This window comes from Streptomyces diversicolor, from assembly GCF_057537855.1.
The window spans coordinates 57,672-115,342 of record NZ_BAAJXA010000010.1 but is presented as its reverse complement, the minus strand read 5'-3'; the positions used below and the strand labels follow the sequence as shown (position 1 = coordinate 115,342).

Annotated in this window: 44 protein-coding genes, 1 tRNA gene and 1 pseudogene; 36 read left to right on the top strand and 10 right to left on the bottom strand. The window is 71.7% G+C overall.

Annotated features, from left to right (window positions below; translation table 11 throughout):
- Window positions 1-284 precede the first annotated feature (284 nt).
- The 20 genes from AC27LF_RS14180 (at window position 285) to AC27LF_RS14085 (ending at window position 25,345) form a co-directional block, all read left to right on the top strand.
- A complete protein-coding gene (locus AC27LF_RS14180) occupies window positions 285-1,619 on the top strand; it encodes an OFA family MFS transporter (protein ID WP_479662220.1) in 1,335 nt (444 codons plus the stop codon).
- The gene (locus AC27LF_RS14175) at window positions 1,594-1,722 is read left to right on the top strand and encodes an MFS transporter small subunit (protein WP_351740054.1); all 129 of its coding nucleotides are present in this window, start codon (window positions 1,594-1,596) and stop codon (window positions 1,720-1,722) included. Before AC27LF_RS14180 ends, AC27LF_RS14175 begins: the two co-directional genes overlap by 26 nt.
- A 138-nt stretch (window positions 1,723-1,860) precedes the next feature.
- The gene (locus tag AC27LF_RS14170; protein ID WP_479662221.1) at window positions 1,861-2,808 is read left to right on the top strand and encodes a beta-ketoacyl-ACP synthase III; all 948 of its coding nucleotides are present in this window, start codon (window positions 1,861-1,863) and stop codon (window positions 2,806-2,808) included.
- 174 nt (window positions 2,809-2,982) lie between these two features.
- A complete protein-coding gene (locus AC27LF_RS14165) occupies window positions 2,983-3,660 on the top strand; it encodes a GntR family transcriptional regulator (protein WP_479662222.1) in 678 nt (225 codons plus the stop codon).
- A gap of 996 nt (window positions 3,661-4,656) precedes the next feature.
- Window positions 4,657-5,838 carry an ROK family protein gene (locus AC27LF_RS14160; protein WP_479662223.1) on the top strand — a complete coding sequence of 394 codons (1,182 nt, stop codon included), beginning with the start codon at window positions 4,657-4,659 and terminating at the stop codon, window positions 5,836-5,838.
- 186 nt (window positions 5,839-6,024) lie between these two features.
- Window positions 6,025-7,542 (top strand): sugar ABC transporter ATP-binding protein, encoded by a 1,518-nt coding sequence (locus AC27LF_RS14155; RefSeq protein WP_479662224.1) that lies wholly within the window; start codon window positions 6,025-6,027, stop codon window positions 7,540-7,542.
- The gene (locus tag AC27LF_RS14150) at window positions 7,539-8,558 is read left to right on the top strand and encodes an ABC transporter permease (protein WP_479662225.1); all 1,020 of its coding nucleotides are present in this window, start codon (window positions 7,539-7,541) and stop codon (window positions 8,556-8,558) included. The genes AC27LF_RS14155 and AC27LF_RS14150 overlap by 4 nt, the downstream gene beginning before the upstream one ends.
- A gap of 17 nt (window positions 8,559-8,575) precedes the next feature.
- Window positions 8,576-9,616 carry a substrate-binding domain-containing protein gene (locus AC27LF_RS14145; protein WP_479662226.1) on the top strand — a complete coding sequence of 347 codons (1,041 nt, stop codon included), beginning with the start codon at window positions 8,576-8,578 and terminating at the stop codon, window positions 9,614-9,616.
- Between the two features lie 80 nt (window positions 9,617-9,696).
- Window positions 9,697-10,905, top strand: coding sequence for a Gfo/Idh/MocA family protein (locus AC27LF_RS14140; RefSeq protein WP_479662227.1), 1,209 nt, complete (start codon window positions 9,697-9,699; stop codon window positions 10,903-10,905).
- A 13-nt stretch (window positions 10,906-10,918) separates the two neighbouring features.
- A complete protein-coding gene (locus tag AC27LF_RS14135; protein WP_479662228.1) occupies window positions 10,919-11,917 on the top strand; it encodes a sugar phosphate isomerase/epimerase family protein in 999 nt (332 codons plus the stop codon).
- A 538-nt stretch (window positions 11,918-12,455) separates the two neighbouring features.
- Window positions 12,456-14,957, top strand: a complete 2,502-nt coding sequence (locus AC27LF_RS14130) for a PQQ-dependent sugar dehydrogenase (protein WP_479662387.1) — start codon at window positions 12,456-12,458, stop codon at window positions 14,955-14,957.
- A gap of 12 nt (window positions 14,958-14,969) precedes the next feature.
- Complete coding sequence (locus AC27LF_RS14125; RefSeq protein ID WP_479662386.1) at window positions 14,970-16,298, top strand: ThuA domain-containing protein; 1,329 nt, start codon at window positions 14,970-14,972, stop codon at window positions 16,296-16,298.
- An 86-nt stretch (window positions 16,299-16,384) separates the two neighbouring features.
- On the top strand, window positions 16,385-17,545 hold the full coding sequence (locus AC27LF_RS14120) for an inositol-3-phosphate synthase (RefSeq protein WP_479662385.1): 1,161 nt from the start codon (window positions 16,385-16,387) through the stop codon (window positions 17,543-17,545).
- Window positions 17,539-18,771: an SCO3242 family prenyltransferase gene (locus AC27LF_RS14115; protein WP_479662384.1), complete on the top strand. Its 1,233-nt coding sequence runs from the start codon at window positions 17,539-17,541 to the stop codon at window positions 18,769-18,771. Before AC27LF_RS14120 ends, AC27LF_RS14115 begins: the two co-directional genes overlap by 7 nt.
- Window positions 18,772-19,082: 311 nt before the next feature.
- On the top strand, window positions 19,083-20,054 hold the full coding sequence (locus AC27LF_RS14110) for a sugar phosphate isomerase/epimerase family protein (protein WP_479660770.1): 972 nt from the start codon (window positions 19,083-19,085) through the stop codon (window positions 20,052-20,054).
- Window positions 20,051-20,743: an EboA domain-containing protein gene (locus AC27LF_RS14105; protein ID WP_479660771.1), complete on the top strand. Its 693-nt coding sequence runs from the start codon at window positions 20,051-20,053 to the stop codon at window positions 20,741-20,743. The genes AC27LF_RS14110 and AC27LF_RS14105 overlap by 4 nt, the downstream gene beginning before the upstream one ends.
- Window positions 20,743-21,591 (top strand): TatD family hydrolase, encoded by an 849-nt coding sequence (locus tag AC27LF_RS14100; protein WP_479660772.1) that lies wholly within the window; start codon window positions 20,743-20,745, stop codon window positions 21,589-21,591. The genes AC27LF_RS14105 and AC27LF_RS14100 overlap by 1 nt, the downstream gene beginning before the upstream one ends.
- 3 nt (window positions 21,592-21,594) lie before the next feature.
- Complete coding sequence (eboE, locus tag AC27LF_RS14095; RefSeq protein ID WP_479660773.1) at window positions 21,595-22,764, top strand: metabolite traffic protein EboE; 1,170 nt, start codon at window positions 21,595-21,597, stop codon at window positions 22,762-22,764.
- On the top strand, window positions 22,761-24,185 hold the full coding sequence (locus AC27LF_RS14090) for an alkaline phosphatase family protein (protein ID WP_479660774.1): 1,425 nt from the start codon (window positions 22,761-22,763) through the stop codon (window positions 24,183-24,185). Before eboE ends, AC27LF_RS14090 begins: the two co-directional genes overlap by 4 nt.
- On the top strand, window positions 24,182-25,345 hold the full coding sequence (locus AC27LF_RS14085; protein WP_479660775.1) for a sugar phosphate isomerase/epimerase family protein: 1,164 nt from the start codon (window positions 24,182-24,184) through the stop codon (window positions 25,343-25,345). Before AC27LF_RS14090 ends, AC27LF_RS14085 begins: the two co-directional genes overlap by 4 nt.
- Window positions 25,346-25,580: 235 nt before the next feature.
- Here the strand turns inward: AC27LF_RS14085 and AC27LF_RS14080 are convergent, their stop codons facing one another.
- The 5 genes and pseudogenes from AC27LF_RS14080 to AC27LF_RS14060 form a co-directional block, all read right to left on the bottom strand.
- Complete coding sequence (locus AC27LF_RS14080; RefSeq protein WP_479660776.1) at window positions 25,581-26,972, bottom strand: OFA family MFS transporter; 1,392 nt, start codon at window positions 26,970-26,972, stop codon at window positions 25,581-25,583.
- A 1-nt stretch (window position 26,973) separates the two neighbouring features.
- Window positions 26,974-28,361, bottom strand: a pseudogene (locus AC27LF_RS14075) (OFA family MFS transporter).
- Between the two features lie 122 nt (window positions 28,362-28,483).
- Window positions 28,484-30,679: an acetate--CoA ligase family protein gene (locus tag AC27LF_RS14070; RefSeq protein WP_479660777.1), complete on the bottom strand. Its 2,196-nt coding sequence runs from the start codon at window positions 30,677-30,679 to the stop codon at window positions 28,484-28,486.
- A 4-nt stretch (window positions 30,680-30,683) separates the two neighbouring features.
- On the bottom strand, window positions 30,684-31,916 hold the full coding sequence (gene frc / locus AC27LF_RS14065; RefSeq protein ID WP_479660778.1) for a formyl-CoA transferase: 1,233 nt from the start codon (window positions 31,914-31,916) through the stop codon (window positions 30,684-30,686).
- A gap of 11 nt (window positions 31,917-31,927) precedes the next feature.
- Window positions 31,928-33,610, bottom strand: a complete 1,683-nt coding sequence (locus tag AC27LF_RS14060) for a thiamine pyrophosphate-binding protein (RefSeq protein ID WP_479660779.1) — start codon at window positions 33,608-33,610, stop codon at window positions 31,928-31,930.
- Window positions 33,611-33,754: 144 nt separating this feature from the next.
- Here AC27LF_RS14060 and sucC point away from each other — a divergent pair, with 144 nt between their 5' ends.
- The 6 genes from sucC to AC27LF_RS14030 all read left to right on the top strand — a co-directional run bounded on the left by sucC (window position 33,755) and on the right by AC27LF_RS14030 (window position 40,702).
- The gene (gene sucC / locus AC27LF_RS14055) at window positions 33,755-34,885 is read left to right on the top strand and encodes an ADP-forming succinate--CoA ligase subunit beta (RefSeq protein WP_479660780.1); all 1,131 of its coding nucleotides are present in this window, start codon (window positions 33,755-33,757) and stop codon (window positions 34,883-34,885) included.
- Window positions 34,886-34,900: 15 nt separating this feature from the next.
- Window positions 34,901-35,800 carry a succinate--CoA ligase subunit alpha gene (gene sucD / locus AC27LF_RS14050; protein ID WP_479660781.1) on the top strand — a complete coding sequence of 300 codons (900 nt, stop codon included), beginning with the start codon at window positions 34,901-34,903 and terminating at the stop codon, window positions 35,798-35,800.
- A gap of 187 nt (window positions 35,801-35,987) precedes the next feature.
- A complete protein-coding gene (locus tag AC27LF_RS14045) occupies window positions 35,988-37,550 on the top strand; it encodes an aldehyde dehydrogenase family protein (RefSeq protein WP_479660782.1) in 1,563 nt (520 codons plus the stop codon).
- A gap of 380 nt (window positions 37,551-37,930) precedes the next feature.
- A tRNA-Leu gene (locus AC27LF_RS14040) sits at window positions 37,931-38,018 on the top strand.
- A 238-nt stretch (window positions 38,019-38,256) separates the two neighbouring features.
- Window positions 38,257-39,939 (top strand): Eco57I restriction-modification methylase domain-containing protein, encoded by a 1,683-nt coding sequence (locus AC27LF_RS14035; RefSeq protein ID WP_479660783.1) that lies wholly within the window; start codon window positions 38,257-38,259, stop codon window positions 39,937-39,939.
- A gap of 13 nt (window positions 39,940-39,952) precedes the next feature.
- Complete coding sequence (locus tag AC27LF_RS14030) at window positions 39,953-40,702, top strand: PaeR7I family type II restriction endonuclease (protein ID WP_479660784.1); 750 nt, start codon at window positions 39,953-39,955, stop codon at window positions 40,700-40,702.
- A gap of 98 nt (window positions 40,703-40,800) precedes the next feature.
- Here the strand turns inward: AC27LF_RS14030 and AC27LF_RS14025 are convergent, their stop codons facing one another.
- Window positions 40,801-41,625, bottom strand: a complete 825-nt coding sequence (locus AC27LF_RS14025; RefSeq protein ID WP_479660785.1) for a hypothetical protein — start codon at window positions 41,623-41,625, stop codon at window positions 40,801-40,803.
- A gap of 107 nt (window positions 41,626-41,732) precedes the next feature.
- Here AC27LF_RS14025 and AC27LF_RS14020 point away from each other — a divergent pair, with 107 nt between their 5' ends.
- Entirely contained in the window at window positions 41,733-41,858 is a 126-nt protein-coding gene (locus AC27LF_RS14020; RefSeq protein ID WP_479660786.1) for a hypothetical protein, read from the top strand.
- 67 nt (window positions 41,859-41,925) lie between these two features.
- On the opposite strand, the gene AC27LF_RS14015 is transcribed toward AC27LF_RS14020, so the two are convergent.
- Together AC27LF_RS14015 and AC27LF_RS14010 are read right to left on the bottom strand one after the other, a co-directional pair.
- Window positions 41,926-42,369, bottom strand: a complete 444-nt coding sequence (locus AC27LF_RS14015) for a hypothetical protein (RefSeq protein ID WP_479660787.1) — start codon at window positions 42,367-42,369, stop codon at window positions 41,926-41,928.
- A 184-nt stretch (window positions 42,370-42,553) separates the two neighbouring features.
- On the bottom strand, window positions 42,554-44,221 hold the full coding sequence (locus tag AC27LF_RS14010) for an FAD-binding oxidoreductase (RefSeq protein WP_479660788.1): 1,668 nt from the start codon (window positions 44,219-44,221) through the stop codon (window positions 42,554-42,556).
- Window positions 44,222-44,474: 253 nt separating this feature from the next.
- Between AC27LF_RS14010 and AC27LF_RS14005 the strand changes: the two genes are divergently transcribed.
- The 9 genes from AC27LF_RS14005 to AC27LF_RS13965 all read left to right on the top strand — a co-directional run bounded on the left by AC27LF_RS14005 (window position 44,475) and on the right by AC27LF_RS13965 (window position 55,815).
- Window positions 44,475-45,599: a LacI family DNA-binding transcriptional regulator gene (locus AC27LF_RS14005; RefSeq protein WP_479660789.1), complete on the top strand. Its 1,125-nt coding sequence runs from the start codon at window positions 44,475-44,477 to the stop codon at window positions 45,597-45,599.
- Window positions 45,596-46,525, top strand: coding sequence for an ABC transporter permease (locus AC27LF_RS14000; protein WP_479660790.1), 930 nt, complete (start codon window positions 45,596-45,598; stop codon window positions 46,523-46,525). Before AC27LF_RS14005 ends, AC27LF_RS14000 begins: the two co-directional genes overlap by 4 nt.
- Window positions 46,522-47,397 carry an ABC transporter permease gene (locus AC27LF_RS13995; RefSeq protein WP_479660791.1) on the top strand — a complete coding sequence of 292 codons (876 nt, stop codon included), beginning with the start codon at window positions 46,522-46,524 and terminating at the stop codon, window positions 47,395-47,397. Before AC27LF_RS14000 ends, AC27LF_RS13995 begins: the two co-directional genes overlap by 4 nt.
- A gap of 21 nt (window positions 47,398-47,418) precedes the next feature.
- On the top strand, window positions 47,419-48,906 hold the full coding sequence (locus AC27LF_RS13990) for an ABC transporter substrate-binding protein (RefSeq protein WP_479660792.1): 1,488 nt from the start codon (window positions 47,419-47,421) through the stop codon (window positions 48,904-48,906).
- Entirely contained in the window at window positions 48,903-49,868 is a 966-nt protein-coding gene (locus tag AC27LF_RS13985) for an ABC transporter ATP-binding protein (RefSeq protein WP_479660793.1), read from the top strand. The genes AC27LF_RS13990 and AC27LF_RS13985 overlap by 4 nt, the downstream gene beginning before the upstream one ends.
- Window positions 49,869-50,645 carry an ABC transporter ATP-binding protein gene (locus tag AC27LF_RS13980; protein ID WP_479660794.1) on the top strand — a complete coding sequence of 259 codons (777 nt, stop codon included), beginning with the start codon at window positions 49,869-49,871 and terminating at the stop codon, window positions 50,643-50,645.
- 38 nt (window positions 50,646-50,683) lie between these two features.
- A complete protein-coding gene (locus AC27LF_RS13975) occupies window positions 50,684-52,768 on the top strand; it encodes an amylo-alpha-1,6-glucosidase (protein WP_479660795.1) in 2,085 nt (694 codons plus the stop codon).
- Window positions 52,769-52,837: 69 nt separating this feature from the next.
- Complete coding sequence (locus AC27LF_RS13970) at window positions 52,838-53,764, top strand: dihydrodipicolinate synthase family protein (RefSeq protein ID WP_479660796.1); 927 nt, start codon at window positions 52,838-52,840, stop codon at window positions 53,762-53,764.
- Window positions 53,761-55,815, top strand: coding sequence for a golvesin C-terminal-like domain-containing protein (locus AC27LF_RS13965; RefSeq protein WP_479660797.1), 2,055 nt, complete (start codon window positions 53,761-53,763; stop codon window positions 55,813-55,815). The genes AC27LF_RS13970 and AC27LF_RS13965 overlap by 4 nt, the downstream gene beginning before the upstream one ends.
- Here AC27LF_RS13965 and AC27LF_RS13960 read toward each other — a convergent pair.
- On the bottom strand, window positions 55,799-56,680 hold the full coding sequence (locus tag AC27LF_RS13960) for an AraC family transcriptional regulator (RefSeq protein ID WP_479660798.1): 882 nt from the start codon (window positions 56,678-56,680) through the stop codon (window positions 55,799-55,801). The genes AC27LF_RS13965 and AC27LF_RS13960 overlap by 17 nt on opposite strands.
- Window positions 56,670-57,548: a phytanoyl-CoA dioxygenase family protein gene (locus tag AC27LF_RS13955; protein ID WP_479660799.1), complete on the bottom strand. Its 879-nt coding sequence runs from the start codon at window positions 57,546-57,548 to the stop codon at window positions 56,670-56,672. The genes AC27LF_RS13960 and AC27LF_RS13955 overlap by 11 nt, the downstream gene beginning before the upstream one ends.
- Window positions 57,549-57,671 lie beyond the last annotated feature (123 nt).

Below are 57,671 nucleotides of genomic sequence, written 5' to 3'. Positions count from 1 at the left end.
GGGGAACGCTCCGTTCGGTTTGAGGGATACCGCGGAGGTGGGGGTGGTGTGCAGTGACGAGGAGAGAGGAGGAGTGACGATGAGAGAGGAGGAGTGACGAGGGGAGATGCGGAGTGATGCGGAGTGCTGGGGGACGATTCTCGTCGACGAAATATTGTCTACAGTATGGGAAGGGGGGCGACAAGGGGCCCGACGACCGTTCATCGCATGTCGCATACCGCTCATCGCATACGGTCGACCCCACGCCTTCTCAACCGCCCCGCGCCTCCCTATGGTTCGCGATCATGAGTCCCCCACTCGCACCGCCGGGGTGGAGCCGCTGGCTCGTCCCGCCCGCCGCGCTCTCCGTCCACCTCTCCATCGGCCAGGCCTACGCCTGGAGCGTGTTCAAGCCGTCCCTGGAATCCGCGCTCCACCTCGACGGCACCCGGAGCGCGCTGCCCTTCCAGCTCGCGATCGTGATGCTCGGGCTGTCGGCCGCGTTCGGCGGCACCCTCGTCGAACGCAACGGGCCGCGCTGGGCGATGACCGTGGCCCTCGGCTGCTTCTCCTCCGGCTTCCTGATCTCCGCCCTCGGCGCGTGGAGCGAGCAGTACTGGCTGATCGTCCTCGGCTACGGCTTCGTCGGCGGCATCGGCCTGGGCATCGGCTACATCTCGCCCGTCTCCACCCTGATCAAGTGGTTCCCGGACCGGCCCGGCATGGCCACCGGCATCGCCATCATGGGCTTCGGCGGCGGCGCGCTGATCGCCTCACCCTGGTCGGCGCAGATGCTGGAGTCCTTCGGCACCGGTCCCTCGGGGATCGCTCTCGCCTTCCTCGTGCACGGGCTGGCGTACGCGGTGTTCATGGCGCTCGGTGTGTTCCTCGTCCGGGTGCCCCGCGGCACGGACCGCGCCACGGCGGCCGGCGGGACGGGCGCCACCGAGGGCGTCCAGGTGTCGGCCCGCAGCGCCGTGCGCACCCCGCAGTTCTGGTGCCTGTGGGTCGTGCTGTGCACGAACGTGACCGCCGGCATCGGCATCCTGGAGAAGGCCGCGCCGATGATCACGGACTTCTTCGCGGACTCCAGCACGCCCGTCACGGCCTCCGCCGCGGCCGGGTTCGTCGCGCTGCTGTCCGCGGCCAACATGGCGGGCCGCATCGGCTGGTCCTCCACCTCCGACCTGATCGGACGCAAGAACATCTACCGCGTCTACCTGGGCGTCGGCGCGCTGATGTACCTGACGATCGCCCTGTTCGGGGACTCCGCGAAACCGCTGTTCGTGGTGTGTGCGCTGGTGATCCTCTCCTTCTACGGCGGCGGATTCGCGACCGTCCCCGCCTATCTGAAGGACCTGTTCGGCACCTACCAGGTGGGCGCCATCCACGGCAGGCTGCTCACCGCCTGGTCCACCGCCGGCGTGCTCGGCCCGCTGATCGTCAACTGGATCGCCGACCGGCAGGAGGAGGCAGGCAAACACGGCTCGTCCCTGTACGGTCTGTCCTTCGCCATCATGATCGGGCTGCTGCTCGTCGGCTTCGTCGCCAACGAACTCGTCCGCCCCGTCCACGCCCGCCACCACGTGCCCGCGCCGCCGAAGGAGGCCGCCGATGTCCGGCGAGAGCAGTCCGCCTAGCCGCCGTGGCCTGATCGCCTTCGCCTGGGTGTGGGTGGGTGCGCCCCTCGGCTACGGGCTGTACGAACTGGTCCAGAAGGCGACGCAGTTGTTCACGGGATGATGGCCGGGGCGTCCGGGGTCCTGACGGAAGCCGACAACACGGGCGCCCGAATCCTGTGGCCTTACCTGCCGACATACCGGCGAGTCACTGAACACACTGGTGAATCCCGCTGCCCGTGCCCACAAGGGGGGACCCCAGATGAACGGTTCACGCATCGCCGCCGTCGGCCACTACCAGCCCGCCAAGGTGCTCACCAACGAGGACCTGGCGGGCCTGGTCGACACCAGTGACGAGTGGATCCGGTCCCGGGTGGGCATCAGAACCCGGCACATCGCCGGGCCCGAGGAACCGGTGGACGAACTGGCCGCGCAGGCCGCCGCCAAGGCGCTCGCCGCGGCCGGCCTCACCGCCGACGCCATCGACCTGGTCGTGGTCGCCACCTCCACCGCCGTCGACCGCTCCCCGAACACCGCCGCCCGGGTCGCCGCACGGCTCGGCATTCCACGGCCCGCCGCCCTGGACCTCAACGTGGTGTGCGCCGGCTTCACCCATGCGCTGGCCACCGCCGACCACACCCTCCGCGCGGGCGCCGCGAGCCGGGCGCTGGTCATCGGCGCCGACAAGATGTCCGAGGTGACCGACTGGACCGACCGCACCACCTGCGTCCTGGTCGGCGACGGGGCGGGGGCCGCGGTCGTCGAGGCGTGCGCCCCCGGCGAGGAGCCCGGGATCGGGCCGGTGCTGTGGGGCTCCGTGCCGGAGATGGGGCACGCCGTGCGGATCGAGGGCACGCCGCCGCGGTTCGCCCAGGAGGGCCAGAGCGTCTACCGCTGGGCGACCACCCAGCTGCCGCCCCTGGCCCGCCGCGCCTGCGAGAAGGCCGGGCTCGCCCCGGAGGACCTGGCCGCGGTCGTGCTGCACCAGGCCAACCTGCGCATCATCGAACCCCTCGCGGAGAAGATCGGCGCGGTGCGAGCCGTGGTCGCCCGGGACGTCACGGAGTCCGGCAACACCTCCGCCGCCAGCATCCCGCTGGCCCTGTCCAAGCTCGTCGAGCGGGGCGAGGTGGGTGCCGGTGACCCGGTGCTGCTGTTCGGCTTCGGCGGCAACCTGTCGTACGCCGGACAGGTCGTGCGGTGCCCCTGAGGCGCGCCGCGAGCCGGTGCGGGCGGTCGCCGGCCGCGATGTGACGCGGTCGACCGCCGGTCCCCCTGGCATCGGTGCGCCGTAGACTGTAGACGAAAGACAATCGATACTGGGCTCGGAGCGCGCACGAGCCGTCGTCCGCCGTGCACGGCCCTGCCCAGGAGGGGGACCGCGATGTTGTCGACCGGACTGCCACAGGGGGCCGTGCCCAAGCTCGAACGGCCCGGCCCGCTGCGCGACCGGGTCTACGAGGCGCTGCTCGAACTCATCACCACGCGCGCGCTGCAGCCCGGCCAGCACCTCGTCGAGAGCGAACTCGCCGGCCATCTCGGGGTGTCCCGGCAGCCCGTGCGGGAGGCGTTGCAGCGGTTGAACACCGAGGGCTGGGTCGATCTGCGGCCGGCCCAGGGGGCGTTCGTGCACGAGCCGACCCAGGACGAGGCCGATCAACTGCTCACCGTGCGGACGCTGCTGGAGGCGGAGGCGGCGCGGCTCGCCGCGGCGAACGCGGGCAGCGCGGGGATCGCGGCGCTCAAGGAACTGTGCGCGCAGGGGGAGAAGGCCGTCGCCGCGGACGACGTGGACGGCGCGGTGGCGCTGAACGCGGCCTTCCACGCCAAGATCATGGAGCTGGCGGGCAACGCGGTCCTCGCGGAGCTGGCCGGGCAGGTCGACCGGCGGGTGCGCTGGTACTACACGCCGGTGGCCCGCCGGCGCGGCCGGCAGTCCTGGGTGGAGCACCGCGCCCTGATCGCGGCGGTGGCCGACCGCGACGAACAACGCGCGACGCAACTGATGCGCGAACACACAGAACACACCCGCCACTCCTACCACGACCACCCAACCCCCTGACCACCGGGCGGCGCCCGCGCAGGGTCCGGGCGATGCGGGCTGCGGGTGGGGCCGGGTGCGTGCGGGGGCGCGTCCACGCAACGCCCTGAAGGGGCGCGGGGAACCGCGCGAGCAACGACGACGACGCCGCGGCCGGGAGACGACCGGTCACGGACGGCACGTCCGCACCCGCACCGGCTGCGGGCCGTGGTGGCTGTGCCCGGGCGGGCGGGTTTGTTCGCTCGGTTGAGGGCGGGTTGGGCGTCCGGGGGCGGCGAGTCCCGTGTGCGGGTGTGGTGTGCGCCTGCCCCTTGTCCGGGCGGGCGAGACTGTTCGGCCGACCCGAGGCGGGGCCGGTGTGTGGGGCGCGTCCGTGTGCGGGCGCGCTGTACCCGGGAGGATGGCGGCCTGATTGCCTGCCGCCTGCCGCCTGCCGCCTGCCGCCTGCCGCCTGCCGCCTGCCGCCTGCCGGTCGCGCGGGCGGGGTGGGCGGGGTGGGCTGGGGTGGCCTTGGCCGGTTGGGCCGGCGCTGCGGCGGGGCCCCGGCCATGCGTCGACGACGGCTCCTGGCGTCGGCTGGTCCCGGGGGGCCCGGCTGATCGGGGCGAAGCCCGGCTTGAGGATGGGGCCTCGTGGTTCGGTGGGTTGGGGCCGTGGGGCTGGTGGGAGTCGAACGGGTCGGTCCCGGGGCGGTCGACCCGGCCTGAGCGGACCGACCGCTGGTGCCGTGGGGCCCGGAGCCGGGGCATGGCGGGGCGCGGCCCTGCGCGGAGTGCGGTCGTGGGCGGGCTTGAGTCTGGTGGGGTGCGGGTGTCTGCGGGTGAGGGTATTTGTGGGGATTGCTTTGGGTTTTTCGCGGTTCTCTCGCCGGAGGCGGGGCGGCTTTGTCCTGTGAGAGGAGAAAGTTCGCAGGAATCCGTGCACAGCTTCTTCCCAGCTACGGCGGTGACTGCTACGTTCCCCTCGAAAGACACACCCGGATGGCCGAATTGAGGCGGGGAGGGGCACGTGAGACGCATGACCGCACGACCCGCGAACGCCCATCAGGCCAGACTGCTCAAGCTGTTGCGCGACGGAGGACCCAACTCCCGAGCGCAGCTGGGTGACCAGATCGACCTCTCGCGGTCCAAGCTGGCCGTGGAGGTGGACCGGCTCCTGGAGACCGGCCTTGCGGTCGCCGACGGCCTCGCCGCCTCCCGCGGCGGACGCCGGTCCCACAACATCCGGCTCGCCCCGAACCTCCGGTTCCTCGGCGTCGACATCGGCGCGACCTCGGTCGACGTCGCCGTCACCAACGCCGAACTGGAGGTGCTGGGACACCTCAACCAGCCCATGGACGTACGCGAGGGCCCCGTCGCGGTCTTCGAGCAAGTCCTCGCCATGGCAGCGAAGTTGAGGGCCTCGGGGCTCGCGGAGGGCTTCGACGGCGCCGGTATCGGCGTCCCGGGACCCGTCCGCTTCCCCGAGGGCGTCCCGGTCGCACCGCCGATCATGCCGGGCTGGGACGGCTTCCCGGTACGGGAGGCGCTCAGCCAGGAACTCGGCTGCCCGGTCATGGTCGACAACGACGTGAACCTGATGGCGATGGGGGAGCGGCACGCGGGCGTCGCGCGTTCCGTGGGCGACTTCCTCTGCGTCAAGATCGGTACCGGTATCGGTTGCGGCATCGTCGCCGGCGGTGAGGTCCACCGCGGGGTGACGGGCAGCGCGGGCGACATCGGGCACATCCAGGCGGTGCCCGACGGCCGGCCGTGCGCCTGTGGCAACCGGGGCTGCCTGGAAGCCCACTTCAGCGGGGCCGCACTCGCCCGCGACGCACTGGAAGCGGCCCAGCAGGGCCTGTCGGCGGAACTCGCGGCGCGGCTCGCGGCGAACGGCACCCTGACGGGTGTCGACGTCGCCGCCGCTGCCGCCGCGGGCGACGCCATCGCGCTCGGCCTGATCCGCGAGGGCGGCAACCACGTCGGTCAGGTCATCGCCGGACTCGTCTCCTTCTTCAACCCCGGCCTGGTGGTGATCGGCGGTGGGGTGACCGGCCTCGGCCACACCCTGCTCGCCGCGATCCGCACCCAGGTCTACCGCCAGTCACTGCCGCTGGCCACCGGCAACCTGCCCATCGTCCTGGGGGAGTTGGGCCAGAACGCCGGAGTCATCGGCGCGGCCCGCCTGATCAGCGACCACCTGTTCTCACCCGCGTAGCCGACTCCCGCACCACCCTCTTCCGCGCACCACCCTCCTTCGCGTACCACCCTCCTGTCCGCACACCTTCTTCCGTGCACCACCCGGCACGGCGCCCCGCGCCGCCCTGCCCCGCTCCCGCACGCCTGCGCACGCAGGTGACCCCGCCCTGACTTAGGCCCCGCACGCCCGCCGAGGGGAACCCACATGGCACCAGAACCACCGCTGCTCAGCATGTCCGGCATCACCAAGTCGTTCCCCGGCGTACGGGCCCTCGACGGCGTCGACCTCGACGTCCAGGCCGGTGAGGTGCACTGCCTGCTCGGCCAGAACGGGGCCGGCAAATCCACCCTGATCAAGGTGCTCGCGGGCGCCCACCAGCCGGACAGCGGCACCATCAACTGGCGCGGCGAGGCGGTCACGCTGCGCTCGCCCATCGCTGCCATGCGCCTCGGCATCGCCACCATCTACCAGGAACTCGACCTGGTGGAGCACCTGTCGGTGGCCGAGAACGTCCACCTCGGCCATGAGCCGACCGCCGCCGGATTCGTCGTACGCCAAAGGGCCGCGCGCGCCTCGGCGGCCCAGCTCCTCAAGCGACTGGGCCATCCGGAGATCGACCCGGCCCGGCTCGTCGGTGAACTGTCCGCCGCCCAGCAGCAGATCGTCTCCATGGCCCGGGCGCTCTCCCACGACGTACGGCTCATCGTCATGGACGAGCCGTCCGCCGCCCTCGACCCGGACGAGGTGGACAACCTGTTCCGCATCGTCGCCGCCCTGACCGCGGACGGCGTGGCGGTCGTCTACATCTCGCACCGCCTGGAGGAGATCCGGCGCATCGGCGACCGGGTGACGGTACTCAAGGACGGGCGCGCGGTCGCGGGCGGACTGCCCGCGAAGACGACGCCGACCCGGGACGTCGTGGCGCTGATGACGGGGCGCAACGTCGAGTACGTCTTCCCCGAGCGGTCCGCCGCCGCGCCCGCCGGCGCCCCGGTCCTGGAGGTCCGGGGGCTGTCCCGGGCGGGCGAGTTCGCACCGCTCGACCTCACCGTCAGGGCCGGGGAGATCGTCGGTCTCGCCGGGCTCGTCGGCTCGGGCCGCTCCGAGGTGCTGGAGACCATCTACGGCGCCCGCAAGCCCAGTTCCGGCCAAGTCCTCGTGGACGGCAGCCCGTTGCGGCCCGGCAGCGTACGCTCCGCGGTGCGCGCCGGACTCGGCCTCGCCCCGGAGGAACGCAAGGCGCAGGCCCTGCTCATGCAGGAGTCCGTCACCCGGAACGTGTCCGTCTCCACCCTCTCCCGCTTCTCGCGCGGCGGCTGGCTCGACCGGCGCGCCGAACTGGGCGCGGCCCGCGCGGCGACCCGCGAACTGTCGCTGCGCCCCGACAACCCCTCCGTACCCGTGCGCACCCTCTCCGGTGGAAACCAGCAGAAGGCCGTCCTGGCCCGCTGGCTGCTGCGCGGCTGCCGTGTGCTGCTGCTCGACGAGCCGACCCGCGGCGTCGACGTCGGCGCCCGCGCCGAACTGTACGCGGTGGTGCGCCGGCTGGCCGACGAAGGGCTCGCCGTGCTGCTCGTGTCCAGCGAGGTCCCCGAAGTGCTGGGGCTCTCCGACCGCGTGCTGGTGCTGCGCGAGGGCCACGTCGTACACGAGGCACCCGCCCGCGAACTGGACGAACACCGCGTACTCGACCTCGTCATGGAAGGAAGCCCGGCGTCATGACGCAGCACGCCTCCCCGCCGCGGGGCAGCACCGACAAGGTGCAGCCGATCGGCCCCCTGCCCGCCTGGCGCTCCCTCGTGGCCCGCGCCGACGTCCGCACCCTCTCGCTGCTCGGCGTGCTGCTCGCGCTCGTCGTGGTCGGCGGCATCACCAAACCGGACGAGTTCCTGGACACCCGCAACCTCCAACTGGTCCTCACCCAGGCGTCGGTGATCGGCGTGGTCACGGTCGGCATGACCTTCGTCATCACCTCGGGCGGCATCGACCTGTCGGTCGGCGCGATCGTCGCCCTCGCCTCGGTGTGGGCGACGACGGTGGCCACCCAGGACTTCGGCTTCGCCGGCATCCTGTTCACCGCGGTACTCGTCGGCGTGGGCTGCGGACTGGTCAACGGCGTACTGGTCGCCTACGGCGGCATGGTCCCGTTCATCGCCACCCTCGCCATGCTGGCCTCGGCGCGCGGCCTCGCCCTGCAGATCACCGACGGCAAGACGCAGATCGTGACCGTCGACGGCATCCTCAAGCTCGGCGAGCGCGACTCCTATGTGCTCGGCATCCCGCCGCTCGTGCTGGTCTTCGCGGTCGTGACGATCATCGGCTGGCTCGTGCTCAACCGGACCACCTTCGGCCGCCGCACGGTCGCCGTCGGCGGCAACGCGGAGGCCGCCCGGCTCGCCGGCATCGACGTACGCCGCCAGCGGCTCTACCTGTACCTGCTGTCCGGACTGTGCTGCGGCATCGCCGCCTTCCTGCTGATCATCCTGTCCGGCTCGGGCCAGAACACCAACGGCAACCTGTACGAACTCGACGCCATCGCGGCCGCGATCATCGGCGGAACCCTGCTCAGCGGGGGCCGCGGCACCATCACCGGCTCCGTGCTCGGTGTCCTGATCTTCACCACGATCACCAACATCTTCGCCCTGAACAACCTGCAGAGCGACGTCCAGCAGATCGCCAAGGGCGCGATCATCGTGGCCGCCGTGCTGGTCCAGCGCCGTACCGCGAGCACGACCTGAGGAAAGGGTTCACCGCCATGTCACAGCTCACCAGCCGCAGAGGACTGCTCTTCGGGACCGCCGCGGTCTCCGCCGGGGCCCTGCTCACCGCTTGCACCAGCAACGAGAGCAAGGACGAGAAGCCCGCGGCGAACGACCAGCCGGCCGCCGACGACAAGCCCGGCAAGCAGGTCACCATCGGATTCGCCGGCCCCCAGGCCGACCACGGCTGGCTCAACGCGATCAACGAGAACGCCAAGAGCCGCGCCAAGAAGTACTCGGACGTCACCCTGGAGATCACCGAGGGCTCCAACGACACCGCCGCGCAGATCGGCCAGATCGAGACCTTGATCAACAAGAAGGTCGACGTGCTGGTGATCCTGCCCGCCGACGGCAAGGCCCTCACCCAGGTCGGGCTGAAGGCGATGCGCGCCGGCATCCCGGTGATCAACCTGGACCGGATCTTCAACACCCCGCAGGCCTACCGCTGCTGGATCGGCGGCGACAACTACGGCATGGGCTTCAACGCGGGCAGCTACATCGGCGAGAAGCTGAAGGGCAAGGCGGACGCCCGCGTCGTGGAACTGGCCGGCATCGACAACCTGGAGCTGACCAAGCAGCGCACCCAGGGCTTCGACGACGCGCTCAAGAACTACCCGAACATCAAGAAGGTCGCCCGCCAGGCGGCCGACTTCACCGTCGAGTCGGGACAGGCCAAGATGTCCCAGCTGCTCCAGGCCCAGTCGAAGATCGACGCCGTCTGGAACCACGACGACGACCAGGGTGTGGGCGCGCTGCGCGCCATCGAGCAGGCCGGACGCGACGAGTTCCTGATGGTCGGCGGGGCCGGGGCGCTCTCCGCCTTCCAGGCGATCAAGCAGGACAACGGCGTGCTGAAGGCGACCGTGCTCTACCCGCCGACCATGGCGGCCTCGGCGATCGACCTGGCGCGCGCCCTCGGACAGAGCAAGGGCATCGGTGGTCTCGCCGAGTACGAGATCCCGTCGTCGATCACGCTGTACTCGGCCGTCGTCGACAAGGACAACATCGACCAGTACATGTCCACGGGCTTCCGCTGACCGGTTCCACCCCGCACCCCCCACGGCGCCACCGCGGCGTCGGACACGACGAGGACGACGAGGACCAGGAGGACTTCCGTATGGGACAGCCGCAGCAGACGGACGGGCCGGAGGCAGCACAGCCACCGATCCGCGTCGGCATGGTCGGATACGCCTTCATGGGCGCCGCCCACTCCCAGGGCTGGCGCACCGTGGGCCGGGTCTTCGACCTGCCCCGACGGCCGGTCCTGGCCGCGATCTGCGGACGGGACGGCGCCGCGGTCCGGGCGGCGGCGGACCGGCACGGCTGGGCGGCGGCCGAGACCGACTGGCGTGCGCTGATCGCCAGGGACGACGTCGACCTCGTCGACATCTGCACCCCCGGGGACAGTCACGCCGAGATCGCCCTCGCCGCCCTGGCCGCCGGCAAGCACGTGCTGTGCGAGAAGCCCCTCGCCAACACCGTGGCGGAGGCCACCGCGATGACCCGCGCGGCCGAAGAGGCCGGCGCCCGCGGGCAGGTGGCGATGGTCGGCTTCAACTACCGGCGGCTGCCCGCCACCGCGCTCGCCCGGCGCATGGTCGCCGAGGGCCGGATCGGCACCCTGCGGCACGTGAGGGTCAGCTACCTCCAGGACTGGCTGGTCGACCCGGAGTTCCCGCTCACCTGGCGGCTGCGCAAGGAACAGGCGGGATCCGGCTCGCTCGGCGACCTCGGCGCGCACATCGTCGACCTCGCCCAGTACCTTGCGGGCGAACGGCTGGCCGGGGTCTCCGCGCTCACCGAGACCTTCGTACGGCAGCGGCCGCTGCCCGGCGGCCCGAGCAGCGGCCTGGCCGCGGCAGCGGCCGACGGCACCGGAGAGGTCACCGTCGACGACGCCGCTCTGTTCACCGGACGCTTCCCCTCCGGCGCGCTGGCCTCCTTCGAGGCCACCCGCTACGCGACCGGACGCAAGAACGCGCTGCGCATCGAACTCAACGGCGAGCGCGGCTCGCTCGCCTTCGACCTGGAGCGGCTGAACGAGCTGTCGTACCACGACGGCACCGAACCCGGGACGCACGCCGGCTTCCGCCGCATCCTGGTCACCGAACCCGACCACCCCTACCTGGAGGGCTGGTGGCCACCGGGCCACGGCCTCGGCTACGAGCACACCTTCGTCCACCAGGCACGCGACCTGCTGCTCGCCATCGCCGAGGGCAGCGCACCCGAACCCTCCTTCGCCGACGGACTACAGGTCCAGCGCGTGCTCGCCGCGGTGGAGGAGAGCGCCGAGAAGAACTCCGTCTACACGCCCATCGCGGCCTGAGGAGGTACCGCCAATGCCGCGCAGTTTCACGCTCTTCACCGGTCAGTGGGCCGACCTTCCCCTGGAGGAGGTCTGCCGCCTGGCCCGCGACTTCGGCTACGACGGACTCGAACTCGCCTGCTGGGGCGACCACTTCGAGGTCGACAAGGCCCTCGCCGACCCCTCCTACGTGAAGTCCAGGCACCAACTCCTCGACAAGTACGGCCTCAAGTGCTGGGCCATCTCCAACCACCTGGTCGGACAGGCCGTCTGCGACGCCATCATCGACGAGCGGCACGAGGCCATCCTGCCCGCCCGGATCTGGGGCGACGGCGAGGCGGAGGGCGTACGCCGGCGGGCCGCCGCCGAGATCGCCGACACCGCGCGCGCCGCGGCGGCCTTCGGCGTCGACACCGTCATCGGTTTCACCGGCTCCGCCATCTGGCACCTGGTCGCCATGTTCCCGCCCGCGCCCGAGGCGATGATCGACCGGGGCTACCAGGACTTCGCCGACCGCTGGAACCCCGTCCTCGACGTCTTCGACGCGGAGGGCGTGCGGTTCGCGCACGAGGTCCATCCCAGCGAGATCGCCTACGACTACTGGACCACCCAGCGCGCCCTGGCCGCCGTCGACAACCGGCCCGCCTTCGGCCTCAACTTCGACCCCTCCCACTTCGTCTGGCAGGACCTCGACCCGGTCGGCTTCCTGTGGGACTTCCGGGACCGGATCTACCACGTCGACTGCAAGGAGGCCCGCAAGCGCCTCGACGGCCGCAACGGCCGCCTCGGCTCCCACCTGCCCTGGGGCGACCCGCGCCGCGGCTGGGACTTCGTGTCCGCCGGGCACGGCGACGTGCCCTGGGAGGACGTCTTCCGGATGCTGCGGTCCATCGACTACCGGGGGCCCGTCTCCGTGGAGTGGGAGGACGCCGGCATGGACCGGCTCCAGGGCGCCCCGGAGGCGCTGGCCCGCCTCAAGGCGTTCGACTTCGAACCGCCTACGGCATCCTTCGACGCGGCGTTCGGCAACTAGGCGCTCCGCTGGATGGGCCGCGCTGTGTCGTCGGTCGTCCGCGGCTCCGTTGTGGCTGGTCGCGCAGTTCCTCGCGCCCCTTGGGGGGCTGGAGGTGATCGGTTGGCTGCGGCGTCCGTTGTGGCTGGTCGCGCAGTTCCTCGCGCCCCTTGGGGGGGCGGGGGTGATCGGTTGGCTGCGGCGTCCGTTGTGGCTGGTCGCGCAGTTCCTCGCGCCCCTTGGGGGGGCGGGGGTGATCGGTTGGCTGCGGCGTCCGTTGTGGCTGGTCGCGCAGTTCCCCGCGCCCCTTGGGGGGCGGGGGTGATCGGTTGGCTGCGGCGTCCGTTGTGGCTGGTCGCGCAGTTCCCCGCGCCCCTTGGGGGGCGGGGGTGATCGGTTGGCTGCGGCGTCCGTTGTGGCTGGTCGCGTAGATCCTCGCGCCCCTTGGGGGGCGCGGGTACCGGTCCATCATCTGTTCCTTCTCTGTTCTTCCGGGATGACGGCGCATCCCGGCGTACCGCACCCGCCCCGTACAACCAGCCCCTTACTGGAGGCATTCGTGCACGGGAACCACCGCACCACCAGTACCCGCAGTAACGAGACCCACAGACGACGCCGATTCCGCAAGGCGGTGGCCCTGCTCAGCGGGGCGCTGCTCGCGGGCGCCACCCTGAGTCTCACCGCCCCGCAGGCCGGCGCAGCCGTCGCCGACCCGGCAGCCGCGGCGGCCGAGGACTTCCAGCAGGTCACCCTCGCCAAGGGGGCGGCGGAGGTCGGCGAGCCGATGTCGCTCGCCGTCCTGCCGAACCGCTCCGTGCTGCACACCTCGCGCGACGGCACGCTGCGCCTCACCGACGCCGCCGGCAACACCAAGATCGCCGGCAAGCTCGACGTCTACTCGCACGACGAGGAGGGCCTGCAGGGCGTCGGCGTCGACCCCGGCTTCAGCGACAACCGCTTCATCTACCTGTACTACGCGCCCCCGCTCAACACCCCGGCGGGCGACGCCCCGGAGACCGGCACGGCCGCCGACTTCGCCCCCTTCGACGGCGTCAACCGGCTCTCCCGGTTCGTCCTGAACCCGGACGGCACGCTCGACAAGGCCAGCGAGAAGCAGATCCTCGACGTCCAGGCGTCCCGCGGCCTGTGCTGCCACGTCGGCGGTGACATCGACTTCGACAAGGACGGCAACCTCTACCTGTCGACCGGCGACGACACCAACCCGTTCCAGTCCGACGGCTTCTCGCCCCTCGACGAGCGGCCGGACCGCAACCCCGCCTTCGACGCCCGCCGTTCCGCCGGCAACACCAACGACCTGCGCGGCAAGATCCTGCGCATCAAGGTGAACGCCGACGGCTCGTACTCCATCCCGGACGGCAACCTCTTCGCGCCCGGCACGCCCAAGACGCGGCCCGAGATCTACGCGATGGGCTTCCGCAACCCGTTCCGCTTCAGCGTCGACAAGGAAACCGGCATCCTCTACGTCGGTGACTACGGACCCGACGCCGGCGCCGCCAACCCCGACCGCGGCCCCTCCGGGCAGGTCGAGTTCGACCGGGTCACCGGCCCCGGCAACTACGGCTGGCCGCTGTGCATCGGCGACAACCAGGCGTACAAGGACTACGACTTCGCCACCAAGACGTCCGGCGCCGCCTTCGACTGCGCCGCACCGAAGAACACCTCGCCGCACAACACCGGCCTGACCGACCTGCCGCCGGCCCAGCCCGCCTGGATCCCGTACGACGGCCCCTCCGTGCCCGAGTTCGGCGACGGATCCGAATCCCCCATGGGCGGACCGGTCTACCACTACGACCCCGCGCTCGACTCGCCCGTGAAGTTCCCGGAGGCCTACGACGGCAACTTCTTCGCCGGTGAGTTCGGCCGCCGCTGGATCAAGCGCATCGTCAGCGACGCGGACGGCACTGTGCAGTCCATCAACCCCGTGCCCTGGACCGGCACCCAGGTGATGGACATGGCCTTCGGACCCGACGGGGCGCTGTACGTCCTCGACTACGGCACCTCCTGGTTCGGCGGCGACGACAACTCCGGCCTGTTCCGCATCGAGAACGCGACCGACGGCCACTCCCCGGTGGCCCAGGCGGCGGCGAGCCGCACCTCGGGACAGGCGCCGGTGAAGGTGACGTTCTCCTCGGCCGGCAGCAGCGACCAGGACGGCGACGCGCTCACCTACAGCTGGGACTTCGGCGACGGCGCCACCGCCACCGGTGCGGGCCCGAGCCACACCTACAAGAAGAACGGCACCTACACGGCCACGGTGACCGCCAAGGACCCGAGCGGACGCACCGGCAGCGCGAGCGTGCAGATCGTCGTCGGCAACACCGCACCCACCGTCACCCTCCAACTCCCGCAGGACGGACAGCTGTTCAGCTTCGGTGACGCCGTACCGTTCAAGGTGAAGGTCACCGACCCCGAGGACGGCAGGACCATCGACTGCTCCAAGGTCACCGTCAACTTCATCCTCGGCCATGACACCCACGGCCACCCGCTGACCTCCGCGAACGGCTGCTCCGGCACCATCCAGACCAGCGCGGACGGCGGCCACGACGAGAACGCCAACATCTTCGGCGTGTTCGACGCCCAGTACACCGACAACGGAGGCGGCGGCCAGGCCGCGCTCACCTCGCACGACCGCAACGTCCTGCAGCCCCGGCACCGCCAGGCCGAGCACTTCGGTGACTCCTCCGGCGTCTCGGTGATCACCAAGGCGAGCGCCCACGGCGGCAAGACGGTCGGCGACATCGACAACGGCGACTGGATCTCCTTCACGCCGTACGTCCTGTCCAACGCCAAGCAGATCACGGCACGTGTGTCCTCCGGCGGGGCGGGCGGCACCCTTGAGGTCCGCGCGGGCTCCCCGACGGGCAAGCTGCTCGGCAAGGCGACCGTGCCGGTGACCGGCGGCTGGGACACCTTCCAGGACGTCACCGCCAAGGTGTCGAAGGCGCCCAAGGGCACCACCACGCTCTACCTGGTCTTCAAGGGGAGCACCGGCAAGGGAGCCCTGTTCGACGTCGACGACTTCGTCTTCACCACGAGCTGAGAGGAGGCCGCGATGCGCTCGACCGGCAGACTGACGACCGCCGTCCTCGGGGCGGCCCTCCTCCTCGGCTGCGTGGCGGGACCCGCCTCGTCGCACCCGGCACAGGACAAGCGGGTGCTGGTCTTCTCCAAGACCGCCGGATTCCGGCACGACTCGATCCCCGAAGGGATCGCGGCGGTCAGGGAACTCGGCGCGGACGGCGGATTCGCCGTCGACGCCACCGAGAACGCCGGCGCCTTCACCGCGAAGAACCTGCGGCGCTACGACGCGGTCGTGTTCCTGTCCACGACGGGAGACGTCCTCGACAAGGCCCAGCAGCGGGCCTTCGAGGGCTACATCCGGCAGGGCGGCGGCTATGTGGGTGTGCACGCCGCCGCCGACACCGAGTACGACTGGGCGTTCTACGGCGGCCTGGCCGGCGCCTACTTCCAGTCGCACCCGGCGATCCAGCCGGCCACGGTGGACGTGGAGGACCGCGCCCACCCGGCGACCTCGGACCTGGCACGGACCTGGGAGCGCACGGACGAGTGGTACAACTACCGCTCCAACCCGCGCGAGAGGGCCCGTGTCCTCGCCTCGCTCGACGAGTCGTCGTACACCGGCGGCACCATGAACGGCGACCACCCCATCGCCTGGTGCCAGGACTACCAGGGCGGCCGGGCCTTCTACACCGGCGCCGGCCACACCAAGGAGTCCTACGCCGAACCCGCCTTCCGGCAGCACCTGCTGGGCGGCATCCGCTGGGTCATCGGCGACGCCCAGGCCGACTGCCGCCCGGAGAACGGCTACCGGCCGCTGTTCGACGGCACCTCCCTGGACGGCTGGCGCCAGGCGGGCCCGGGCTCCTTCACCCTGTCCGAGGACGGCACACTGACCTCGACGGGCGGCATGGGGATGCTCTGGTACGCCGACCGGAGCTTCGGGGCGTACTCCCTGAAGCTCGACTGGAAGATGGACGGCGACGACAACTCGGGTGTGTTCGTGGGCTTCCCGCCCTCGGACGACCCGTGGTCGGCCGTGAACAACGGTTATGAGATCCAGATCGACGCCACGGACGCGCCCGAGAAGACCACCGGGTCCGTCTACGGCTTCCAGTCCGCCGACCTGGCCAAGCGCGACCGCGCGCTGAACCCGCCGGGCCAGTGGAACACGTACGAGATCCGGGTGGAGGGCGAGCGCCTGCGCATCTGGCTCAACGGCGTGAAGATCAACGATTTCACCAACACCGATCCGGCCCGGAGCCTGCGCGACGGACATGTCGGCATCCAGAACCACGGAGCCGACGACCAGGTGTCCTTCCGCGACATCCGGATCAAGGAACTGCCCGCCAAGGGCAGGTGAGCGGCGGCGGGCGGGGGACGCCGGACCCCCGCCCGCCGTCTTCGTCCCCGCTGAGCCGGGGTCCGCGCACGACAAGGAGGCTGCCCATGTCCGCGTCCCTTTCCCCGAACCGCGTGGGAGTGTGGCTGATCGGCGCCCGGGGTTCCGTCGCCACCACCGTGATCGCGGGCTGCGCCGCCGTGGCGGCCGGCCTGCACCCGCCCACCGGAATGGTCACCGAGACACCCCCGTTCGCCGACTGCGGGCTGCCGCCCCTCGCCTCGCTCGTCTTCGGCGGGCACGACGTGGTCGACTGCCCCCTGCCCAAGCGGGCCGAGCAGCTGGCGGCGGGCGGCGTCCTGTCGCACGGCCTGCCCGCCGCGGTCGCGGGCGAACTCGCCGCGGCCGACGCCGAGATCAGGCCCGGCGGCCCGGCACCGGCGGACACCCGGGACCCGGACGAGGTGATCGCCGGCTTCGCCGCGGACATCTCCGACTTCGTACGGCGGTGCGGACTCGACCGCGCCGTCGTCGTCAACGTGGCATCCACCGAACCCACCGCCGACGGTGACGCCCTGCCGCCCAGCTCGCTGTACGCGGCGGCGGCCCTGCGGGCGGGCTGCCCGTATGTGAACTTCACCCCGTCCACCGGTCTGCACCACCCGGCGCTGGCCGCGGCGGCCGCGAACAGCGGACTGCCGTACGCCGGCCGCGACGGCAAGACCGGGCAGACCCTGCTCCGTTCGGTCCTCGGCCCGATGTTCGCGCAGCGGGCGCTGGCCGTCCGCGCCTGGTCGGGCACCAACCTGCTGGGCGGCGGCGACGGCGCCGCCCTCGCCGACCCGGCTGCGGCCGCCGCCAAGAACGCCGGCAAGGAACGGGTCCTCGCCGACACGCTCGGCGGCACACCGCAGGGCGAGGTGCACATCGACGACGTGCCCGCCCTCGGCGACTGGAAGACCGCCTGGGACCACGTCGCCTTCGAGGGCTTCCTCGGCACCCGCATGGTCCTGCAGACCATCTGGCAGGGCTGCGACTCCGCGCTGGCCGCGCCGCTCGTCCTCGACCTGGCCCGGCTGACCGCACGCGCCCACGAGCGCGGCCACACCGGGCCCCTGACCGACCTCGCCTTCTACTTCAAGGACCCGCTGGGCGATGCCCCGTCGTCCCTGGCCGACCAGCACACGGCCCTCGTCCGCTTCGCGGAGCGGCTGCGGGAGCAGACGCCCGGCGCGGCCGAGGGACCGGCGGAGGTGCCCGGATGCTGAGGGGTGTGGCGTCGCTGCGCCGGGCCGCCGCGGCGGCCCGGACCGAACCGGCCGGCCAGGCCCGGCCGCACCGGCCCACCCCGCCGCCCCCGGGCGGCGACGGCCCGGGGCCCTGTGCGGGGCGGGCCGCCGACGCTCCGGCCGGGCCGCGCGGCGGTGCCGGCCGGCCCGGTTCCCGGCTGCGGGCCTGGGCCGAACTGCTGCGGCTGCCCGCCCTGTTCACCGTGCCCGGCGACGTGCTCGCCGGGGCCGCCGCGGTGTCGGCGCGCCCCGGGCGCCACACCCTGCTGGCCATCGGCTCCTCCCTGTGCCTGTACGAGGCGGGCATGGCCCTCAACGACTGGGCCGACCGCGCCGAGGACGCCGCCGAACGCCCGCACCGGCCGCTGCCGTCCGGCCGTATCCGGCCGGCCGCGGCGCTCGCCGCGGCCGGCGCCTGTACCGCGGCGGGCCTGGCCCTGGCCGCCCGCGCCGGCCGGCCCGCGCTCGCCGTCGCCGCCCCGCTCGCGGCCACCGTCTGGGCGTACGACCTGGTCCTCAAGCACACCCCGGCGGGCCCCGCGGCGATGGCCGCGGCCCGCGGCCTCGACCTGCTGCTCGGCGCGGCGGCCGGCCGGCCCGCCCCGGGCGCCGTCCGAGCAGCGCTGCCCTCCGCCGCGCTGCTCGGCTCGCACACCCTCGCCGTCACCGCGGTGTCCCGGCGCGAGACGACCGGCGGCTCGGCCCTCGCCCCCCTGGCCGCGCTGGCCACCACCGGCGCCCTCACACTGGCGCTGACCCGGCCACGGCCCGCTGAGCGCTCCGCTGGACATGCCGCGCCATGCCGTCGGTCGTCTGCGGCACCGTCGTGGCTGGTCGCGCAGTTCCCCGCGCCCCTTCGGGGCGCTGTCGAACCGCAGCGGACGTCACTGGACCTTTCCAGGACCGCCCCCGGCCCGTCGGGGACCTGTCCGCCGAGGCTCCGCCGCACCCCAGGCGGCGCCGAGGACGCACTGCGCGCCGCCCTCGGCGCCGCCTACGCCGCCACGGCCGGGCGGCCCTTTCTGCACGCCGTACTCAATCCGTCCCCGCAGCTCACCCAGCGGGCCGTCGGCGGCGGGATCCGCGCCACCGTCCCCCTCCAGGCTGCGCTCTGCGCCCGCGCCGGTGCGCCCGCGAGCGCCCTGCTGACCGCGGCCCTCGCGCCGCTCGCCCGCCGGTTCGCGAAGAAGGTGAGCGTCACATGAGCCCGCACCCCCCGCCCCCACGCCCCGCCCCCACCACCCCACCCACGACACCCACACCGGCCGCTACCACCCGACCCACGGCACCCGTGCCCGCCACCCCGCCCACGGCACCCGCTCCTGCCGCCCGGCCCACGTCACCCGCGCCCGTACCGGCTGTTGCCGCCCCGCCCACGGAACCCGTGCCCGCACCGGCCGCCGCCCGACCCACGGCGCCCGCGCCTGCCACCCCGCCCACGGCGCCCGCGCCTGCCACCCCGCCCACGGCGCCCGTGCCCGTACCGGCTGCTGCCGCCCGGTCCACGGCACCCGCAGTGGCCCCCGGCACCGAGGCCGCCGCGTCCTCACCGGCCCCCGGCGGTCCGCCGATCCGTTTCGGGTACGGCACCAACGGCCTCACCGACCTGCGGCTCGACGACGCCCTCGGGCTGCTCGCCGACCTCGGCTACGACGGCGTCGGGCTGACCCTCGACCACATGCACCTCGACCCGCTCGCCCCGGACCTCGGCGCCCGCACCCGCCGCGTCGCCCACCGGCTGGCCCGGCTCGGCCTGGACGTCACCGTGGAGACCGGCGCCCGCTACGTCCTCGACCCCCGGCGCAAACACGGCCCCTCCCTGCTCGACGCCGACCCCGAGGCCCGCGCCCGCCGCGTGGACCTGCTGCTGCGCGCCGTCCGGGTCGCCGCCGACCTCGGCGCGCACGCCGTGCACTGCTTCAGCGGGATCACCCCGGCCGGCACCGACGAGGACACCGCCTGGCAGCGGCTCACCGACAGCCTCGCGCCCGTCCTGGACGCCGCCGCCACCGCGGGCGTCCCGCTCGCCGTCGAACCCGAACCCGGCCATCTGCTCGCCACCCTCGCCGACTTCCACCGGCTGCGCCGCACCCTCGGCGACCCCGGCCCGCTCGGCCTCACCCTCGACATCGGCCACTGCCAGTGCCTCGAACCGCTGCCGCCCGCCGACTGCGTACGCGCCGCCGCCCCCTGGCTGCGCCACGTCCAGATCGAGGACATGCGGCGCGGCGTCCACGAACACCTGCCCTTCGGGGACGGCGAGATCGACTTCCCGCCCGTCCTCGCGGCCCTCGCCGCCACCGGCTACCGCGGTCTGACCGTCGTCGAACTGCCCCGCCACTCGCACGCCGGACCCCAGCAGGCCGCCCTCGCCCTGCCGTTCCTGCGCGAAGCGGCCACCGCCGCAGGCGCCGCGGCACCGGGCGCCCCGCACCCCGTCCGGGCCCCGGGCGAGCCCCGCGCCACCCCCGAAGGGAGCACCGCATGACCCACCGGCACCCCGCACCCGACACTCCGGTGGCCGGCCCCGCCCACACCCCGCCGGACGACCTGCACACCAGGCTGTACGCCCGGCTCGACGACGCCGCCCGTACCTGGCTCGACCACGCCCTCGCCGAGGCGGCCACCCACCCCGGCGGTCACGGACCCATCTCCGCCTGGGAGTTGCGCCTGGCGGAGGCCGGCCGGCGCTGCGGCCCCGCCCATGCCGACGCCGCCCGCGTCCTCGTGCTGCACGCGGCCCGCGCCGACACCGACGCGCTGACCCGCGTCTACCGGCAGGGCACCGCCGACGAACGCCGCGCGGTCCTGCACGCCCTGCCCCACCTCGTCGCGGACGCCGGCGCGCTCCCGCTCGTCCAGGACGCGCTGCGCACCAACGACACCCGGCTCCTTGCCGCCGCCGTGGGCCCGTACGCCGCCCGCCACCTGGACGCCCACGCCTGGCGGCACGCCGTCCTCAAATGCCTGTTCACCGGCGTGCCCGTGGACGAGGTGGCCGACCTGCCCCGGCGCGCCCGCGGCGACGCCGAACTCGCCCGGATGCTGGACGACTACGCCGCCGAGCGCACCGCCGCCGGCCGCCGCGTGCCCGACGACCTGTACCGGGTGCTGACCCTGACCGGGGCCGCGACACCGCCGCACACCACGGACGACCCCCACGGCAAGGAGTCCTGATGCGCATCTTCGACCCCCACATCCACATGACCTCACGGACCACCGACGACTACGAGGCCATGCACGCCGCGGGCGTCCGCGCCGTCGTGGAGCCCGCCTTCTGGCTCGGCCAGCCCCGCACCTCACCCGCCTCCTTCCTCGACTACTTCGACTCGCTCCTCGGCTGGGAACCCTTCCGCGCCGCCCAGTACGGCATCGCCCACCACTGCACACTCGCCCTCAACCCCAAGGAGGCGAACGACCCGCGGTGCGCGCCCGTCCTGGACGAACTGCCCCGGTACCTCGTCAAGGACCGGGTGGTGGCCGTCGGCGAGATCGGCTACGACTCGATGACCCCGGCCGAGGACACCGCGCTGGCCACCCAGTTGCAGCTCGCCGCCGACCACGCGCTGCCCGCGCTCGTGCACACCCCGCACCGCGACAAGCTGTCCGGGCTGCGCCGCACCCTCGACGTGGTCCGCGAGTCCGCGCTGCCCCTGGACCGGGTCCTGGTCGACCACCTCAACGAGACCACCGTCAAGGAGGCCAAGGACAGCGGCTGCTGGCTCGGCTTCTCCGTCTACCCGGACACCAAGATGGACGAGGCCCGGATGGTGGCGATCCTGCGCTCCTACGGGCCCGACCGGGTGCTGGTGAACTCCGCCGCCGACTGGGGCAGAAGCGACCCGCTCAAGACCCGCAAGGTGGCCGACCTGATGCTCGCCGACGGCTTCACCGAGGACGACGTCGACCGGGTCCTGTGGCGCAACCCGGTCGCCTTCTACGGGCTCAGCGGCCGGCTCGCCCTGGACGTACCGGAGACCGGCGCCACCCACGAGGGCAGCAGCATCCTGCGCGGCGGTGAGTGAGCGATGCGCTTCAGGCACCCCGACGGCAGCACCGTCCACCTCGCCTACTGCACCAACGTGCACCCCGCCGAGACCCTGGACGGCGTCCTCGCCCAACTCCGCGACCACAGCGAACCCGTACGCCGCAGACTGGGCCGGGACCGGCTCGGCATCGGACTGTGGCTCGCCAAGGACGCGGCCCACGCCCTCGTCACCGACCCGGCCGCCCTGCGCACCCTGCGCGCCGAACTGGACCGGCGCGGTCTTGAGGTCGTCACCCTCAACGGCTTCCCCTACCAGGGCTTCGGCGCCGAGGAGGTCAAGTACCGCGTCTACCAGCCGGACTGGGCCGACCCCGAACGCCTGGAGCACACCACATCGCTGGCCCGGGTGCTCGCCGGGCTGCTCCCCGACGACGTCACCGAGGGCAGCGTGTCCACCCTGCCGCTGGCCTGGCGCACCCGCTGGGACGACGCACGCGCCGAGGCCGCCCGCACCGCGCTGCGCACCCTCGCCGAACGCCTCGACGCCCTGCGGGAGCTGACCGGCCGCTCCATCCGCGTCGGCCTGGAGCCGGAACCCGGCTGCATCGTCGAGACCACCGCCGACGCCATCGGCCCGCTCACCGCGCTCGCCCACGACCGCATCGGCATCTGCGTCGACACCTGCCACCTCGCCACCTCCTTCGAGGACCCGGACACCGCGCTGGACGCGCTCGACCGGGCCGGCGTCCGCGTCGTCAAGTCCCAGCTGTCCGCCGCCCTGCACGCCGCCGAGCCACGGCACCCCGAGGTCCGCGAGGCCCTGGCCGCCTTCGCCGAACCCCGCTTCCTGCACCAGACCCGCACCCTCACCGACACCGGACTGCGCGGCACCGACGACCTCGCCGAGGCGGTGCACGGCGACGCGCTGCCCGACACCGCGCCCTGGCGGTCCCACTTCCACGTCCCGCTGCACGCGGCGCCCGCCGCACCCCTGACCGCCACCCTCCCCGTGCTGCGCACCGCCCTGACCCGGCTCGTCGGCGGCCCGCACCCGCTCACCCACCACCTGGAGGTCGAGACCTACACCTGGCAGGCCCTCCCGCCGGACCTGCGCCCCCGCGACCGGGGCCGGCTCGCCGACGGCATCGCCGCCGAACTCACCCTGGCCCGCGACCTGCTGACCGACCTCGGCCTGAAGGAGCTGCCATGAGCGCCGCGCCCGCCGCCGCGGGACCCACCCCGCTGCTCGTCCTCGACGTCGTCGGCCTCACCCCCCGGCTCCTCGACCACATGCCGCACCTCAAGCGGCTCGGCCGGACCGGCTCCCAGGCCGCCCTCGGCACCGTCCTGCCCGCCGTCACCTGCGCCGCCCAGTCGACGTTCCTGACCGGCACCATGCCCGCGGAACACGGCATCGTCGGCAACGGCTGGTACTTCCGCGAACTCGGCGACGTCCTGCTGTGGCGCCAGCACAACGGCCTGGTCGCCGGGGAGAAACTGTGGGACGCCGCACGCCGCGCCCACCCCGGCTACACGGTCGCCAACATCTGCTGGTGGTACGCCATGGGCGCCGACACCGACATCACCGTCACCCCGCGGCCCGTCTACTACGCCGACGGACGCAAGGAACCCGACTGCTACACCCGGCCCCCGGCGCTGCACGACGAACTCACCGAGAAGTTCGGCACGTTCCCCCTCTTCCACTTCTGGGGCCCGGGCGCCGACCTGGTCTCCAGCCAGTGGATCATCGACGCCACCCGGCACATCCTGCGCACCCGCAACCCCGACCTGACACTCTGTTACCTCCCGCACCTCGACTACGACCTGCAGCGCTACGGCCCCGACGACCCGCGCTCGCACCGGGCCGCCGCCGACCTGGACGCCGCCGTCGCCCCGCTGCTGGACGACGCACGCGCCGCGGGCCGCACCGTCGTGGCCCTCTCCGAGTACGGCATCACCCGCGCCGACCGCCCCGTGCACATCAACCGGGCGCTGCGCCGGGCCGGCCTGCTGGAGGTGCACACCCAGGACGGGATGGAATACCTCGACCCGATGGCCTCCCGCGCCTTCGCGGTCGCCGACCACCAGATCGCCCATGTGTATGTGCGCCGCCCCGAGGACCTGGACGCCACCCGGGCCGCGCTCGACGGACTGGACGGCATCGACCAACTCCTCGACGAGCAGGGCAAGAAGGCCCACCACCTGGACCATCCGCGGGCCGGCGAACTGGTCGCCGTCGCGGAGCCGGACGCCTGGTTCACGTACTACTACTGGCTCGACGACGACCGCGCCCCCGACTTCGCGCGGCTCGTCGAGATCCATCGCAAACCCGGATACGACCCGGTCGAGCTGTTCATGGACCCGCTCGACCCCTACGTCAAGGTCAAGGCCGCCACCGCACTCGCCCGCAAGAAGCTCGGCATGCGCTACCGCATGGCGGTCGTGCCCCTCGACGCCTCACCCATCCGCGGCAGCCACGGCCGCCTACCCGCGAGCGACGACGACGGTCCGCTCCTGCTGTGCTCCACCCCCCGCGCCGTCGGCGACCGCATCGCGGCCACCGACGTGAAGTCCCTGCTGCTCGCCCTGGCGGGCCTATCGGACCACCAGTCCAGAAAGAGGCACCCGTGAACGACATCGACACCACCGTCACCGGCACCGACGAACCCCTGCGCCGCGCCCTCGGCATCGGCCGACGCGGCTTCCTGAGCACCTGCACCGCCGTCGCGGCGGGCGCGATCGCCGCTCCCGTGTTCGGCGCGGCACCCGTCCAGGCGGCGCCGGCCGCCCCCGCGTCCGGGAAGGGCGGCAGAGGGCAGCTGCTCGTTCCCGCCGACAAGCGGGGCATCATCCTGTACACCGTCCGCGACGCGACCGGCCGCGACCCGCTCTCCACCAGCCTGCCGTCCGGGTTCCGGGCCGTGTTCGAACAGCTCGCCCGGTTCGGCTACCGGCAGGTCGAGTTCGCCGGATACGGCCAGCACGCCAACGCGCCCGGCGGGGCGAACCTGGAGAGCGTCCAGGGCGCCCGGCTGCTGCGCCGCTGGCTGGACGAGTTCGGGCTGCGGGCCCAGGGCAACCACGGCTTCATCCCGCCCTCCTGGCCGCTGACCACCGCCGACCTGGACACCTTCAAGAAGCACCTGGAGATCGCGAACATCCTCGGCATGGAGCACATGGGCACCGGTGGCGACCCCACCGGCAGCTCTTACAAGTCCGACTGGGACGTGGCCGCCGACAAGTGGCAGGCGCTCGGCGCGATCGCCCGCCGTGCCGGGATCAAGCTGTACACGCACAACCACGACGCCGCGTACGGCTTCCTGCTCGACAGCGGACCGCTGGACGCCCAGGGCCGGCCGACCCGCAGCTCCGGCATCCGCAAGCTGGAGTACTTCCTGTCCGTCACCGACCCCAAGCTGGTGTGGCTGGAGATGGACATCTACTGGGCGCACGTGGCCCAGTACAAGTTCCGCAGCTACACCGCTCCCGACGGCTCCACCCGGGAGCAGATCTTCGACCCGGCGGGCCTGGTCGCCTGCCACAACAAGCGCTACCCGCTGTTCCACGCGAAGGACGGTGTCGTCAACACCACCAACGGACAGGGCTACGACATGGTCCCGTTCGGCACCGGTGTCATCGACTACACGACCTTCTTCTCCCGCGTCGGCCAGCGCAATTACCACAACCCGATGGTCGAGCAGGACAACGCGCCCAGCGCCACCGACCCGGCCCAGTCCCTGACCCACGCCCGCATCGGCTACCAGAACCTGTCGTCCCTGCGCCGCAGGTAACCCCACCACACCCACCCGAGCGAGCCCTCCCCGCGACCAGGGGCGGGCCCGCTCGGGTGGGGGGTCGGGGTCGGGGCGGGTGTGGCGGTTCGTCGGCCGGTCGCGGTCGTGGGGGTCGGCCGGGGTGGGTGCGCGTATCGCCCGGCAGGACGTGGCGGACATGTGCGGCACGTGTCTCCATCGCACGCACCCGAGCGGGCCCTCCCCGTGTGTTGGGGTGGGCCCGCCGGTCGGGTCAGGGGGTTGGCCGGGGAGTGGGCCGGGGATCGTGGCCCGGTTGGCGGAGTAACAGGGCGATGCATGCCGCGGCCATGGAGACGCCGCCGGCCAGGGCGTACGCCCCGTTGTAGCCCCAGGCGCCGACCACCATCGAACCGAGCCCGCCCCCGAACAGGCCGCTGATCAGCTTGCCGCTGTACACCAGTCCGTAGTTGGTGGCGTTGTAGTTCTCGCCGAAGTAGTCCGGGGTCAGCGCCGCGAACAGCGGATAGAACGCGCCGCCGCCGAAACCGGAGAGGAACGCGAAGAACAGGAACAGCCATTCGCTCTTGACGTCACCGGCCCAGATCACCCCGAACTGGGCGAGCCCCAGCACGACGATCACGAACACCAGGGTCGCCTTGCGGCCCCACCGGTCGGACAGCCAGCCCACCACGCCCCGGCCGATGCCGTTGATGACGGCCATGACCCCCATCGACGAGGCCGCGACCAGCGGGCCGAAGCCCACCTCCTTGGCGAAGTCCACCTGGAAGGAGATGCCGAAGATGGAGACACCCGCGGTCATCACGACACAGATCCACATCAGCGGCAGCATGCCCGTCCTGATCGCCTCCTTCGGGGTGAACTGCCGTACCGCCGGCGGATTCTTCGCGAGGCTCGACGCCTTCCCCCGGTCGCCCGTGTGCTCCAGCGGGTCGATGTCCGCGGGCCACCAGTTCTTCGGCGGGTCCTTGAAGAAGAACGCGCACCCGAAGACCACGATCAGGATGTAGCAGCCGATGAGGTCCAGGACGCGGTGGTAGTTCGCGGTGTCGAAGGCGTAGTTGAAGATGAAGATGAACGGCAGCGAACCGTACGCGAACCCGCCGTTGACGAAGCCGGTGCGCGCGCCGCGCCGCTCGGGGAACCACTTGCCGACCATGTTGATGCACGTCGCGTAGACCAGCCCGGCGCCGATGCCGCCCACCACGCCGAAGCCCACAATGGCCAGCCACACATTGCCCAGATGCGACAGGGCGAGGAAACCGAGGACACACAGCACCGAACCGACGTACATCGCGGCCCGCGCCGTCAGGATGCCCTTCTCCCGCAGCCAGCCCGCCGGGAAGGCGACACCGGCCTGGAAGAACACCCAGACGCTGAGGATCCAGAAGGTGTTGGACTGTGTCCAGCCGTGGGCGTGGGACAGGGTGTCCTCCGCCGAGCCGTACGCGTACTCGAAGACGCTGATGGCCATCATGGCGATCCACGGCAGATACACCATGAGCTTGCGTGAGTGACCGAGGATGTCCCGGTCCGTCTCGCCGACGCGGTACACCCGGCCGCGCGCGTCGGTCACTTCACGGTAGGGACGGTGCGCCGGACCGGATGCGGCCGACGAACCGGTGGCTATCGGGTCTGCCGTCATGTCACGCCATCTCCTCGCCCAGAGGCTGTGGGTTGGGGACGATGCTCCGGGCGTCCGGCCTGCCCGGTGCCTTCAGGAAGAGCGCCAGTACCGCCGAGGCCAGGCCGATGGAGCCGGCCAGCACGAAGGCACCGTGGTAGTCCCACGCGCCGACGACGACCGCGCCCAGACCGGAGCCGACCAGCCCCGAGATCAGCTTCGAGCTGTAGACCATTCCGTAGTTGGTGGCGTTGTTGTTCTCGCCGAAGTAGTCCGCCGTCATGGCCGCGAACAGCGGGAAGATCGCCCCGCCGCCGAAGCCGGAGACCATCGAGCAGAACAGGAAGAACGGCATGCTGCCCAGTTGTCCGGAGACCAGCACGCCGAACTGCGCGGTGCCGAGCACGACACACACGATGATCAGGGTGTTGCGGCGCCCGTAGCGGTCGGATATCCAGCCGATGACGCCGCGTCCGGTGCCGTTGACGATCGCCTTCAGGGACATGGCCGTGGCCACGATCCCGCCCGCGAAACCCATGTCCTTGCCGAACGGCACCTGGAAGGCGATGCCGAAGATGTTGATGCCTGCCGTGCACAGCAGGCAGAACCACATCATCCACAGGACGGGTGTGCGGGCGGCCTCCTTCGGGGTGTACTGCTTGACGGCCGGGGGGTTCTTCAGCAGCGCCCGCCGGATCCGGGGATCGTCGGTCGCCTTCAACGGGTCGACGTGTGCGGGCCACCAGTTCTTCGGCGGGTCCTTGAAGAACCAGCCGGAGGCGGCCACCACCAGGCACAGCCCGACGCCGACCGCCGAGAGCACGACCTTGTAGTTGCTCAGGTCGAGTACCGAGGTGAACAGGAACACGAACGGCACGGACCCATAGGCGAAGCCGCCGTTGACGAAGCCCGTCTTGCCGCCCTTGCGCTCCGGATACCACTTGCCGACCATGTTCACGCAGGTCGCGTAGACCAGGCCGGCGCCGATCCCGCTGCACATGCCGAAGCCGAGGTAGGCGACGAACACGGTGGGCGCGAACGCCAGCGCGAGATAGCCCAGCAGCGTGCCCACGGCGCCGATCAGCATGGCCGTGCGGGCGGGGAGCCTCCGCTCTCCCGCAGCTGCCCGGCCGGGAAGGCCACGGCCGCCTGGAAGAACACCCAGACGCCCATCAGCCAGAAAATGTGTCCGCTGCTCCACAGATGCGCCGCGTGGAGCGTGTCCTCCGCGGAGGTGAACGCGTATTCCGCGGAGCTGATGCCCATCATGCCCACCCAGGGCAGGATGACCATCCACATGCGTGGCCGGCCCATGATGTCGACGTCCGACTCGCCGATCCGGTACATGCGGCCGCCCCGGTCCGTCACTTCCCGGTACGGGACGGACGTGGAGTAGTCGGTGGTTGTCATCTGTTCAGCACCCCTTGCGTCGAAAGCCCTTGGCCAGCGCCCCCTGTCCAATGCATTTCGTGCGCGCTCGGGTCCCGGGGCCGGCCGACGCGCACCGCCGGCCGGCCCCTTCGTCACTCAGCTCATTTACCGCCCCCAGCAGGCCCGCCCGTCTCCCGCCACCGCCCTGCCTGAGGGCCTTCGGCCCGCAGTCTCTCTGCCGCACGGGCCCAGCGGTACTTGGCGCCGAGCACGGCGACGGGCTGCTCCGTGGTGTACGGGTAGGCCACCACCCCCCGCTCGTACAGGTACCGGCAGGCGTCCTCGACCTCGACGTCACCCGCGAGCGAGGCGACGACGGGCTTCTCGATGCCGCGCGCCCGGAACTCGGCCACCACACGCGCGGTCAGCTCCGCGAACACCATGGGAGGCGTGACGATCGTGTGCCAGTAGCCGAGGACCAGGGCGTGGATGCGCGGATCCTCAAGACCGAGCCGGATCGTCGCCTCGTACGTCGATGGCGGCTCGCCCCCGGTGATGTCGACCGGGTTGCCCGCGGCCCCGAAGGGCGGGATGAACGCCCGGAAGGCCGCGTCCAGGTCCGGTGGGATCTCCATCAGGGACAGGCCGTTGTCCGTCACCGCGTCCGAGAGCAGCACACCGCTGCCGCCCGCCCCGGTGATGATGACCACGTTGTCGCCCTTGGGGGTGGGGAGCACCGGCAACGCGCGCGCGTACTCCAGCATGTCCTTCAGGCCCGGCGCCCGGATGACACCGGCCTGGCGGAGGATGTCGTCGTACACGGCGTCGTCGCCCGCGAGCGCCCCGGTGTGCGAACCGGCCGCCTTCGCACCGGCCGCCGTACGGCCCGCCTTGAGGACCACGACGGGTTTCCTGGGCACCGTGGCGCGCGCCGCCTCGACGAACGCCCGCCCGTCCTTGAGGTCTTCCAGGTGCATCGCGATGCACTCGGTGTGCGGGTCCTCACCGAACCAGGTCAGCAGGTCGTCCTCGTCCAGGTCCGACTTGTTGCCGAGGCCGACGATCGCCGACACACCCGTCCCGGTGGTGCGCGCGAAGCCCAGGACGGCCATCCCGATGCCGCCGGACTGCGAGGTCAGCGCCACCGGGCCCTTGACGTCGTAGGGCGTGCAGAACGTGGCGCACAGGTCCTGCCAGGTGGAGTAGTAGCCGTAGATGTTGGGCCCGAGCAGCCGGATGCCGTACCGCTCGGCCACCGCCACGATCTCGTCCTGCAGTTCGTGCTCGCCGGTCTCCGCGAACCCGGAGGGGATCAGTACGGCGTTGGGGATCTTCTTGCGTCCCACCTCTTCCAGGGCCGCGGCGACGAACCGGGCGGGGATCGCGAAGACCGCCACATCCACCTCACCGGGAACGTCCGTGACACTCTTGTACGCCTTGCGGCCCAGGATGTCATCGGCCTTGGGGTTCACCGGGTGGATGTCCCCGGCGAAGCCGCCGTCGACAAGGTTGCGCATGACCGAATTGCCGATCTTGCCCTGCTCGTTGGAGGCGCCGATCACGGCGATCGACGACGGCTGCATCAGCCGCCGCATGGAGGCGAGGATCTGCTCACGCGTGTACCTGCGGCGCGGCGGCGGCTGCCTCTCGGCGAGGATCACCCGGATGTCGGCGGCGACCGCGCCCTCCGGTGTGGCGATCACCGGGTTGAGGTCCACCTCGGCGATCTCCGGGAATTCCGCGACGAGTTGGGAGACCCGGCGGATCTGCTCGGCGATCGCCCACCGGTCCACGCCCGCCTGCCCGCGCACCCCGCGCAGGATCTGTGCCGAGCGGATCGAGTCCAGCATGGACAGCGCCTCGTCGGCGTCCACCGGCGCGAGGCGGAACGTCACGTCCTTCAGCACCTCGACGAGCACTCCGCCGAGCCCGAAGGCCACCACCTTGCCGAACGTCGGATCGGTGACCGCGCCGACGATGACCTCCTGCCCCCGGGGCAGCAGCTCCTGTATCTGCACGCCCTCGATCCGGGCCGCGGCGTCGTGGGCGCGCGCGTTCGCCACGATCCGGTGGAAGGCGGCCCGTACGTCCGCCGCGCCCTCGACGCCGACGATCACCCCGCCGGCGTCGGTCTTGTGCAGGATGTCGGGCGAGACGATCTTCATCACGACGGGCCCGCCGAACCGTGCCGCGTGCGCGACCGCCTCGTCCACGTCCGTCGCCAGTTCCTCGCCCGGTACGGCGATGCCGTACGCGTCGGCGACGACCTTGCCCTCCGGGGCGGTCAGCGCGGTACGGCCCTCGGCACGCACGGCGTCGAGCAGTGCCCGTACCCTCAGCACCCGGTCCTCGGCCATCACGTCAGATCACTCCGTTCGACTTGAGCAGGCGCAACTCCTCGTCACCGAGGCCCAGTTCGCCCACGTAGACCTCGGCGTTGTGCTCGCCGAGCAGCGGTGAGGCCACCACCTCGACGGGGGAGTCGGAGAGCTTGAGCGGGCTGCCCACGGTGACGAACTCGCCGCGTTCGGGGTGCGGGACGGTGACCACCATCTCGTTGGCGACCAGCGAGTCGTCCTCGATGATCTCCTTGGTCGACAGGATCGGCCCGCACGGGATGTTGTGGGCGTTGAGCCTTTCCAGCACCTCCCACTTGGGGAGCGTCGAGGACCACTCCTCGATCAGCTGGAACATCTTGCCGAGCTTGGGCAGCCGCGCCTCGGGCGTCGCCCACTCGGGGTCGTCGGCCAGTTCCGGCCGGCCGATCAGCTCGCTGATCGGCTTCCAGCCGACGGGCTGCACGATCACATACACATAGTCGTTCGGGCCACCCGGCGCGCACTTGACCGCCCAGCCGGGCTGGCCGCCCCCGGACGCGTTGCCGGAGCGGGGCACCTCGTCGCCGAAGTCCTCGTTGGGGTACTCGGCGAGCGGGCCGTGCGCGAGGCGCTGCTGGTCGCGCAGCTTGACCCGGCACAGATTGAGCACCGCGTGCTGCATGGCGACGTTGACCCGCTGCCCGCGCCCGGTGCGCTCGCGCTGGAACAGCGCCGCGAGGATCCCCGCCACGGCGTGCACACCCGTGCCGGAGTCCCCGATCTGGGCGCCGGTGGCGAGCGGCGGCCCGTCGTCGAAGCCGGTGGTCGACATCGACCCGCCCATGGCCTGCGCGACGACCTCGTACGCCTTGAAGTCGGTGTACGGACCGTCGCCGAAGCCCTTGATGGAGGCGTAGACGATGCGCGGGTTGATCTCCTTGATGCGGTCCCAGGTGAACCCCATCCGGTCGACCGCGCCGGGACCGAAGTTCTCGACCATGACGTCCGAGCGCCGGATCAGCTCGGTGAGGAGTTCCTTGCCGCGTTCGGTCTTGGTGTTCAGGGTGATGCTGCGCTTGTTGCAGTTGAGCATCGTGAAGTAGAGGGAGTCGACGTCCGGCAGATCGCGCAGCTGCTTGCGCGTGATGTCACCGGTCGGCGCCTCCAGCTTGACGACATCGGCGCCGAGCCAGGCGAGCAGCTGGGTCGCCGAGGGCCCGGACTGCACGTGGGTCATGTCCAGGACGCGGATGCCGTCGAGTGCCTTGCTGGTCACCGGCGTTCACCTCACTTGTACATGGTCTGGTTCATGGTTCCGGGGGCGTACGCGTCGGGATCGACCCAGACGTTGATCAGCGAGGGCTTCCCGGACTCGCGGGCGCGGCGCAGCGCGGGCCCGATGTCGGCCGGATCGCGTACCTCCTCGCCGTGACCGCCCAGCATCCGCGCGAACTTGTCGTACGCGACATCGCCGAGGGTGTTGCCGACCCGCTCGCGTGCCACGCCGTACTTCTGGGCCTGGCCGTAACGGATCTGGTTCATCGAGGAGTTGTTGCCGACGATGCCGACGAACGGCAGGTCGTAGCGGACCAGGGTCTCGAAGTCCCAGCCGGTCAGCGAGAACGCGCCGTCCCCGAACAGGGCGACGACCTCCTTGTCGGGGCGGGCCTGCTTGGCGGCCAGCACGAAGGGCACGCCGACGCCGAGCGTGCCCAGCGGGCCCGGGTCCATCCAGTGGCCGGGCGACTTGGGCTGGACGACCTGCCCGGAGAAGGTGACGATGTCGCCGCCGTCGCCGATGTAGACCGAGTCCTCGGTGAGGAAGTCGTTGATCTCGCTGACCAGCCGGTACGGGTGGATCGGGGAGGCGTTCGACCTGAGGCTCGGCAGCCGCTTTTCGAGGGCCGTCTGCTCGGCCGCGCGCAGCTCGTCGAGCCATTCCTTGCGCCGCGACGCACCGCCGTTGACCCGTCCGCCGGCCGCCTCGGCGACGGACTTCAGCACCAGGCCGGCGTCGCCGACGATGCCGAGGTCGATGTCCCGGTTCTTGCCGACGGTGCGGTAGTCGAGGTCGATCTGCACCACGGTCGCGTCCGGCGAGAGCCGCTTGCCGTAGCCCATGCGGAAGTCGAAGGGCGTGCCCACGATGACGATGACGTCGGCGTGGGAGAAGGCGTACCGGCGCGACAGCTGGAAGTGGTGCGGGTCGCCGGGCGGCAGGGTGCCGCGGCCCGCGCCGTTCATGTATGCCGGGATGTTGAGGGTGCGCACCAGCTCGATGGCGGCCGTGGTGCCCCGGGTCGTCCACACCTGGCTGCCGAGCAGGATGGCGGGCTTCTCGGCGTGCACCAGCAGGTCGGCGAGTTTTTCGATCGCCTCGGGGTCGCCGGCCGAACGCGGCGAGGCACGGTAGTGGCCGGGCCTCGGTACCCGTGCCGTGCCGGCCGGGACCCTGGCGTCGAGGACGTCGCGCGGTATCTCCAGGAAGGAGGGGCCGGGCGCGCCGTGGTAGCACTCGCGGAACGCCATCGAGACCATGTCCGCCGCGCGCGCCGTGTCCGGCACGGTCGCCGCGAACTTGGTGATGGGCGTCATCATGTCGACGTGCGGCAGGTCCTGCAGGGACCCCATCTTGTGCTGGGTGAGGGCCCCTTGGCCGCCGATCAGCAGCATCGGGGACTCCGCGCGGAAGGCGTTGGCGACACCGGTGACGGCGTCGGTCGTCCCCGGTCCCGCGGTGACGACCGCGCAGCCCGGCCTGCCGGTGATGCGCGCGTAGCCGTCGGCGGCATGGGCGGCGACCTGCTCGTGGCGTACGTCGACGACCTCGATGCCCTCGTCGACGCAGCCGTCGTAGATGTCGATGATGTGGCCGCCGCACAGGGTGTAGATGCGGTCGACCCCCTCGGCCTTCAGCGCCTTGGCAACGAGATGACCACCGGAAATCACGTCCTGGGTGTCGTCGGGCATGGCGAAGTCCTGTCCCTTCGTAGGGGGTGGGAACGCTCTCGCGGTACATTGCATACAGTCGACGAATACTGTATGAAGCTTGTTATCCCGCATCCGGTGGGTGGTGTCCAGGGGGCGTGCGGCACTTTCAGACAGGAGCCGGTGATGGACCTGTACGAACACCAGGCAAGGGAACTCTTCGAGGAACACGGCATCGTGGTGCCGAGGGCCGAGATCACCGATTCGCCCAAGGAGGCCCGCGAGATCGCCCGCAGGCTCGGCGGCAGGGTCGTGGTGAAGGCGCAGGTGAAGACCGGCGGCCGGGGCAAGGCGGGCGGTGTCAGGCTCGCCGCCGACCCGGCCGCCGCCGAACTGACCGCACGTCAGATCCTCGGCATGGACATCAAGGGCCACCGTGTCGGCACCGTGATGCTGGCCCAACCCGTCGACATCGAGACCGAGTTCTACGTCTCCTATGTGCTCGACCGCGCGGCCGGCGGCTTCCTCGCCATCGCCTCGGCCGAGGGCGGCATGGAGATCGAGGAAGTCGCCGCGAGCCGGCCCGAGGCCGTCGCCCGCGTCCCCGTCGACCCGGCCGAGGGCGTCACCTCGGCGAAGGCCGCCGGGATCGCCGCGGCGGCCGGGCTGCCGCCGCGGACCGTGGACGTCCTCGTCCGGCTGTGGGACGTGCTGGTCCGCGAGGACGCCCTGCTCGTCGAGGTCAATCCGCTCGTACGCACCAGGCAGGGCCAGATCCTCGCCCTCGACGGCAAGGTCACCCTTGACGACAACGCCCGCTTCCGGCAGGCCCGTTGGGGCGCCGAGGAGGCCGAGTACCACGACCCGCTGGAGGCCGTGGCCGCCGCCCGCGGCCTCAACTACGTGAAACTCGACGGCGAGGTCGGCATCATCGGCAACGGCGCCGGCCTCGTCATGTCCACCCTCGACGTGGTCGCGGGCCGCGGCGCCCGCCCCGCGAACTTCCTCGACATCGGCGGCGGGGCCTCCGCACAGGTCATGGCGGACGGCCTGGCGGTCATCCTGTCCGACACGGCCGTCAGATCCGTCCTCGTCAACGTCTTCGGCGGGATCACCGCCTGCGACGCGGTCGCCGACGGCATCGTCCAGGCCCTCGACACCGTACGGCTGACCAAACCGCTGGTCGTCCGCCTCGACGGCAACGCCGCCGCCCGCGGCCGGGCGATCCTCGACGAGCGGGCACACCCGCTGGTCCAGCAGGCCACCACCATGGACGGCGCCGCCGCCCAAGCCGCCCGGCTCGCCGCCGCTGCCTGAGGAGACAGGAACGCCATGGCCATCCACCTCACCAAGGAGAGCAAGATCCTCGTCCAGGGCATGACCGGCGGCGAGGGCACGAAACACACCCGCCGCATGCTCGCGGCGGGCACCGACGTCGTCGGCGGCGTCAACCCGCGCAAGGCGGGGCAGAGCGTCGACTTCGCCGACCGGGCCGTCCCCGTCTTCGGCACGGTCCGCGAGGGCATCGAGGCGACCGGCGCCGACGTCACCGTCGTCTTCGTGCCGCCCGCCTTCGCCCGGGCCGCCGTGCTGGAGGCCATCGACGCCGGCATCGGACTCGCCGTCGTCATCACCGAAGGCATCCCCGTCCACGACACCGTCGCCTTCACCGCCCACGCCCGGGCGAAGGGCACCCGGATCATCGGCCCCAACTGCCCCGGCCTCATCACCCCCGGCCAGTCCAATGCCGGGATCATCCCCGCCGACATCACCAAACCCGGCCGCATCGGACTGGTCTCCAAATCCGGCACGCTCACCTACCAGCTCATGTACGAGCTGCGCGACATCGGCTTCTCCACCTGCGTCGGCATCGGCGGCGACCCCGTCGTCGGCACCAGCCACATCGACTGCCTCGCCGCCTTCCAGAACGACCCCGACACCGAGCTGATCGTCCTCATCGGCGAGATCGGCGGCGACGCCGAGGAACGCGCCGCCGCGTACATCGGCGCACACGTCACCAAACCCGTCGTCGGCTACGTCGCCGGGCTCACCGCCCCCGAGGGCCGCACCATGGGCCACGCGGGCGCCATCGTCTCCGGCTCCTCGGGCACCGCCCGCGCCAAGCAGGAGGCCCTTCGGGCGGCCGGCGTCCGGGTCGGCGGCACGCCTACCGAGACGGCCCGGCTGGTACTGGAGACACTGGACGTGAGCGGCGACGCCGCGCGCGGCTGAGCCGGGCGAAGCGTCCCGCCCCGACCGACGCACCCGGCACGACCCCGCGCCCCCTGCGCGCCCCGCCCCGTGTCGCCCGCGCCCGCGTCGCCGAGCGCGGCACCCCGGGCCCGGGACGCGGCGGACGGGCGCGGGGCGGCCCCCTGCCCCATCCGCCCGATCGTGCACCGAGAGCGGAGCCGACCCCATGGCCACCAGCACCACCACGAACCACCCCACCCTCACCCTCAAATCCGGCACGTCCTGGCACGACGCCTGGCGGCGCTGCCTCGCCATCGCCCCCGAGGCATTCCGGGACGACGGCGTGCGCAACCTCTGGGGCGCCGCCTGGCGGCCGGAGGGCCACGCACTGCCCGCCACCACCCCGGTCGACGGCAGCCCCATCGCGGGCGCCCCACGCCTGGACGCGACCGCCGCCCGGCAGGCCGTACGCGCCTCGCTCGACCAGCACCGCGCCTGGCGGCACGTCCCCCTCGACGAGCGCCGGGCCCGTATCGCCGCCACCCTGGACGCGCTCACCGAACACCGCGAACTGCTCGCCCTGCTGCTCGTCTGGGAGATCGGCAAGCCCTGGCGGCTCGCCCAGGCCGACGTCGACCGGGCCATCGACGGCGTGCGCTGGTACGTCGACGGCATCGAGCCGATGCTCGCCGGCCGGGCCCCGCTGGACGGACCCGTGTCCAACATCGCCAGCTGGAACTACCCGATGAGCGTCCTCGTGCACGCCCTGCTGGTCCAGGCACTCGCCGGCAACGCGGTCATCGCCAAGACCCCGACCGACGGCGGCGTCGCCTGCCTCACCCTGGCCGCCGCGCTCGCCGCCCGCGAGGGCATCCCCGTCACCCTGGTCAGCGGCAGCGGTGGCGAACTGTCCGAGGCCCTGGTGCGGGCCCCCGAGATCGGCTGTGTCTCCTTCGTCGGCGGTCGCGACACCGGCGCCGCCGTCGCCACGGCCGTCGCCGACCTCGGGAAACGGCACGTACTCGAACAAGAGGGCCTGAACACGTGGGGCATCTGGAACTACTCCGACTGGGACGCGCTCACCGCCGTCGTCCCCAAGCTCTTCGACTACGGCAAGCAGCGCTGCACCGCCTACCCCCGCTTCGTCGTGCAGCGCGCCCTGTTCGACGAGTTCCTGGCCGCCTACCTCCCCGCGGTCCGCACCGTCAGGGTCGGCCACCCACTGGCGGTCGAGCACCCCGACGACGCCTGCCCCGAGCTGGACTTCGGCCCGCTGATCAACGCGGCCAAGGCCAAGGAACTGCAGGACCAGGTCACCGAGGCCATCGACCGCGGCGCCGTACCCCTGCACCGCGGCAGGGCCGCCGACGCCCGCTTCCTGCCCGGCCAGGACACCTCCGCCTACGTCCAGCCGGTCACCCTCCTGGGCCCGCCGCCCTCCTCCCCGCTGCACCACGCGGAGCCCTTCGGGCCGGTCGACACCATCGTCCTGGTCGACACGGAGGCGGAGCTGCTGGCGGCCATGAACGCGTCGAACGGCGCGCTGGTGGCCACGCTCGCCACCGACGACCGGGCCACCTACGAACGGCTGGCCCCGCAGATCCGCGCCTTCAAGACCGGGCACGGCAAGCCGCGCTCCCGTGGCGACCGCGACGAGCTGTTCGGCGGCTTCGGCGCGTCCTGGCGGGGCGCCTTCGTCGGCGGGGAACTCCTGGTCCACGCGGTCACCCGGGGCCCAGCGGGCGAACGCCTGCCGGGAAACTTCCCGGACTACCAACTCATGCCATAGCCCCTGCGCCCGTGCGACCCCGGGGCCTCCGTACCCCGGGGGCCGGCCTCGAACCTCGCGCTGGCCCCGGGCCTCGGGCGGGCCCCGGCCCCGGGCCCCGCGCCGTGCGACTCCGGAGCTGCCCTCGCCCCCGTACCCCGTACCCCGCACTCCGGGCCCCGGGGCCCAGCGGGGCCCCCACCAAGCGAACCCATGCGAACCCATGCGAACCGTGGCGTGCCCACCCGAACACGGTCTGTGACGAGGTCGGGCGGTGCGCCTCCGACCGCGCCGCCGGCCCCTCCCAGGTCACGGAAACGCAGGTGAATGCCACTGCGAAACCTTGGTATTGTTGTGCCTGTCGCCACGGGGCACACCCCCGGCAAGGCGGCAGACACCTAGTCCGGGTGGCGGAATGGCAGACGCGCTAGCTTGAGGTGCTAGTGCCCTTTATCGGGCGTGGGGGTTCAAGTCCCCCCTCGGACACCATCAGAGACCCCAGCCAAGCTGGGGTTTTTCATGTCGCGGCGAGGGCGCGATCAGGCGCTGGACTCGGAGTGCACCGGGACGGGTGGGCGAACAGCAATGAGGGCTTCTGTGCGGGCGATCAGCCAGGGTGTCGAGGCTCGGCGCGAACTCTTTGCGGATGCGGGCGGCTAGATCCACGGGTCTTCGAGCATGGCGCGGGGCGGCACCACGGCCAAGGGCCGGACGGTAGGGTCGTGGCGTGGAAACCGAGGCTCCTCCCAGCGTCCTGACTAGCGCACTCACCCTTCCTGAGACGCTACAGACAGCTGTGCAGCACGGTGAGGTCTTTACCCGCCGCTGGGTCGTCGAGACGATCCTTGACCTGGTCGGTTATAAGGACGAGCTCGATCTCGCTGGCCTGCGGATAATCGAACCGGCCTGCGGCCGGGGAGCCTTCCTCTCGCCCATCGTGGCGAGGCTTAGTGCCTCGTGCCGCAGCCATGGCCGTCCCCTCCTTGACGCGATCGACGCGCTTGAGGCTCTTGATCTAGTGGAGCTGAACGTCGAACGCAGCCGGGCAAAGATCAGAGCGCAGCTCCTCGACGAAGGCTGGAGCGCTCCTGAGGTGGACAAGGTCGTCTCGTCGTGGATCAACCGTGGGGACTTCCTTCTCCAGGGCGCGCAGGCTCACACCGCCGATTTCGTCGTGGGCAATCCTCCCTACATTCGCTTGGAGGACGTGCCTGACGACCGCATGAAGGCGTATCGCAAGGCATGCACCACCATGAACGGCCGGGCCGACATCTACATCGGCTTCTACGAGACCGGCTTGCTCAGGCTTAAGAAGGGCGGAAAGCTCGGCTTCATCTGTGCAGACCGCTGGATGAGGAACCAGTACGGTCGTGGACTCCGAAAGCTTGTGACCCGCAGTTACAGCATGGACCTGGTACTCACCATGCATGACGTGGACGCTTTCGAGGAGCAGGTCGCGGCGTACCCTGCTGTCACCACGATCAGCCGCAGGGAGCAAGGCACAGCGATCGTTGCCGAGGCGAGAGCCGGCTTCAGTGATGAGGCGGCCCGGGAGTTCGTGATGTGGGCGGCGGAGCAGAATGAATGCCCCATCAAAGAGTCGACTTATCACGGCGCTCGTCTGCCTCATTGGTTTCCCGGCGAGGACTCCTGGCCTTCGGCTTCACCGGCTCGTCTCGTCATGCTTGAGGCGTTGAGCGACCGCTTCCGTCTCCTGGAGGATGAGACCACCGGCACCCGTGTGGGGATCGGCGTCGCTACGGGCGCCGACAAAGTCTTCATCACCCGTGACGCAGACACGGCCGAGCCCGAGCGCATGCTGCCCCTGGCCATGGTCAAGGACACGGTCAGCGGAAGGATCAACTGGGGTGGCAGCTATCTGGTCAACCCCTGGGACTCACAGGGCCAACTCGTCGGCCTGGACGCCTACCCCAAACTGGCCGCTTACTTCGAACGGCATCGTGAGACACTGAGTAAGCGTTACATCGCGGTCAAGGAGCCTGCCCGCTGGTACAAGACCATCGACAAGGTCGATCCCAAACTGGTCCGCCGCCCCAAGCTTCTGTTCCCGGACATGAAGCTGACGAGCCATCCAGTGCTGGACGAAGGCGGTCTGTACCCTCACCACAACCTGTACTACATCGTGTCGAACGTATGGGACATGCGTGTTCTCGGCGGCCTGCTGCTTTCAAAGGTCGCCGAGGCGTTCGTGGACGCGTACGCGGTCAAGATGCGTGGTGGAACGCTCCGCTTCCAGGCCCAGTACCTCCGTAAGATTCGAGTGCCGGACCCTGCTGAAATGCGCGAAGAGGATTGCAAAGCCCTGGCGAAGGCCTTCGATGAGCGGGACGTGGAAGCCGCGACCGAGGCCGCACTGCGCGCGTACGGACTCGATCAGCTTCCTGACTAGAGGGGGATGCGTTATGACCGTGAGCCGCGAAGACTTCGAAGCGGCCGTTGCCGCGTACTGGGACGCCAAGCATGCCCAGCAACAGTTGTCGGCTATCAAAGACGCTGTGGGAGCGGGGACGGCCGGATCGGTGCGAGGGGGCAAGCACTTCGACCACATCACTGCGCTGCTCGCAAAATTCTTTCTGGACGCCGGCTACGCACCGGAAGACATCCGGGTAAACTCCAAGCAAGGCTTGGAACTTCCCGGTTACTACCGGCCTCAGAAACAATGGGATCTGGTAGTGACACGTGGCAACACTCTGGTTGCCGCCTTCGAACTCAAAGCCCTGGGTGGGCCTTCGTTCGGAAACAACTACAACAACCGGGTCGAAGAGGCGTTGGGCAGCGCTGTGGACCTGCGTCGCGCTGCCATGGCCGATGCTTTCCCTGGAGAGAAGCCATGGCTTGGCTATTTCTTCGTAATGGAAGACCATCCCAAGTCCCGTAGTTCTGTGTCAGTACGGAAGGGCCCTTTCCCGGTCGAGCGGATCTGGTTGGGTAAATCCTATCAAGACAGATTCGCTCTTTTCTGTGAGCGCCTGATGGATGAGGGACTGTATGATTCCGTTTGCTACGTCACGTCTTCCAAAGAAAATCCCAAGCCAGTAGAACCGGTAGCCAGTCTGGATTGGCGTCATTTCGCGGCATCGATCAATGCGCGCATCAAGTACCTTGAGGACCTGGGGCTGCCTGGACCCAATCAAGACACTTTGCCTCTGTGACTCGCCTGTGGCGCCGCGAGAGTGGCGCCGCAGGACGCCCTCGCGACTGTTGGGCTCGGTGATCTGCTGACGCGGCAAAGTGGATAGACGCTTGTTTCCTAGTCTTCGGCCGTGGCGCGTAGCGCCTCAAGGAGCGTATCCAGCCTTTGGTTGCTTCCTTCAGAGAGTTCCGTCGCCAGCGTGATTAGCTTCTCCAATTCCGTTGCGGAAGATGTGCTGCGCACATGCCCCACTATGTCGATCCAGTAGTGGACAGTGCTTGGATCGCCCGTCACGTAAAACTCTTGTGGTACACCAGCCTTGTCCAGCAGTTCATACGCCCCGCTCTTCTTTGGGAAGAGGGCCAACAATGTGGCAGACAAGGCCAATTCGACTACTTCCAGCCAAGCTGGGGGACGTGGTCTCAAGGCTGCTGTCACGCCGGACTCGGTCTGCGGACTGCTCTGTCGGGGAAGCAGGGGCGGCGAACTGTCGGTGCTATGAGGTTCCTGGGCCTCGGGAAGGCTGCGTCCAAGAGTCGGCTCCGACGGTTGGTCACCACTGCCTCCCACAATTGCATGCTGTTGAGCAGCTGTGATCCACAACTCGTTGAAGCGGTGCACCTCTTGCCCAGGGTCCAGACCGGCCTTGTCTGCGAGGAGATCGGCCAACGCACGAACGACCTCCAGGCTGGGCAGCTCCGTGCCGGCGAAGGCGGCATGGACGGTGCTTTTGGAGCGGATGATTTTTTTCGCCATGTCTGGGCAACTTGGCCACCCTGCCTGCAAGTGCAGCCCGTGTAGTGCTTCGTTGAGCTCCTTGAGAGCACCCGGGGGGAGCCCCGGCTTCTTCAAGGGATTGACCACCACGTACCCCCGACCGTCCAGAACCGTCCAGAACCGTCCAGCAATGCTCGCACGTCGTCCACATGCGTGCTCGGCCATCCAAAGACATCGCAAGGCAGCCGCCAACGTCCTGACCTGCTCAAGAGGGGTGACGCTAGGTGCAGGACGCCCAGCCGGGGCGCATGATCGGAAGGCCATTCAAAGCCATGTCGAAGAAGTCGACCGCTGAGCGGATGATCCGCACCGCGCTGTTCGCATGTGTCCGTGGGGCGGCCTACACCGCTGGTGCTGCCGCGGTGACGGCGGCGTACTGGTGGCTACAGAACCTGTAGCTGACGGCCGCCTGCCCGAACCGCGTTGTCGGGGCCAGTGGTGACTGGCGGGCGAAGACACAGGTCGCTAGGGGCGGGTGGGTGTGCAGGTGGTCAGGTTTACTGTTGGCAGGTAGTGCGTGCTGTGCGGGTTGGTGTCCGCCGGGAGCAGGAGTGTGCGGTCCGGTGGGGTGAGGACTTCGGTCAGTTCGTGGATCGGGTAGCCGAAGAGGTCGATGTCGCCGAAGGCGACCGGGACGTCGGCGGGCTGGTCCGGGACCCGGTCGGTGCGCTCGACGATCAGGTGTCCCATGGTCTGCTCGGCACACGCCGTGCAGGCATAGGCGGTGACCAGGACGTCCCGGTGGACGAAGAAGAAGGCCCAGCGCGCCTCGCGCGGCCACCCGTCGGCGCGGATGTCCGCCAGGGTCGACGCCGTCCACCGCGCCGCACGCTCGGTCATGCCGAATCGCAGGACGCCCGCGTTCGCCGGGAGGACGAGCCCGGTGCCGGGCAGCAAGCGGAAGGTCACTCGCCCAGTGTGCCGGGACGCGTCGGCCGGGTCACTTCGTTTGCGTTCCCTTCGGCCCGGCATGGGTCCGAACCTCCGAACAGTTCCTGGCCGGACCGGGCTTGGCGCACGGCGGAGCCGGTTCAGGTCCGGGCGGTGGAGGAGGCGCTCGTCCGCGACGAGGTCGCGTTCCCCGGGCGGTGGTTCACCGTCCGGGGTATGCCTCAGCCGCGGGTTTGACCGAGAGGGCGTGACGGAAGACGTCGCGCGGGTCCCAGCGCCGTTTGGCCTCGCGCAGGCGGGCGTGGTTGTCCTTGTAGTACAGGGTCTCCCACGGCGTGCCCGAGGTGTTCCAGTGCGGGTCGGCGAGGTCGGTGTCGGGGTAGTTGATGAAGGCCCCGTCGGCGGTCGGGCCCGGGACGGGGACTCCGCCGGTGTCGGCGAAGAGGTCGCGATAGCACGCGCGTATCCAGGCCAGATACTCGGGCGCCTGCTCCGGTTCGGCCCAGGACGCTAGACAGGAGAGCTTCAGCACGGAGTCGCGGTGCGGCATGGCCGTGGCGTCGGACGGGACGGCGTTGACGGCTCCGCCGTAGGTGTTGACGACGACGCTGCCGGCGAGCACCCCGGTGTCCTCGCGGGTCAGATGGCGGTGGACCACGGCGATCTGGCGGTCCGTGAGCCGCCGGCGCAGAAACGCCGACTTGATCTTGATGTGCCAGTCCCCGACGGCCTCACCGGAGCCGCGCAACGCGGCGTCCAGCCAGGGCAGGCGCCGGGTGGTCACACGGGCGGGGCGGGCGGTGCCCGCACTCACCGCGTGGAGGAACGCGTCGAGCATGCGGCGGTCCCGGCCGGGCTCGGCCGCGACCTGGCCGAGCAGCAGGTGGGCGCCGGCCGCACGGCGCGTCAGGGCGAACTCGGCGTACAGCGCCGCGTTCGGGTCGGTGGCGGCGGCATGGCGTTCCGCCCACCGCCCGTGGTTGCGCACCATGCGGGAGAAGCGCTCCTCGTCCATGCCCTCCCAACTCCACTCGGCGGTGAAGGTGAGGGCGGTGGCCGGCGCAGTGGGCGGCGAGCGGAACCAGAAGCGGGTGACGACGCCGAAGCCGCCCCCGCCGCCGCCCGTGTGCGCCCACCACAGGTCGCGGTGCGGGTCGTCACGCTCCCGTGTGGCGACGACGGCGCGCACGGTGCCCTCGCTGTCCACGACCACCACCTCGACGGCGTAGAGATAGTCGCTGACCAGACCGAACAGCCTGCACAGCGGCCCGTATCCGCCGCCGGGCACATGGCCGCCGACGCCGACCTCGGCGTGGTATCCGGCCGGCACGGTGACCCCCCAGCCGAGGTAGAGCTTCTGGTACACCTCGCCCAGCGTGGCCCCCGCTTCGACGGCATACGCCTGGCGCCGCTCGTCGAACGTCACCTCCCGCATGGGTGACATGTCGATGACGGTGGTGATGTCGGGGTGGTCGACGAAGTCCTCGAAGCAGTGCCCGCCGCTGCGGACCGCGAGCCGCGCCCCGGAGGCCACCGCCTCGCGCACGGCCCGCACGACGTCCTCCGTCGAGCCGACGAGACAGACGCGCTCCGGCCTCCCCCGGAAACGGTTGCTCGCTCCCCGCGCCACCAGATACGCGTAGCGGGGGTCGTCGGGTGTCACGCGAAGGGGCCCGCCAGGCAGCCACGCGGGGGCGGTGCTGCCGCCCTCCGGGACCACCGAGGGCGCCGGTGCCGCCGCCGTGCCGCCGTCCTTGGGGACCGCCGCCGAGGCCACCGAGGGGGCCAGCGCCGCCGCCGCGCCCGCGGCCGCCGCCGCGCGGACGATGGCACGCCTGCCGGGCCCCTCCGCCGAACCGTTCGAACTCATGCCGCCTCCCTGTGAGTTGGAATGCCATGTGGTCGACGCTAGGCCGGAGCGGCCGGTACGGCAGGAGGGCTGAGCGGCGGGTCCTGGGTGTACCCGGTGACACCACGGCCCACCCGGTGACCCCACCGCCTGGGCCGGCCCCGCATGCGCAGGTGCCGCGGGAGTGTCCAATTCCGCTTCGGTACAGGGCACTTGACGCCTCGACGGTGCGCTCCTACGTTCCCCGCAGGCTCAATACGTATTGGGGAACCGCGTGGCTGAAGAACGCAAGCGGCGTCGGCCGACGCAGATCGACATCGCGCGGCAGGCCGGAGTGTCCCAGGCGACCGTCTCACAGGTGATCAACGGGGTCTCGGGTGACTATCAGATCGCCCCGGCCACCCGGCAGCGGGTGCTGGACGCGGTCCGTGAGCTGGGGTACGTCGCCAACCCGGTGGCCCGCAGCCTGAAGAGCGGCCGGAACCAGATGCTCGGCCTCTACACCTTCGAGGCCGTCTTCCCGACCGACCACCGGGACTTCTACCACCCCTTCCTGCAAGGCGTCGAGGCGGAGGCCGCCGAGCGCGGCTACGACCTGGTGCTGTTCACCTCCGCGGGGGCGGCCCGCGAGCGCGGGCTGTTCGCCGGCGGGGCCAACCGGCTCAAGGTCGCGGACGGCTGCGTGCTGCTCGGCCGGCATCTGCGGCGGGCCGAGCTGGCCCGGCTGGCCGAGGAGGACTTCCCGTTCGTCTTCATCGGACGCCGTGAGGTCGAGGGCGCCCGGATCAGCTATGTGGCCGCGGACTACGCGACCGCGACCAGCCGGATCGTCGCCGAACTGGCGAAGCTCGGGCACCGCCGCATCCGCTATCTGAAGGTGCCGGGCGACGCCGAGCCGACCCGCGACCGGTTGAGCGGCTTCCGGCGGGGCCTCAAGGAGGCGGGACTCGAACCCGTCGGCAAGGGGGCGGGGCTCGAATCCGTCGGCGAGGGGGCGGGGCTCGAACCCGTAGGCGTCCACCTCGTCACCGAGCCGGGCGAGCTGCGGCCCGGCCTGGTGCGCACATGGCTGGACGACGGCGTCACCGCCTTCGTCGTGGAGCCGACCGAGGACGACCGGGCGGCGGCCGCCCTGTGCGCGGCGGCCGAGAAGGCCGGCGCCGCGGTGCCGGCCGACTGCTCGGTCGCGGTGCTCGGCGACCCGCCGTCGTACTGCTCGCCGCCGCGCGACTGGATGCGCTTCGCCATCCCCCGGGAGCAGATGGGCCGCGACGCGGTCGATCTGCTCATCGGGTTGCTGAACACGCCCGAAGCCGAGGCGCGCACGCTGCTGGTGCCGTGCGCGTTCATCCGCGGCGCGACGGCCGGACCCGTGCCGGGCGCGGAGCGGCGGTCGTGACCGGCATCGTCGTACGCCGGGTCCTCATCGGTCTGTTCGTCATCTGGGGCGCGGTCACCCTGATGTTCGTCATCGTCCGTCTGGCCCCGGGCGACCCGGCCACGCTGCTGCTCGGCCCCGACGCCTCGGCGGCCGACATCCGGCAGGTCCGCTCCCGGATGGGTCTCGACGACCCCGTTCTCACGCAGTACGCGACCTACCTCTGGCACGCCCTGTCGCTCGACTTCGGCACCTCCTACCGGCTCGACGAACCGGCCGTGGACGCGGTGCTCGGCTCGCTGCCCAACACCCTCGAACTGACCTGCGCCGCCAGTGTCATCGCCGTCGTCATCGGCCTGCCGCTCGGGGTGCTGGCGGCCCGCCGCCCCGGCGGCCCCGTGGACCGGCTCGTCTCCGGCTTCACCCTGCTGCTGCAGTCGCTGCCCACGTTCTGGGTCGGGATCATGCTCGTCCTCCTCTTCGCGGTGACGCTGGGGCTGCTGCCCACCTCGGGCGCCGGCTCGCCCCGGTACCTGGTGCTGCCCGCGGTCACGCTGGCGCTGCCGTTCACCGCGATGGTGGGGCGGCTGACCCGGACCGGGGTGGTGGAGGCGATGTCCGAGCCGTACATCCGGACCGCGCGCTCCAAGGGGCTCACCGAGGGCCAGGTGCTGTTCGGGCACGCCCTGAAGAACTCCCTCATTCCGGTGATCACGGTGGTGGGGCTGCAGATGGGGACGCTGCTGGGCGGCGCCGTGATCGTGGAGAACGTCTTCGCCTGGCCCGGCCTCGGCACGATGGTCGTCGAGTCGGTGGCCGGCCGTGACTACGCCGTGGTGCAGGCCGCGGCGCTGTTCATCGCCGCGATCGTGGTCGCCCTCAACCTCGCCGCCGACCTGCTGTACTCACGGCTCGACCCGCGCATCCGGATCGAGGTGCGGCGATGACGGCGCTCACCCAGGTCACCCGCCCGCTCAGGTCCGCCGTCCGCGGCGCCTCGCCGATGGCGCGGATCCCGGCGCTCCTGGTCGGCGGCTTCGTCCTGCTGGCGGTCTTCGGGCCGCTGCTCGTGCCCTACGACCCCACCGCCACCCACGTCGGCGACCGGCTGCTCGCTCCGGGCGCCACGACCCACGCCGGGCACACCGCCTGGCTGGGCACCGACGCGCTGGGCCGCGACATGCTCGCCCAACTGGTGCACGGCGCCCGCACCTCCCTGGTCGTCGGCACGGCGACGGCGGTCGTGGCCGGGGTGTTCGGGGTGCTGTGCGGGCTCGTGGCCGGGTACGCGCGCGGACTCGTCGACGCGGTCGTGATGCGGCTGATCGACATCCAGCTGGCCTTCCCCGGCATCCTGCTCGCCATCGTCATCTCCGGCGTCATGGGACGCAGCTTCACGACCGTGGTGGTGGCCCTTGCCGTCACCCGGTGGATCGCCTTCGCCCGGGTCGTACGCGGCTCCACCCTCTCGCTGCGGGAACGTGAGTGGGTCGCGGCGGCGCGCGTGCTGGGGCTGCCGCGGCGGGCGGTGCTGCTGCGGCACGTGCTGCCGTTCGTGGCCGGACCCGTGATGGCCCTCGCCACCCTTGAGTTCGGGCTGATCGTCCTGTCCGAGGCCGGGCTGAGTTTCCTCGGCATCGGCCTGCCGAACAGCGCCGTGTCCTGGGGGCAGACCATCGCGCTCGGAAAGGAGTACCTCGCCACCGCCTGGTGGATCTCCGCGTTCCCCGGGCTCGCCCTGGCCCTCCTGGTCATCGGCGTGGGTTTGCTCGGTGACCAGCTCACCCATCGTTTCGGCAGCGCTCGCCGCACCGGCTGAGCCGCTGGAGAAGGAGCAGGCATGAGACTGCCATCACGCGGTACCGCGACGGTGATCGCCCTGTTCACACTGGCCGCGTGCGGCGGCACATCCGGCGGGGGCGCGGGCGGGGCGGGCGAGCTGACCGTCGCCCCCAACTGGCCGCTGGTCAACCTCGATCCGCACAGCCCGCGGGCCGACGGGGCCACCGCCTCCGCCGGCCGGCAGATCTTCAGCCGGCTGGTGACACTCTCCGACGGGCGCTACGAGCCGGACCTCGCGACGCGGTGGCAGACCTCGCCGGACGGCCGGACCTGGACGTTCGACCTGCGCAAGAACGTGAAGTTCTCCGACGGCTCCGCACTGACCTCCGCCGATGTCGTCGACTCGGTCAAGCGGATCGCGCGCCTCAACGGGCCGCAGGCCGCCTCCTGGGCGGACGTGACCCCGAAGGCACCCTCCCCGGGCCGGGTGGTGCTGGAGTCGAAGAAACCGGACGTGAGCATCCTCGGCAAGCTCACCGCCCTCTTCGTCACCCCCGCGGGCCAGGCGGAAAGGGAAGGCTTCTTCACCAAGCCGACCGGCTCCGGGCCGTTCAAGGTGCAGAGCTTCAAGCCGAACGAGCGACTGACCCTCGTACCCAACGAGCACTACTACGGCACCCGACCGAAGCTGCGCAGACTCGTGTTCCGCACCATCACGGAGATCTCGGCGCGGGTCGCGGCGCTGCGCACCGGCGAGGTGCAGGCCGCCTGGGGACTGCCCGACGACCAACTGGACCAGCTGAAGGGCACCGGCGAGATCACCGTCAAGGCCGTGCCGAGCTTCGCCGTCTACACCATGTGGTTCAACTCCGGCCGCCCCGCCTTCAAGGACGCGGCGGTGCGGCGGGCGCTGTGGCAGGCGATCGACTACCACAGCATCATCTCCTCGCTGTACCCGCGCACCGGCCGTCCCGCCGACTCGCCGGTGCCGCAGGGGGTGCCGGGGCACGCCCGGCAGACCCCCGTGGCCTACGACCCCCGGGCCGCGAAGGCGGCGCTGGACCGGGCCGGCTTCGACTACTCCAAGACCTATGAACTGCAGTTCTCCGGAGCCGAGTTCCGGCAGTTCGCGCAGGCCGTCGCCTCCGACCTGGCCAAGATCGGGGTCAAGGCCGAGCCGCGGGACAAGGAGAAGGCCGTCTTCCTCGATGATCTGCTCGGCATGAGGTGGGACATCAATCTGCAGTCCCTCGCCCTGGACACCGGTGACCTCGCCGGCAATCTCGGCCGGCTCTACCCGTGCGCGGCCAAACGGACCGGCTACTGCAACCCGGACCTCGACACGATCCTCGCCAAGGCCGGCGGCACGGCCGCCGCGGACGAACGCAACAAACTGTGGGGCGAGGCCCAGAAGATCATCTGGGACGACGCGGTCGGCATGTACCCGATGTTCGTCAACATCGCCTACGCCTGGCGGGACGACGTGCACGGCCTGAAGACCAGCCCGGCCTTCCAGCCGGACCTGACCGGGGTGACCGTCTCATGACCCCGCTGCTCGACGTCGCGGACCTGGTGGTGCGGCTGCCCGGTCCACGCGGGCAGGTCGACGTACTCGACCACGTAGGCTTCGCCGTCTTTCGCGGCCGTACCACCGGACTGATCGGCGAATCGGGCAGCGGCAAGACGATGACCGCCCTCGCGGTGATCGGCCTGCTGCCCGACGGCGCCACCGCCTTTGGCCGGATCGGCTACGACGGCGAGAACACCCTGGAACTGGACGCCACCCGGCGGCGCCGGCTGCGCGGGCGCGAGATGGCGATGGTCTTCCAGGACCCGCTCGCCGCGCTCAACCCGGTGCTGACCATCGGACGGCAGGTCGGAGAGATCCTGCGCCGCGACGGCCGGTCGCGGGCCGCGGCGCGCAGAGCCGCCGTCGAACTGCTGGAGCGGGTGGAGATCCCACGGGCGGCGTCCCGGGTCGACGACTACCCGCACCAGTTCTCCGGCGGCATGCGGCAACGCGCCATGATCGCCCTCGCGCTCGCGGGACAGCCACGGCTGCTGCTCGCCGACGAGCCGACCACCGCGCTCGATGTCACCGTGCAGTCCCGCATCCTCGACCTGCTGCGCCGGCTGCGCGACGCGGAACACATGGCGATGCTGCTGGTCAGCCATGACCTGCGGGTGATGGCGCACACCGCCGACACCATCGTCGTGATGTACGCGGGGCGGGTGTGCGAGACCGGTCCGGCCGGTGCGGTGCTGCGCCGGCCGGCGCACCCGTACACCAGGGCGCTGATCCGCAACGTGCCGACCGTCCACGTGAAGACGCCGCTCACCGACCCGCTGCCCGGCACGCCCGCAGGACCCTTCACCCGGCCCGCCGGCTGTGCCTTCCGCACCCGCTGCCCCATGGCGCGCGAGCGCTGCCGGGAACAGGTGCCGCGGCCCCGGCCGGTCGCCAAGGAGCGCACGAGCGCCTGCCACTACGCCGAGGAGCTGGTCTGAGTGGAGGAACTGCTCACCGTGCGGGACCTGCACGTCAGTTACGCCTCCCGGCGGCGGGGCGCGCGGCTCGCCGCGGTCAAGGGCGTCGACCTGGACGTCGGCGCCGAGGAGATCGTGGCGCTCGTCGGGGAGTCCGGCTCGGGCAAGACCACGCTCGCCCGTGCCGTCGTGGGGCTGATCCGGGCGGACAGCGGCAGCATCGCCTTCCGCGGGGTACCGGTCGGCAAGCCGAGCCGCTGGCCGCCGGCGCAGCGGCGGGCCGTGCAGATGGTCTTCCAGGACCCCAAGTCGTCGCTCAACCCCCGGATGCCGGTCGAGAAGATCATCGCGGAGGCGTGGCGTGCCCACCCCGAAGCGGCACCCGAGGGCGACCGGCACCGGGCGGTCGGCGGCCTGCTCGACCAGGTCGGCCTCGATGGGACCGTCGCGGGGCGGCGGCCCGGCGAACTGTCCGGCGGACAGTGCCAGCGGGTCAGCATCGCCCGCGCGCTCGCGCTGCGGCCCGCGCTGCTGGTGTGCGACGAGGCGGTGTCCGCGCTGGACGTGTCCGTGCAGGCGCAGATCCTCGGGCTCTTCGCCGAACTGCGCGGCCGGCACGGGCTGTCGCTGCTGTTCATCTCGCACGACCTCGGCGTGGTGCGGCAGATCGCGGACCGGGTCGCGGTGATGTACCTCGGGGAGATCGTCGAGTGCGCCCCGACCGAGGAGATCTTCACCGCGCCCCGGCACGCCTACACCCGCATGCTGCTCGACGCCGCACTCGACTTCATCGTCTGAGGGACACCGACCGCACCGTGCAAGGGACACCTACCGCCATGCATCGACCCGCCCCGGACGACTGGAACACCTGGGACGTCCGCTACCACACCGCCGTGGTGCACCCGCCCTCCGGCATCCGCATCCGCGCCGGCATCCGCACGCCCGACGGCCGCGTGATCGACGACTTCACCTGGCGCCGCGGCCTGGTCCGCCTCGGCCACCACACGGTCGACGGCGCCTACGCCGAGGTCACCGTCCACTGCACCGAGGACTGCTGCGGCGCGGCCCGGCTGCGGCTGCGCTTCGCCAGGACCGCTCCGGGCGTGCTGTCCGGCTCGGCCGAGCTGAGCGGGGACGCCGCAGGGCACGCCATCGTGCTGCGCACGGACGGGTTCACCGGCGGCCGGCGACCGGACCTGTCCGCGCCCGCCGTCTTCGAGACGCCGGGAGAACTCCACTTCGACGTCGCGGAATTGCGGTTCGGCTGCGCACCGGCCGGGGGCGCCCACCCGCTCGACGCGGACCTGGACGAAGCGGGCCGCACGGCGGACGCCGCGGCCCTCGCCACCTCCGGTCTGCTCGGCCGCGCGGGAGAGGGGTACACACGCTCGCTCACCTGGAACACCGTGCTGCGTTCCGACGGCGCCCGCGTCATCACCCCGACCTCCCGCGACTTCGTCAGCCGCGAGCGGCGCGGCTTCTACGGCACCTGGGCCCTGCACTGCTGGGACACCTTCTTCTCCGGGCTCACCGCCGCCTGGATCGACCCCGACTACGCCCGCGGGATCTTCGGTCAGATGCTGGAACAGGCCACCCCGCGGGGCCTCGTACCCAACCGTGTCTCCGACGACCGGGGCCGCACCGACGACCGCTCGCAGCCACCCGTCGGCGCGTACACCGTCCTCAAGGCGTACCGGAGCACGGGCCTGTGCGACGCCACCCGCGACCGCCGTCTGCTGACCGAGGCGTACGACGTGCTCCGGGACTGGCACGACTGGTGGCCGCGCGCCCGGCGCGGCCCGCACGGGCTGCTCGCCTGGGGCTCCGACCGGACGGACGATCCCGCGTCGGCCACCGCGGACAGCACCAAGCGCGAGTCGGGCATGGACGACTCCCCGATGTGGGACGAGATCGCCTACGACCCGCGGACCCACACCATGGACCTCGCCGACGTCGGCCTCAACGCCCTGCACGCGGCCGACGCCGAGGCCGTCGCGGACATCGCGGGCCTGCTCGAAGACGCGCGGACCGAACGGCGGCTGCGGGCCGAACACGCCGCCACCGCCGCCCGGATCGAGGAACGCATGTGGGACGAGGCCGCAGGACACCACCGCAATCTGCGCGCCGACGGCGGCTTCGACCGCCACCTGGCACCGTCCATGCTCTATCCGCTGCTGGCCGGCACCCCCTCGGCGCAGCGCGCGCAGCGCCTTGCCGCAACCCTGCTGCACCCCGAACTACTGGGCGGCTCACCGCCGTTGCCGAGCGTGTCACGCAGCGACCCCGGGTACGACCGGCACTACATGCGCGGCCGGGTCTGGGGCCCGGTGGCCTTCCTCGCCGTCGAAGGGCTGCGCCGCTACGGGCTGCGCGAGCGGGCCGCCGCCATCGCGGACGAACTGCTGGGCATGTTCCGCCGGGAGTGGGAGGAGCACGGCCACGTCCACGAGAACTACCCCTCCGCCCCGGGCGAGGACATCCACTTCTTCGAGGCCCGCTCCGACTACCTGCTGACCTGGGGCAACCTCCTGGCGTACCTGGCCATGCAGGAACTCGCCGACCCGCTGCCCGCCGGCTGGCGCTTCGGCCACCCCGGCAGGCCGGCGGCCCTGCGCCGGCTGCGGCTGCGCGAGGGGCCGCTCACCGTCGAGGCCGGCCACCGCCTGCGGGTGACCCTCGACGGAGCCCCGCTGCTGGACGCCCCGCCCCGCACGGTGATCGAGGAGTACGTCCGTGCCCCCGGCGAGGTACGCGCCGTGGTCCACGGACCCGAGGCGGAGGTGGTGTTCGGCGTGCCCGCACCCCCCGGCTCACCGGCGCGCACCCAGGTCGAAGGACACGTCGACACCAGCCGCGTCGCCGCCGACGGGACGGTGCGCCTGACCACAGGGAACGGGACCGCGGTGCGCATCACCGTCTGAGACGCCTCCGAGAAACGTGAGAAACATGAGAACTGCGAGAGACCTGTGAGAAGGAGGAGGGGCACTGACGTGACCGACGGGCACGCGTTGCTGCGCGGTGTCATGGTGCCGCTCGTCACCCCGATGGAGCGGCCCGGCATCCCCAGCGCCGCGCACGCCCAGCCGCTGCTGGAGGAACTGCACCGGGCGGGCGTGCGAAGCCTGATGCTGCTCGGCAGCAACGGCGAAGGACCCCTCGTCCCCACCGACCGCATCGGCGCGTTCGCGGCCGGCGTCGCGGCGCGCTGGCGGGCGCTGCGCCCCGACGGGCCGGTGCTCGTCAACGTCACCGCTCCCGGAACCGCCGAGGCGCTGCAGCGCGCCGAGGCCGTGCGGGCGGCGCGGCCGGACGCGCTGGTGCTGAGCCCGCCGCTGTACTTCGCCCACCGCGACGACGAGATCGTGGCGCACTACGCGGCGCTGAAGGACCTCGGCGTGCCCGTGATCGCGTACAACGCCCCTGCCTACGCCTGCCCGTTCACCCCCCACCTCGTGGACGCCGTGCTCGCTCTGGACCATGTGGCGGGCATCAAGGACAGCTCGGGCGACCCCGCGCTGCTCGACCATCTGCTGGCCCGGGCGGCGCGGCTGCCCGCGACCGGCGTGAGCCAGGGCGCGGAGACGGCGCTCGCACCGGCGCTGCGGCGCGGCGCCGACGGCATCGTGCCGGGCATCGCCAACGCCGCGCCGGGCCCGGTCGTGGCCCTGTACGAGGCCGTACGCGCGGGCGACGCCGCGGCGGCCGACCGATGGCAGGACATCGTGACGAAGCTGCTGGGGGTGCACCGCGTCCGCCGCGGCGTCCCCGTCATCAAAGAACTGCTCGCCGCACGCGGGCTCTGCCCCGCCCATGCCGCGCCGCCCTTCACCGCCTGCACCGCGGCCGAACGCACCGCGCTCGCCGCGTACGTGGATCCGCTGTCCGAACACCTCGTCCCCGCAAGGAGCAGCCCGTGATCCGTGTGCTCACGCGCCTGGCCTGTACGGCCGCGCTCGCCCTGCTGCTCGCTGCGGTCCCCGCGCCCGGCTCCGCACAGGACGCCGGATCCACCACCGGGCACGTCACCGAGACGACCCTGTGGGACTCCACCGACGGGACACATGTGAACTACCACGTCCAAGGGCTCGCCGTGCTGCCCCACGACAGGGTGCTCGTGTTCGCCGAAGGGCGGCTCACGGCCTGCGACGCCGGGCCGCACGACATCGTGATGCGGCGCAGCACCGACGGCGGCCGCACCTTCGAGGCGAGCCGCGTCATCGTGCCGGCCGCCGACGGCGAGTCGTGGAGCAACCCGACGCCCGTCGTGGACACGAAGACCCGCACCGTCTACCTCTTCGTCAGCAGCACCACCCGCGACGAGGGCAACACCACCTGCTCGGCGGACCGTTCGACGATCCACGTCATGCGCAGCGCCGACGCCGGCCGGACCTGGAGCGCGCCGCGTGACCTCACCGGACTCTTCGACGCCAACGCCTACGACTGGACCCTGCACGGCGCCGGGCCGGGGCACGGCACCCAACTCGCCGACGGGCGGCTGCTGGTGCCGGTCGCACACCGCCGCACGATCACCGGCCACACGACGGCCGAGCGGATGTACGGCCTCGCCATGCTCTCCAGTGACGACCACGGCAGGACCTGGCAGGCCACCGCGCCGGTGCCGGTCTCCCCGGACTACCCGGTCAACGAGAGCCGGGTCTACCAGCGCGCCGACGGCACCGTCGTCGTCAACGGCCGTGCCGCCGCCGGCGGCACCCGCTACCGCATCACGGCCACCAGCACGGACCGCGGCAGCACCTGGTCCGAGCCGGTACTCGACGGCGCCACCCGCGAGTTCGTCGCCATCGACGCGGGAGTACTGGGCTACAGCGGCGGCCCCGACGACGGCGGCCCCGACCGGCTCCTGTTCTCCCGCCCCGACGCCTCGGCCCGCGAGAACCTCACCGTCTCCGTGAGCTACGACGAGGGCCGCAGCTTCCGTTACCACAAGGTCGTACACGCCGGCCCGTCCTACTACTCCGACCTGGCCCGGCTCTCGGACGGCACGGTCCTGCTCGTCTACGGCCGGGACGGCACCAGCCCGGCCTTCCCCGAGCGGATCGCCCTCGCCCGCTTCGACCTCGCCTGGCTGACCGGCGGACGCGACCGCGGCGGCCCCGGCACCGGCCTGACCTCGCGCGCGTACGAACTCGCGGGCCGCCCCGGCACGACGACCGCGCCGGGCAGCGCCGCCGAGACCGTCGCCGACGCCAACGCCCAGGGCGGCAGGGTGCTGCGCTACGCGGCGCACCAGTCGGGCGACTACGTCGAGATCCCCTTCCGCACGCCCCGCCCCGGCCGCTTCGAGCTGTCGGTGCGCCTCCAGCGGGCGGCCGACCGCGGTCTCGCCGAGGTCAGCGTGGACGGCAGGACGCTGCCCGCGGGCCGCGTCGATGCGACGCTCTCCTCGCTCCAGGGCTACCAGGTGGTGTCCCTGGGCAGCGAGGAACTGTCCGCGGGACGTCACCGGATCCGCTTCACCCTGGCCGGTCCGGGCCGCGGCGGCGGCACGGTGATCGCCCCGGACCAGCTCACCCTGACCCGGGCCGCCCACCCGGCCGACCCGCCCCGTGTCATCGCCGACGACGACTCGCTGTTCAGCTTCGCGCAGGCCGGGCAGTGGTCGAGGGCCACGGGCACCACCGGCTTCTACGGGCAGAGCTACCGCATCCACCCGGCCGGCGACGGCTCCGCGGTCGCCCGCTGGTGGCCGGACGTACCCGAGGCGGGCCGCTACGAGGTGCAGGTGCGCTACACCGCGGACCCCAACCGCGCCTCCGACGCCCCCTACACGGTGCGTTCCGCCGACGGCCCGCACACCACCCGTGTGGACCAGCGCTCCGGGGGCGGGCAGTGGGTGTCCCTGGGCACCCACCGCTTCGACGCCGGCACCGGCGGCGGTGTCGAGCTGAGCGACGCGGCCGACGGGTACGTGGTGGCGGACGCCGTCCGGCTCATTCCCGCCAGATGAGCGCCCGCAGCCCCGGCGCCGCAGGCGGCACGGGCGGCGCGCCCTCGGGGCCCGCGGCCCGGAACGCGCTGGGCGTCACGCCGTACACGGCCTTGAACCGGCGGGAGAGATGGTAGGCGTCCGCGAAGCCGCACTGCTGCGCCACCGCCCGCAGGCTCAGGTTGCTCAGCCACAGCAGCGGCTCGGCCCGTGCGAGCCTCAGCAACTCGACGGCGGCGACCGGACCGGTGCCGAAGTGCCGGCGGAACAACCGGCACAGGGTGCTCTCGGACACCCCTGCCGCCAACGCCAGTTCCGCGAGCGTCAGCGGCTCGGCGGTGCCGCCCGACCACCGCTCGCGTACATACGCCGCCATGGCCGCCACCGGCGCGGGCACCTGGTCGCGGGGCCCGCCCGGCGCGGGCAGCGGGCCCTTGGTGAAGACGGACAGCAGCAGCCGCAGCACCCCGGCCGCCCTGTGCCGCCAGCCGTCGGGACGCTCGGTGCCGAGCCAGAGCAGGTAACGGCACAGGGCCGCCATGGGGTCCTCGCGCCCGCCGAGGTCGCGCACCAGCGGCCAGCGTTCCTGGCCCGGCTCGGCGGGGAGCGCGAAGTGCACATAGCCGTGGCGGGTGAAGCCGCCGGGATCCCACGCGAAGTGATCGCGCATCCCCGGCCGGACCAGCAGCAGTGTCCCGGGCCGCAGATCCTGGACCGTCTCGCCGCAGGTCCAGCGGGCCCGGCCGCGGATGATCCAGACGAACTCGAAGTTCACGGCCGTACGCGGCCCGAACACGGCGCCGGGCGGGTAGTCCCCGACCGCGGGCCCGAGCCGGTCGACGAGCCGCGGTCGGTCAGCGGACCGCGGGCCGTTCTCAGCGGTCACAGCCGCCCTCGCGGTCGGGCCGCAGATACGGCTCGCGGATGGCCGCGATGCCTTTGTAGGCGTACGGGTCCTGCCCCGCCACCATCACGATGTCGCGGAAGTCCGCCTGACCCATGTGCTCGCCGGGGCCCGGCGGCTGCCAGGGGAGCAGCGACCGCGCGGACATGTAGTGTCCGACCAGTGCCCTGCGGTAGCCGTGGCGGCCGGAGTTGGGCAGCGACTTGTGCAGCAGATAGCCGTTGAACAGCAGCACCGAGCCGGCCGGCATCTCGACGGGCACGGCGTCGGCCTCGGTGTAGGGGAAGCCGTACAGCTCCACCGTGCAGTCGTAGCGCGGGTCGTGATGCTCGCGGTCGGGGTAGAGGACACCCCGGCGATGGGAGCCGGGCAGCACCCACAGGCAGCCGTTCTCGACGGTGGCGTCGTCCAACGCGATCCAGGCGGCGGTGAGCGACCGGTCGCGGGTGGGGATGAAGAACTCGTCCTGGTGCCAGGCCTGACCGGGCTTGCCCTCGGACTTGATGAACAGCATCGACTGCATGGCCTTCACATCCGGCCCGATGACCTCGGTGAGGGCGGCGACCAGCGCCGGATGGCCCAGGGTGTCGCGGACCAGCGCGGACAGCTTGTGCGGATAGTGGACGCACAGGTGGCGGCGGAGCACCGCGTCGTCGTCCCACTCCGGTGCGAGCGCGGGGGCGCGGCCCACCCGTCCGCGCTCACCGCGGCAGATCGCCACCGTCTCCGCGCGCAGCCGGTCCACCTCGGCGGGGGTCAGGGCGCCGTCGAGGACGGCGAAGCCGTCATGGGCGAAGCGCGCGGACAGCGTCCGGTCCGATTCCCCCGCCCTGCCGTTTCCTGTCACCATCGCCTCCCCGGTGCGGACCTGTCGTGTACTCCATGGTCTGCTCAGCGGCGGAGCCGGGCCATGGCCCGTACGGTCGAGGCGATGGCGAATCCGGTCAACCCCGTCCTCCGGCACCTCATGGGC

Excerpts from the sequence above, each read along its gene's own strand:
- AC27LF_RS13955 (WP_479660799.1), bottom strand. The coding sequence starts at position 57,548 with ATGGTGACAGGAAACGGCAGGGCGGGGGAATCGGACCGGACGCTGTCC.
- AC27LF_RS13975 (WP_479660795.1), top strand. The coding sequence starts at position 50,684 with ATGCATCGACCCGCCCCGGACGACTGGAACACCTGGGACGTCCGCTAC.
- AC27LF_RS14070 (WP_479660777.1), bottom strand. The coding sequence starts at position 30,679 with ATGGCCGAGGACCGGGTGCTGAGGGTACGGGCACTGCTCGACGCCGTG.
- eboE (WP_479660773.1), top strand. The coding sequence starts at position 21,595 with ATGCGCTTCAGGCACCCCGACGGCAGCACCGTCCACCTCGCCTACTGC.
- AC27LF_RS14145 (WP_479662226.1), top strand. The coding sequence starts at position 8,576 with ATGTCACAGCTCACCAGCCGCAGAGGACTGCTCTTCGGGACCGCCGCG.
- AC27LF_RS14135 (WP_479662228.1), top strand. The coding sequence starts at position 10,919 with ATGCCGCGCAGTTTCACGCTCTTCACCGGTCAGTGGGCCGACCTTCCC.
- AC27LF_RS13985 (WP_479660793.1), top strand. The coding sequence starts at position 48,903 with ATGACCCCGCTGCTCGACGTCGCGGACCTGGTGGTGCGGCTGCCCGGT.
- AC27LF_RS14160 (WP_479662223.1), top strand. The coding sequence starts at position 4,657 with ATGACCGCACGACCCGCGAACGCCCATCAGGCCAGACTGCTCAAGCTG.
- AC27LF_RS13995 (WP_479660791.1), top strand. The coding sequence starts at position 46,522 with ATGACGGCGCTCACCCAGGTCACCCGCCCGCTCAGGTCCGCCGTCCGC.
- AC27LF_RS14090 (WP_479660774.1), top strand. The coding sequence starts at position 22,761 with ATGAGCGCCGCGCCCGCCGCCGCGGGACCCACCCCGCTGCTCGTCCTC.
- AC27LF_RS14120 (WP_479662385.1), top strand. The coding sequence starts at position 16,385 with ATGTCCGCGTCCCTTTCCCCGAACCGCGTGGGAGTGTGGCTGATCGGC.
- AC27LF_RS14030 (WP_479660784.1), top strand. The coding sequence starts at position 39,953 with ATGACCGTGAGCCGCGAAGACTTCGAAGCGGCCGTTGCCGCGTACTGG.
- AC27LF_RS14010 (WP_479660788.1), bottom strand. The coding sequence starts at position 44,221 with ATGAGTTCGAACGGTTCGGCGGAGGGGCCCGGCAGGCGTGCCATCGTC.
- AC27LF_RS14115 (WP_479662384.1), top strand. The coding sequence starts at position 17,539 with ATGCTGAGGGGTGTGGCGTCGCTGCGCCGGGCCGCCGCGGCGGCCCGG.
- AC27LF_RS14080 (WP_479660776.1), bottom strand. The coding sequence starts at position 26,972 with ATGACGGCAGACCCGATAGCCACCGGTTCGTCGGCCGCATCCGGTCCG.
- AC27LF_RS14045 (WP_479660782.1), top strand. The coding sequence starts at position 35,988 with ATGGCCACCAGCACCACCACGAACCACCCCACCCTCACCCTCAAATCC.
- AC27LF_RS14105 (WP_479660771.1), top strand. The coding sequence starts at position 20,051 with ATGACCCACCGGCACCCCGCACCCGACACTCCGGTGGCCGGCCCCGCC.
- AC27LF_RS14150 (WP_479662225.1), top strand. The coding sequence starts at position 7,539 with ATGACGCAGCACGCCTCCCCGCCGCGGGGCAGCACCGACAAGGTGCAG.
- sucD (WP_479660781.1), top strand. The coding sequence starts at position 34,901 with ATGGCCATCCACCTCACCAAGGAGAGCAAGATCCTCGTCCAGGGCATG.
- AC27LF_RS13990 (WP_479660792.1), top strand. The coding sequence starts at position 47,419 with ATGAGACTGCCATCACGCGGTACCGCGACGGTGATCGCCCTGTTCACA.
- AC27LF_RS14140 (WP_479662227.1), top strand. The coding sequence starts at position 9,697 with ATGGGACAGCCGCAGCAGACGGACGGGCCGGAGGCAGCACAGCCACCG.
- AC27LF_RS14100 (WP_479660772.1), top strand. The coding sequence starts at position 20,743 with ATGCGCATCTTCGACCCCCACATCCACATGACCTCACGGACCACCGAC.
- sucC (WP_479660780.1), top strand. The coding sequence starts at position 33,755 with ATGGACCTGTACGAACACCAGGCAAGGGAACTCTTCGAGGAACACGGC.
- AC27LF_RS14025 (WP_479660785.1), bottom strand. The coding sequence starts at position 41,625 with ATGGCCGAGCACGCATGTGGACGACGTGCGAGCATTGCTGGACGGTTC.
- AC27LF_RS14125 (WP_479662386.1), top strand. The coding sequence starts at position 14,970 with ATGCGCTCGACCGGCAGACTGACGACCGCCGTCCTCGGGGCGGCCCTC.
- AC27LF_RS14175 (WP_351740054.1), top strand. The coding sequence starts at position 1,594 with ATGTCCGGCGAGAGCAGTCCGCCTAGCCGCCGTGGCCTGATCGCCTTC.
- AC27LF_RS14165 (WP_479662222.1), top strand. The coding sequence starts at position 2,983 with ATGTTGTCGACCGGACTGCCACAGGGGGCCGTGCCCAAGCTCGAACGG.
- AC27LF_RS14180 (WP_479662220.1), top strand. The coding sequence starts at position 285 with ATGAGTCCCCCACTCGCACCGCCGGGGTGGAGCCGCTGGCTCGTCCCG.
- AC27LF_RS14155 (WP_479662224.1), top strand. The coding sequence starts at position 6,025 with ATGGCACCAGAACCACCGCTGCTCAGCATGTCCGGCATCACCAAGTCG.
- AC27LF_RS14170 (WP_479662221.1), top strand. The coding sequence starts at position 1,861 with ATGAACGGTTCACGCATCGCCGCCGTCGGCCACTACCAGCCCGCCAAG.
- AC27LF_RS14060 (WP_479660779.1), bottom strand. The coding sequence starts at position 33,610 with ATGCCCGACGACACCCAGGACGTGATTTCCGGTGGTCATCTCGTTGCC.
- AC27LF_RS14020 (WP_479660786.1), top strand. The coding sequence starts at position 41,733 with ATGTCGAAGAAGTCGACCGCTGAGCGGATGATCCGCACCGCGCTGTTC.